Raw genomic sequence first — 57,671 nt, forward strand, 5'->3', positions numbered from 1 at the left:
TAATTGAATCTAATCCCTCTATTATCTCCTTCTAGCTAATAATTGTAATCCACAAATATGTACCACATTACATCGGCATAATTCAATATAGAGTAGGTAAATCATTCTCTTGTATAATTTGTCCTCAAAGCCATATATCGAAACGGCAGGTTCGAAGCTCGTTATCAGGTTTTTATGATACCTAAAGTCCCTTCCACTAGAACAGGGGACGGGTCTGTAACTTGTATCCCTATGCCATTTCTCAATTTTTTATTAAAGCAGAACGACTGTACAAATCAACTCTCTTCCTATACAATATTTTGACGTTTACTCAAGAATGGCACATTTCTTTAAAATCAAAGGGACGTTGTTTTGAAGAAACGTGCCATTCTTGAGTCTATATCAGTATAATTCAATATTAATAAATCATAAAGTCACCTCCATCATTTCGAAAAGAATGTAAACTAATCATCAATAGAAAGACATTTCTTAATAAAGTCATCTAATTGTTTTTTATCTTGTGATATTTCGAATATACACGCATCTCTTATTCGACAATTATTATCAACAATTATCATAACAGGAGTCGGTATATACCTCAATTCTTTTCTTATTAAATCATTCTTGTCTTTATAAATAAACCCTCTATATGAATTCCTTTTTTGAGTAGACGTAACTTCATGAAACATACTTACAATTACTTTTACATATTCTCTTTTTTTACTATTATCAATGAGGTTTACTATTTCAAAGCCTTTATCTATGCATGTCTCACAGTCATAATAATTAAAAATATATACAATTACACACTTTTCAGTCTCCCCCACTACAGAATCCAAAGAAAGAATTTGCCTTCCTTTCAGCCTATCAACATCCTGATTCAACAAAGATGAAATATTTTGCTCTACCATTTTATTTTTTTTATTGCTATTACAATTAGGAAACAAACAAAGAAAAAAACTAAAAAGGCATATTAATCTTATATATTTCCATAGCACACTGCTCATAATTCATTGCATAAATATAATTTTCATTAGCACAAATCGTATTATATATTTTACCAGGCAAACGGCAAACATAAGATGGGGTTAAAGCCGAGTCTAGAACAAGAATAGTATTTACTTCATATCCTTTTTCCCAAGTAGCACACAACAAATATAATTTATCTTTATTCCAATAAGCATCGCATAAATATGTAAAAAAGCTTCTAGAAGATATATTTTTCTGCTTTATATAAGATAGATTATTTTTAATAATATTAATATCTGAGAGATCACATGAAGCAAGTAGTCTATTTTCATGCAAATCATATTTTTCTATTACAGGATAACTTGGACATATAGCATACAAACAATCTTCACCTTTTACTAGATGGCGTTGATTACGTAATATATTCATATCTGTATGTTCAGTTATAGAAAATACCTCCCCACAAAATTGTATGTCGCCACTATTTATACGGTCCCAATTTCTTTCAGTCTTAACATAACATGAACTATCAGTCATTGTTGTTGCATAAATAGTGTCATTTTCTATAAAGAAACGAAATTCATTACATGTTGGAACCGATACTGATTCTATGAATCCCTTCCCATCATAAAATTTCAAAGCCATTGAACCAGCATCTAAGATACCAATAGTATCCTTCTGTACATAAAATCCTGTTGGCGATACCACTTCTTTAGGGCCTTCTCCAAATTTGCCAACAGTATAGAAAGTATCTTTATCAATATCCAGAATAGCGACATCAGCCCTTGACGGATCAAACATATAAAGTTTACCATCCTCAAAATATAAGCATGAAATACTCTTAAAAAAAGTTGAGTCAGGATAAGTTCTAAAAGAGGAAAATAAAGAACATTCAAGTTCCATTAAGTTTTTTTCCTCTTTGCAACTCATGATATTAAACACAAATAAAAGAGTGCAAATACACAATATAATCAGCCTCATTTTTCTATTTATTTAGCAATATGTTTTCAATCCGTCACATTCAACCCATCGCTTCTCTTTTATTATGACAGTGCCACTCTTATCAATCCCTCGATGACATTTTTCAGTTCCCGTACACTTAACTTCACCGTCTCTTTGGCCCGACGAATTTATACAGTCATAACTAATAGAGCATGTAGCTGTTCCGGTCTCAGGAGTTCCCAAAGCTTCAATATTAACTATATCCATTAAACTAAAAAGAGAATTAGTCGAGCTTTTGCTACAATAAGCCCATGAATACACACTAAAAACAGCAACACAAATAGCTAGCAATACATTTACTTTTTTCATAACACTAATTTTTAAATAATAACTATAATATAAATACATATTTTTCAATAAAAAAACAGGATTCAATAAACTTTTCATCCAATCAATACGATTGAAAAAACAACAAAATAGGAAAATTTTTATAAGCCTCTCTGACATTTCATCAGAGTGACACAATATTAGCATATTCTATTTTCCATAATTTATTATATTTCCATCCATTATTTATTTCTAAATCTTAGCCAATTCTCTTCATTATCCTTTTCCAACGCACATTCTCTGTATACCTTTCTTTTGAATACCAAACCCAGGTAGCTTTACCTACAATATATTCTTCTGGCAACATGCCCCAATATCTGGAATCCTGCGAATTAGCCATATTATCCCCCGATACAAAATAATAGTTCTTTTTAAAGCAATACTGATAAATAAGACTATCACCAATAAACACCTGTCCTTGTTTTAGTTCTATTTTTTTCTTTTGCTCCCATGCGATCAGTTGTCTGTATAAAAGATAAGTAGTATGGTTCATTATTACAATCTGATCCTTTTGTGGGATAGGCAATGGCCCGAACTCTCGAATATTCCATCCTAGGCTTTGATCATAAGGAAATGTTCCTACTACGATTCCTTGTTTTTCCGGTTGCTGTAGTCCGGCAAGATATTGCTGAGCTTCATAATTTCCCAACTGTTCGCGACATCCACGCACTTTATAAAATCCTCCTCTGATTTCCAATGTATCCCCAGGCAAAGCTATACAACGTTTCACATAATACTGCATTACGTTCATCCGGATACTATCCCACCGACTCATCTGATAAGGAAAATTAAAAACCAGTACATCATTTCTTTTAAAATGCCCCAATCCCGGCATCCGGTAAATAGTAACATCTTTGTTATCCAAAGCAGCAAACACATTAAACAATCTGGCTCCTTTTATCATTTTATTAACCAATATTCTATCTCCATCTTTAAGTGCAGGTCCCATAGAATCTGATGGAATTTTAAACGATGTGAAACAGAATAACTGTACCAAGAACAAAATTACTATCATGCAGAATATCATGAATATTAAATTCTCTATTATTGCTAGAAATTTCTTCACTTTATTCATATGCATCCTTAAGTTGAATCAATTTATGATAAGCCATCAATCCCAGCACACATTTCACACGTTTGTCATTTGCATCTAATAACTCAATAGAAGGAAGAACTTCACCTTTCATCTTTTCTTCCAAATAATTTGCCCACAAACACAAATGACTCCAATGCAATTCAGCATAACTGAAATCTTGTTCTGCCTCCACAATAGCAACCGTCATCACCAACATATTTGCAGCAGCCTCTTCAGCACAATTATCCACTTTTATTTGTTTGCTTGCAACCGGATATAATCCAATATCGTAAGGCGGATATTTTCTTTTCCAATGTTCATCTTCACAATATTCAAATATTGGATTTAATAAACTTTTCATCCAATCAACACGATTAAAAAATAACAAAGCAGGAAAACTCCTATAAGCATCTCTAACATTAGCCAAAGTATCTCCGAAGCAGAATGACTTATTATCCGAAGATAACACAAACCTATGGGAAGAAATAAAATTACGATATGAAGGAAGAATCTGTTCTGCAAATGTCTTATCACCCACTTGAAATGCTTTATTATTCCACAGATTATCCAATTTATTACATTCTTCCTTAAGTTTCTGATACCTGTTTCCAACAGCCTTCATTAATTCTTTAACCTCTCCTTTTCCATTGTCATTCCAAAGAGGTTGTAAACGCTCACCAATATATTGTATCCTCTGCCCTTCTCCGTATCCTATTAACAATATGCCTTTATTTCCATTTTCTGCACACAACTTTTGAGACAGAACAACATGACTATCATCGCATGAAAACGATGTTCCATCCGCCGTCAGACCTAAATATAAACTATCAGACTTGACAAACCGCCACTCTTGTTCAACCCAACTATCAATCTTCCTCCTACCAAACATCCATTCCATATCCACATCGAACAAAATTTCCACCGTATGCTCCTTTTTATCTTCTGAACGAACTTGATAGGAAAGGAAACCGACAGGCCATCCTGTCATATTCCACTTCTCTGACAAAGAAGGTGAAACAAAATCAATCTGAAGTTCTACATCCCCACATTGAAATACATAATGAGTTTGAGTAGCTTGTACATCTATTTGCTTCAATAGGGCCGTATCTGCTTCACTATAAGTTTTATTTTCAATATACAGACCAAAATCTAACAACGCAGGGCCTCCTGTATTACATCCATAAGCTGCCAAAACATTTGTTCCATTACCAATATGAGCAATAGCTTCATCTGTTAAACGTCCACATTTCGTTTGATATGTTATTCCTTTTTCAAATAAAAAATCTCCATTCCAAAAAAGTTTTATCTGATCATCGCAAATATAACAGACGTAAATTTTATGCCCTTCCAAAGCATCTTTATTATCAATCTTAATATGCCTGCGGACATATATATTTTCCGCCCCCCAAGCGGTACGAATCTTAGAATTTCCTTTTACAGGTCCAAAAGCTGCATTTCCTTCTTTCCAAAAAGAATCATCATATTCCTTTTGCTCCCACCCTTTTCCTGGAAACAAATAAGAATATTTCCCTGACCAACTGACGCTGTCATTTGCAAGAGAAGCTATAGGGGATATACGTAAAGAATCTTCCCCCATAAAACGATAGGTCCTACCATCTACCTGCAAAATCCCTGTCATTGGAAATATCTTTCCAGACTTCAATCGTAGATAATGTTTATTCAATGTATTTCCTGCCATTTTTATAGAGAATTCCGGCGTAATCGCCAGTAACGTATGCTCATCAGGAATAATAGCAATAGAAGATACAGCCTCCTTCTTCGAATGGAAACAAGCAGATAGCAAGACAATTATTCCTAATAAGATGATTGTCTTCCACAACACAACTAGTTTAATTTTAAGTCTTATTTCCATAGTTGCTCTCCTTTTTCATAAACAAAGACTCTCTCATCTACGCCGCGCGTATGGTTACGTAAGAACAAAAGTACATTCTGGGGAATCCCTCTGTATACTAATGAATCAACTGTAGCTTTAATTCTTCCGGCGGATTTCCAATATCGATCACAATAATACAACTCGTAGATATCACCAGGACGAATATAATTATCCCTGTTGCGCGGAGTATATACAATACGGTCTATCTGCACCTTTCTACCCAAATCAAGTCCTGCCCATCCTCCGGAAAATTTAAAATAATCAAAAGAAGTCCACGTTTTTCCATCAAACACATTTGTATATTCATGCGTCCCGTCATGTTGATAGCATCCGGGAGTCCCTATAATTTTCCCAGACAATGGAAGAGTATCATTTTTTTCATAAAATGCGACTTCAGCCACATTACATAATCCTCCGGGAGGACCTACATATCTGATATAACGATATTCTTTATTTGAAGAACTTCTTACTGTCGTATTCAAACGATCAGGTTTACACTGTATGATAAACAAGGTATCGCTTACTGCAAAATCCAGTTGGTTACTGCCTTCAAAAACGCCCCCTATCATTCGGTCACGGAACATATTTTCTCCCTCTATATTACATTTAGCATACAATACCACATCTTGTGTATTTCCTTCAATAGAGAAATAATGCTGCTCCTTTTTCTGTTTATCCACATAAAAAGGATCAGTCAAAAAGTTCAAAGTACCATTCTCGTAAGTAGCCACCCTCATAAGCGTACCTCTTCGTACATTTCGAAAAGCCAGATGCTGTGCGTCAAATTCAGTCCAATCAACCGGTATCCAGTTATCTCTATTAGTAACACATAAATAAGCTATTCTCCCACTACATTGATTCCTATAAAGTTTTTCCAATGGAATGACTAATTCCTTTTCAAAAGAATAAGCATATTCATAAGTAACATCCATAAATTTCGGCAGACTCCAAAATGAATATACCTTTTCATTATATTTCGCCATTTGCTCATATAATTCTTTGTTTATATCAAAAGTATATCTATACACCTTTGGACTATCATCCCAACGATACCACCAATTTTTGCGGACCATTCCCAGATTCTCGGGAAAATTAGCCATATACGCTTCACCTGTTTTATCCCAGGCTACCAACCAAAAATGCCCAGCATTAACATAGCTACGTACAGGAACAAAATCAATAGCACAAGGAATTCCCAATGCCCGAAATAGATATACAGCAAAATCAGTCACTTCACGACACGTTCCTGACAAGTATTGTACATATTCAGGTCCGATATGCCCAAAGGAATAAGGAGTTGTTGAAGTATAATAATGCCACTTATCAGGCAATTTATTTATTAAGTAATTAGCAGCTACTACTGAATCTTCTATATCCAAAGAATCCGACATTCTCAATGTATCTAACAATGAATTATATTTTGCATAGTACATTTCACGCCAATATACCAAGGGTTCATCGCCAATACGATAAGGCAACAAATACTCACAAAACACATCGAATGATATACTCTTTCCCCAAGGCTGTTCCTGCCAAACTTTAAATGCCCAATCAATATTATGACACAAATAAGCAGAATCAATTTCCATAATATCGCGTATCTTATTGGGTTCTTTCATTGGACCATATACTTTCTTAACTGAATCTGCAACTTGTTGCGGTTCTTTTCCCTTGCTTTTTTTCAGCCATGCATAGTATGACTTATAGTTTTCTAATTGTTCTCCAACTGAATATCTATGAAAGGGCATATTTTCAATTAAATAACAGGCTGCTTTATATTTCAGGCTATCTGTATTTTTTCTTTTATAGTAACAAAGGACTTTTTCCAGCTCCCCTCTATTATCACCAGCAGACCGCAAAGCAACTTCTAAAGAAGTAATATCTACCTCTTTTTCAGATACAATGTTATCCATAATATGCCATCCCAAAACAATAAATAATATTATACATATATATGATAAATCCCTAAAGTACTTTGCCATATTCCCTCTTTATTTTGCATTTCCACTTATCTTTAGTCTAAATGGGGAACCTTCTGCATTACAATATATAATTACCGTTTTATCAAAATGCTCAGGATGCTCTGCTTTATACTTTATTCTCAGATTTAATTTCTGACCTGGTCGAATCGGTTCTTTTAGATATTCCACAGTAATACAACCACAAGAAGCAGAAACATCCTCTATCGCTAATAATTCTTCTCCTGAATTACTTAATATAATGTCAGATATTTGCTCCTGTTTCCAATTAAAACTGCCCATGTCTAAAAATCGTTTATCCAAACTAGCATTTGTTCTTTGTTCTGCATTACACGGTAAAAAAGGTTTCTTACCAGAAATAATATTGAAATAAAGTTTTTTTATTTTAGGATTATAAACTGGATTACCAACAGCAATAACTCTATTATTTTTATCCAATAAAAATGTGTGGAGGTTTGATTCTAATGGAAATCTATTAAGTTTAGCAATGCTATCCTGTTTATCCACATATACTGGATATGTAAAATTAGCAGTCAATATAGCATGATAAATATCTTTAATTCTATTAGGAGAGAATGCAAATATAAACTTGACCCGACCTGCATATAAGGAATCAATTTCATTAATTAACATACTCCACGCCGACAATTGAAGTTTACAACTAGTACATCCTATCGAATCAACATATGCTAAAATTTTATACTCACTCTGAAGATTATAATATGTAGTATCCCTCAACATTGTTGTAAAATACATTTCTTTAGGGAACAGAATTTCTTTCTGTTCCCATTCTTTCAAAAGAGAAACGATGTTATTATCCTTATTTAAACATGACATCAAGAATAATGGCAATAACATAAGACATATATTTTTCATCGTTTATCTATTATTTATATGAAAATTCCACCACATGAAATTCTGGTGAACTGCTAATTCCATATATCTTTTTCTGAACTTTATCAACAGCAAAATTAATTATTCCTTGATCTAAAGTATATATTTTCTGAGGAATGCCATTCCAATCAAAAACGAATATACGATCTGGCAATTCTACTTCTTTATCATCCGGATCCCAAGGCTTTCCATTGAATAACACAAAAAACTCATCTCCTACATTATATGGAAAGAAATATGCATCTATATTATCTTTATCAGAGGTAGCTGCGATAGCATTACCATTACGAAATTCCTTAAAATGTGCATACGAATGTTCAGGTCCATGAATCCGTTTCTTCAATTGACCGTTCTGATCATAGATATCAATCAAATCTGTCCATTTATAACAAACGGCTATCCTATCTTTCATATTAGTCACAAAAGAAGATTTAAAAGCCTCCAATTTCTCATCGTCTGTATATGATAAGTCTGTCACCACTGGATAATAGCCAAATTCACCAACCTTCTTTCCATTATTATCAAATTTTATAAATTGATTTTTAGGATTATATGTCGATCCTATTAGATTATCAGAGAGTAAACCTATTTCACCATATGCTTGTAGCTCTATAGTCTTCCTTTCTAAAGGAATCGTATTTTCATTTGAAATAAAATCCTCGGTATCATACGTAAATAACGTAAAAGTGGCAACATCAAATATTAGAATCTGATTCTCATTAAATTTTATAATAGAAGGACGAATCATTTCGTCAGGCCCTTGTCCAAGCGAAATTCGTTTTCCTATTTCTTTTTTAGATTTTAAACTAAAAAGATGAAACAGCTTCTTCTCCATAGGGTTCATTGTTATCAGAATAGTGTCACAAACATATATACGCATCGGCTTTAATACTTCTTTATCTGATAAAAAATTTATCCCTGTCAATTTTTGACTGGATACAAAATCTTGATATTCAATTAAAGTTGCATCTTGATATTTACTTCCACTTTTTTCTGCACAAGATACTGTTACTAATAATACTGTCAAAAGCAGTATTAAACAAGAATTATGGGTATTCATGATTACATTTTTTAAAGCAAGGCTATATAGAAATAGTAGGCACCTATATAGCCTTACAATCGGTTAGTTAGATCTTCTTATTCTACTATCATAACAAGTAGTAAAAGTGTTATTTGTATATCTAATGATACATGTATCAAAATAACTCACCATACAGTATGTGTTACAATCACTTTGAGAACCTTCAGAAGAATCAGCCAATGCTTCTACATTAGCTAAAGCTAAGTCCGACAACTTCACGTTACTCCGCGAAGCATATACATTATATCCTGCAACAGCAGCAATTGCAATAATAGTAACTATGCCCATTAATTTCTTTTTCATTTAAGTAGATTTTTTAATATTTATACCTTTTCATTTCATACTTTTCTCTATATCTGGTAAAAACGTATTTGCCATAACCATTATTATCACTATCTTTGTCGCACCTCCTTTCTTTTTAGTAGGAATAAAGTAGCAGATGATGGGAACCAATCCGGCAAAATTGACTAACCCATCTTCCTGCTCCTCTTTTAATCACGTTAACTATCTATTTTTTCAACCACATTGAAATCTCACAATAGGCTGATCATTATTTATATCTGTCGCTATAATTGTTTTTGTAGCTTCATCCACCCAAAAACCATATACATAGTGATCAAGCACATACTTATATAGTGGTTCTCCTTTCAAACTGAATACATAAATATACTTTCCTCCATCTGGAAGATGACCATTATGTTTTACAATCTCTTTAAATGTAGTCCCATGGAACACTGCATAAATGGCATTATCTGTTACTTGCACATCGCTAAAGCCCATAATTCCTGAAGGTATTCCATATCCTTCAAATATTTTAAACTTAGGTTCCCCGTTTTCACCAATACGAATAACCTCCGTGCTATCCTTCAAATTATAGACTTCAAGTACTTCACCTAGTTGAGTCACCATTGCTAATACACCGTTATGAGAATTATAATCAATGAAACTACGCCATGCCTGTGCCAATGCTGGACGAGCTTTTCGTAACGCTTGATTATTAATTGATGGGATAGCGCCTATCTTTTTTACAAGTTCCCCATCATCATTAAGCCAACATAATCGGTTTTCACCGGAATAATCAGGAATTATAAAGGTAGTATCATTATATATGGCAAAGTCAAGTGGTCTTAAAATATCTTCATCCAATATCACCGCTTCGTCACGGAGCAGTGAATCACCGGATGAAGAAAAACCCAACCGTGTTAATTCTCTTTTATTAGCATCTAATGTCCATACTTTATGATTGTAAAAACGAACATTATCCATTGATAGCATTTCAGTTGGTGAATCACCGCGCCTCCCAAAAGAAGATAAATATTGAAAGCCAGGATATTTGAACAAATGAGCATAATAATCGATACCATGCAAATCCATTACAATAGCTTTATCTCCTTCTACTCGTATCCGAAATGGACAGCGAAATAAGGCAGTATCAAGCTCTATCACCTCTCCTTTTAGCTCCTTCTCTTGTGGAAATTCAGAATAAGGAAATACATTCTCTGCATATTCCATATTTTTTGTACCACAAGAGATGCAGATAAAGAGAAGAAGAAAGCTAATAAAGACCTTCAAGACTATATCCTCCAGCGATATATTTAACTTTATCGTGAGATACAGGACAATCTAAAGTACCTGTTCCATAACAATGTCCAATATCTGCATGCTCACTGTTAGCAGCTAAAGCTTCTATGTTATATAACAATAAAGCACTTTGTCTCTTTTCATGAGAAGCCAAATATTTAGTAGATAAAATAGCTACTATACATAATAAAAGAAGAAGATTTTTTTTCATACTACTTTTGCGTTAAAGATTAATTCTGAGAGCAAAAGTAGTAATGAAGCACTTAATTAGCAAAGAATACCGCTGACCAATCCTGACCTCGCATCATTTTTATCCGAAGAAATCAAGTTGAAATTCAAAATAGCTCCATTTCATCGACATTTTTAGCTATTTCTCTTAACAAGAGATTTCTCTGATATAATTAGTCGATAAGTACCATTTTTATTTATTATACTCAATGAAGGATCTATTTTTCTAAGAAACGAGCGCAGACGTCCAATCGCTTTATGCATTCGCTCATCATTACCTGAATTATCAGGCCACAATTTTTCTATAATAAAATCTTCCTTTAATGTATAGCCATTATCTTTTTCTTGAAAAAATAGTTCTAAAAGTAAACTGGACTGCCCCTGAATATTATACTTAACATCATTTACCTCTATGATATTCTGATCTGCATAGAATATTAGACTCTCACCCAATATGTAAGAATGTAAGGGAATAATATCCACTCTCTGTACTTCTTTAATTATTTGTTTTTCAACCTGAACTTCTTTGATAATTTCCACAGGAACCTCTTTTAAGATTTCCACGGGAGTCTCCTTGATAATCTCGACTATTTCTTTACTACGTAATGAATTGATCCTGCGACTGAGAATTATGAAAAACGTATAAAATCCATATCCAACAATTATATATAGCAATAAATATAGCAGCACCTCTTTATATATCATCCCCCATAGAGTGTAATGCAAATAACCCATTACTTCTATCTCACAGGCATAACCTATATAAAAAGTAAAAACTAAATTTGAAGAATTGCCCCATTCACTCTGATAGGTCTTTTGAGATTCTACACTACCGTCTTCATGCGTCAAAGAAATACGTAAAGCTGATTCTAAATAAATATCTGCTTTATTTAATTGTTCATCCCATATAAGATTTAAAGAGTCAGGCTGAAGTGGCTTTTCATAAAAAATAAAAGTATGCAAAGCACGTAAATTACTATTATGAGTAATATTCATAGAGTTTTTCTTGGAATCCATCCGATATAAATGTCTTCCTGACGCATCTTCCCAATAAACTGAATCAGGCATTTCAGTAGAGATAGCCGATTCAGAATTAAAGTAAAATGACAGTCCTCCGTTTATATTTCTATTTTTCAACTCTTTATCCAGTGCTTCAGTAAAAGTCTCTTTCGCTTTCTCCTTAAGCTCCGTTACTTTGAATTCATAAGTATATTTGCATGCAAGGAAGAATACAATTCCTCCAATACAAGCTATAGCAGATAACAGAATTATGATTTTAGGTCTCATTTTGCTTTACTTTATGTTGTTTTGTACTACAAAGATAACATTTTTCACAACAATCTAAACTTTCTCTTTAAAAAAAGATATAACTTAATAGAAGAAAAGCCACTTTGTAGTCAGACAAATATTCATAATATAAATGTTTGTAGCATCAAAACTCTTATTTATTAAGCTATACTTATATAAATATTTTACTATTTAATAAGACTGAAAACAGGATTTATCAAGCTACTGATTATCAATAATATACAAATCGCCATTTTTCCTTTAAAACCAAAAAGGCGTTCCTTTAAAACCAACGACCCGTTTCTTTAAAACCAACGGGCCTTTGGTTTTAAAGAAACGGACCATATAAAGGCTAAAAGAATAAGTTTGTTAACAATATTCAATATCCGATAAATATAAAACTAGACTAGACACTTTATTAACATTATTCGATTTGCATAATTCTATTTAAATAACTACCTTTACGGAAAATTGAAACAGGTATGGCAAAAGAAATTAACCCATTTATAGTAACTGGAAAAATAGAACCCGAGTACTTCTGCGATCGCGTGAAAGAATCAGAGAGGCTGGTTAAATCATTAACCAATGGCAATAACCTTGTCATTATCTCACCCAGAAGAATGGGTAAAACGGGACTAATCCGTTTCTGTTATGAGAAACCTGAAATAAAAGAAGAATATTATACTTTCTTCATTGACATACTCCATACATCAAGCTTAAGAGAATTCACTTATCTGCTTGGCAAAGAAATTTATGAAACACTATTGCCCCGCAGTAAGAAAATGGCAAGCCTGTTTATCCACACACTTAAATCAATCAATGGTAAATTCGGATTTGACCCGCTGACCAATCTACCTACTTTCAATCTGGAACTGGGGGATATTGATCGACCCGAATATACACTGGAAGAAATATTTCAATGTCTGATAGCAGCAGACAAACCTTGTATCGTTGCCATTGACGAGTTTCAACAAATTGCTAAATATCCCGAGAAAAATATAGAAGCATTACTACGCACACACATACAGAAAATAGAAAACAGCAACTTCATCTTTGCCGGAAGTGAACGGCACATGATGCAGGAAATGTTTCTATCTTCATCCCGTCCATTCTACCACAGTGCCGATATTTTGGAACTGAAAGCCATTGCACCGGAAATCTATATACCATTTATCGCAGACCATTTCCAAAAAAGAAAACGGCATATTGAAATCGAAAATATAGAAAAAGTATATCGGCTATTCAAAGGACATACCTTTTATATCCAAAAAACATTCAATGAAGCTTTTGCAGATACACCGAAAGGGAAAGAATGTACACTGGAAATTATCAAAACAGCTATAGATAACCTTATTGCATATAATGATACAATCTTTCGGGAAATCTTATCCAATATTCCCGAAAAGCAAAAGGAATTGCTTTATGCCATTGCCAAAGTAGGTGAAGCAGAAAACGTCACATCAGCGAAATTTATCAAACGATACAGTCTGACATCGGCAAGCTCTGTACAGTCCGCAACTAAAAAACTGCTTGAAAAAGATATTATTACAGAAATCAATAAAGTATATTCGGTTACCGACAAGTTTTTTGCCATGTGGATCAATACTATTTATGGCAATAAATATACCCTTTAGGGACATATCTATGCAACCTTTTTAGAGGAAAGATAATGTTATTACGCGTATCCTAAACAAATACGGTGCGGATTTGTTGTCACTATCTCATTAACATTGTCCAAAGGTTAGCGTCTGCCATTCATTACAAATGAGAATTTCTATGTTATTTTACGCATTTAGAATGAGCAATTATCCCTAATTTCGCTCGTTCATAATGAGAAGTTTTATATCTTTGCAAATAAAATCGCCCATTATTATGAAAGAACTATTAAAGCATATCATATTCGATCAACGCGAAAAAGATATATCACAAATGATAGAAAGGGATATTGATATAAGTTTAGTAAACAGTCCCGAAGTGTTAGTTATATCAGGTATACGAAGATGTGGAAAATCTGTACTTTTGCAGCAAATACGTTCGCAGCAAACAGAACAAGACTATTACATGAATTTTGATGACGAGCGGCTCATCAATTTCAAGGTCGATGATTTTCAAACATTGTATGAAGCCTTTATTGAGTTATTCGGAGAACAGAAGACTTTCTATTTTGATGAGATACAGAATATTCCCGGTTGGGAAAGGTTTGTACGGAGACTGCATGACAGTGGATGCAAAGTCTTTGTGACAGGCTCTAATGCCAATATGTTAAGCAGAGAATTGGGAACACATCTTACCGGACGTTATTGCCAAATAGAGTTATATCCTTTCTCTTTTCCTGAGTTTCTAAAAATAAAAGAAGTATATCCGCAACAAAAAGACTTTTATACAACCACAGGAAAAAGTATGCTGAAAAGATACTTTGATGAATATGTAAAAACAGGCGGTTTTCCCCGTTATATCAAAGACCCAAACACTAATTACCTATCCACACTCTATGAAAACATCATTTATAAGGATGTTGTCACCCGAAACAAATTAAATGGTGAAAGGGAGTTGCTGGAAATGGTTTATTATCTGGCTAGTAATGCAACCAAACGCTTTTCTTATACTTCGTTAGCAAAAACGATAGGTATCAAGCATACGGAAACGGTTAAAAATTATCTGGAATATCTTGAAAATACTTATCTATTGTTTCAAGTGATGAAATTTGACTGGTCTGTAAAGAAGCAGATGAATAATCAAAAGAAAGTTTATTTCATTGATAATGCGATTATCGGCAAAGTGGGCTTCAATGCTACTGATAATATCGGGCAATTACTTGAAAATTTAGTATTTCTTGAGATAAAACGCCAGGGAAAAGATGTTTATTATCATGATGACAGAATAGAATGTGATTTCATCATGCGTGAAAACGGACATATTGTATCCGCCTGTCAAGTCACCCGTTCGATGAAAGATGAAAAAACAAGGCAGCGTGAAATAAATGGATTAGTTTCTGCACTCAATGCATATAATCTCACTGAAGGCATAGTTCTGACCGATGACGAAACCGAAGAAATAACTATTGACAACAAAAAAATACATATAATCCCTATATGGAGATGGCTATTAAAAGATAGTGTCACTATCCCATTAACATAGTGACACTATGTACTAAGGATAGTGTCACTATCCCGAGCACATACTGTCACTATAACAAATCGAATATTTTGAGCTATTCTTATCCTAGTCCGCCCGCTGTGTAGGCAGTGTAAACTCCTGAGAATCACAGATTACCCCATTCTCATCGGACACCGCTACGCGGAAAGTCACTTCACCATCTTTCAGCTTACTTCCGGCATAGACCGTAGCCGTATAGCGGATACCCTCACCCGGAAGAATTTCTTCTATCATTACAGTAGGAGAAATGCCGATATGTTTCACTTTCCCGACCGTCTCTACAATAGGAACCACGTCATAAACCGGATTCCGTCCTTCATTCATGATTTCAAAGATGATCTTGCTGCTTTCTCCCCCGTCTATCGCATGATTGCGGTTATCGTCAATAAAGCGAATCTTGCGCAGTTTCAACTGAGTCAGTTGCTGCTGAGTCTGTGTCCGAGGTTTAAACTTAGAGTGAGACTGCCCCTGTCTGACTTCCGGAACGTAAGCATATTCCTCTATCGGGTCCGGTTTCGGAGCAGTCAGCGCATTCCCTATCGCTGCACCGGCAATGGTGCCAACAATATTTCCAATGGCAGAGCCGCGATATCCGCCCCTCCAGCCACGATTATTATCTCCGATAAGTCCGCCTATCGAACTTCCCAGACTTCCCCCAATTGCAGCACCACCTACAATTGCTCCGGGATTTCCCATACGTCCCGATGCACATCCGCTCAACATCAGAGCAGAAAGCAGAATTACAGTTAGTTGTTTCCTCATGATCATCTCTAATTTTACTATGATTACTCTATCACCTTAAAACGTGCAAAACGCAACAATAGTTGCTTGTCCCCTGCATTTTTAAAATGAATCGTTGCTTTTGCATTATCACCCGTTCCTTCTACCCTGATCACTTCGCCCAAGCCGAAACGTTCATGTTCTATCATCTGCCCCGCCTGTACTCCTGTTACAGATGCCGAACCGGCTGAAGCCGACCGTGTACTGCTTCCACTCACTGCACTGACCTTCTTCAAATTCTTCGGCACACTGGGTGCAATCACCTGAGCCTTCGAACGTTCACGATCAGAAAATTTAGTACCATAAGGCGTTCGTGTAGGAGATGCCGCACGTGTAAATCCACCTTCGATCTCCCTGCGGAAACGCCCTGCACCTTCATCCACCGACCGGCTGACTCCCGCCTCATGCGGCAACCGCAAATAATTCACATCGATATCGCGCAAGAAACGGCTGGGACTTCCAAATTCCATCTTTCCATAACGGAAACGGGTCTTGGCAAAAGAAATATAACAATGTTCTTCGGCACGGGTAATGGCCACGTAGAACAAACGGCGCTCTTCTTCCAGAGCACGCGGAGAATCGCCCACCATACCACTGGGGAAAAGATTTTCTTCCAGTCCCACTACGAATACGTTTTTAAACTCCAGCCCCTTGGCCGAATGAACGGTCATCAACGTTATCTTTTCTCCATCATCCGCTTTGTCCGAGTCCTGATCAGTAAGCAAGGCAATCTCCGAAAGGAAATCTGTCAGAGAAATATTCGGGTTGCCTTCTTCCTGCCGCAACGCGCAGAAATCATTCATACCATTCACCAATTCCTCAATGTTTTCCTTACGACTCAGATTCTCCGGCGAAGTATCCTGACAGACATCATTGATGATGCCGGACCGGCGGATAATATCCGTTCCTATCTCATACGCACTCTTGTCCACCTGATCGGTCATAAAGCCTTCTATCAGTTCACGGAAACCTTGCAGTTTGGTGTGCGTACCTTTATTAATGTTCAGCCCGTAGCTCAATGGTTCGCAAAGCGCCGCCCAAAGGCTGACACCATTTTCAGTGGCAGCGGAGATGATTTTTCCAACCGTCGTATCACCGATGCCACGGGCAGGATAATTAATGATTCGCTTGAATGCTTCTTCATCATTCGGGTTCACTACCAAGCGGAAGTAAGCAATGACGTCCTTAATCTCCTTACGCTGGTAGAATGAAAGTCCGCCATAGATTTTATAGGGCATACTTCGTTTCCGAAGAGCCTCCTCGAAAACACGGCTCTGCGCATTCGTACGGTATAATATGGCAAAATCGGCATAGCCGTAACTATGTTCCCGACGCAGTTCAGCTATCTTATTGGCTACGATATCCCCTTCTTCCACATCACTGTAAGCCTGAAACACGCCAATCGGTTCGCCACGTTCTTTTTCAGAGAATACTTCTTTCCGAATCTGACGTTCATTCTTTTCGATCAGACTGTTGGCAGCACAGACAATGGTTTGCGTAGAACGATAATTCTGCTCCAGTTTAAAGACTTTCGTATTAGGATAAACCTTCGTGAAATAAAGGATATTATCAATATCCGCTCCACGGAAAGAGTAGATGCTCTGCGCATCATCGCCTACCACACAAACACGCTGATTTTCTTTCGTCAGCTGGAGTACGATACTATGCTGGGCATAATTCGTATCCTGATACTCGTCCACCAGCACATAACGGAACTGCTCCCTATAACGGGCCAGCACTTCCGGAAAGTCGCGGAACAGAATATACGTATACACCAGCAGATCATCGAAATCCATAGCTCCCGCCTGACGGCATCTTTCCCAGTAACGGGTATATATTTCACGGACAGCGGGCACTTTGGCTGCCATATCTCCTTCATACGCTTCTTTGTTGGCAGCATATCCCGTAGGAGAAACCAAATGGTTTTTGGCACTTGAAATGCGGGCCTGCACCATCCCCGGCTTATATGTCTTTTCGTCCAGTCCCATCTCCTTGATGATGGAACGGATCAGACTTTTACTATCCGCCGAATCATAAATGGTAAATTGGGAAGTGAATCCGATATACTTTGCTTCGGCACGGAGAATGCGGGAAAAGACGGAATGGAAGGTACCCATCCACAAATAACGTGCCCGCTCCATGCCCACCTGACGGGCTATACGTTCTTTCATCTCACGCGCCGCCTTATTGGTAAAGGTCAGTGCGAGGATGTTCCACGGTTGATAGCCGTTTTCCAGCAGATAGGCAATTTTATAAGTCAACACACGTGTCTTTCCCGAACCTGCACCGGCTATCACCAGCGAAGGCCCGTCGTTATAAGTCACTGCTGCACACTGACTCTCATTTAATTCCTCTATATAGTTGGTATTCATAACAGCATTATAAAAACAATGAGGATTTTTAACAAACCCTTGGCGTTCAAATTTGTTTCAATACGACAAAAGTATAACATTCATTTGACAATGAAGATATTTTTATGAATTTTCATCACTAACTATTTAACCTAATCACTCAAAGCAATGAAAAAGAGTATATTTTTATCATTTATTTTATGTTTGTGCCTTGTCGCCTGCATACCACAGCAAGCAATGGCACAAAAGCAAAGCCGCATGGAAAAGCTGCTGAGGTATCTGAACGACAATGACGCCGACAAATGGCAGAAGAACAGGGAAAAACTGGATGACGAAACAAAGGCGTACTATGCCGAAGATTTATCATTGATGGACGTCCTCAACGACCTGTGGAACGGACAGAGCGAACAGGCAGCCACCCTCTATTTCGGCTGCTACGAGAAAGCCGCCCAAAATAACTTCCCCGGTATCTGTGAAGGGGAAAAGATTCCGCTTTCTCAGATACGGGACAAGGCGGACCAGTCCATTATCAACCTGCTGGAGGCCTCGAAAGATAAAATTCCTTTCAGCCGGGCACTGCTGGACAGCATTCACGCCACCGAATATCCGGTTGACTCCGCCATGCTGCAACGGCTGCAGAACATCCGCGAGGTGGCGCTGCTGGAAGGAATGCTCAAAGCCCCCACTCCCATCATCTACCAGACTTACGTCAAGGAGTATCCCAACGGAAAATTTATCGCACAAGTCAACGCCTCCGAAAACGTACGGCTCTACCAACTAGTGAAGACCACCCCGACTCCTGCAAACTTCAAAGCCTTCTTTGAAGACCCCGAAATGCAGAAGTATTATCAAGACAGAGGTCCGCGCCCCTATCTTGCCGAGGTCCGTACCTTATATGATGATTTCCTGTTCCAACGTATCGACAGCCTGAAAAAAGAAGGAAATGCCACCGCCATCCGGCAGATCATCGATGATTATAAGAATACACCTTATCTGGCCACCGGTGCACGGACTCACCTGAACGATCTTGAATATCTCAGTGAAAAGGCAGACTTCGAGCTTCTGAAACCGGCAATAGTCAACTCCGAATCGCTCGGTTTATTGCAGGAATTCCTCAAAACACACAAGTATAAGGAATTTCGTGACCAGGCAAAGAATTTGCGTGCTCCATTTATCCTGCAAGCCATTGTTTCCACCCCGACTACCGTGAAATATTACACTCAAGGACGATTGATAAAGTGCTGCGAAACCGACAGCACCGGCAATATTACGACCAGCTACACCTACAATGACAAGGGGCAGCTTACCACCACATTATCCGTGACTGAAAAGAACGGGCAACCCATCAACGAGGTGCAAACCAGCAGGCTGTACGACCCGCAAGGCCACTGCATCTTCGAAGTGAAAACTAATCCGAAAACCAAAACGGACTTTTACCGCCGTGCACGCCGCATCGGTATCGACGGTAGTATCGAAAGCGATTCTCTAAAATACATGGACGGCAGATATACCGTCAGCAGCTACAACAAGCAGGGATTACTGACGGAAACCAAAGAGTACAACAAGAACGGGGAAATGGAGGGATATACAGTCAACAAATACGACGACAAAGGCAGAATGACCGAATCTCAGCATCAGAATATGCTCTTTGTCAATTCGCCCAACCAGATTCTCTCGCAAAAAGAACTGTATGAATATGATAAATACGGATACCTCACCCGCATCGTCTACCAACGTATCTTCGGCAACAGCCAGAAGACGTCCGGCTGCCTGACCTGCCTGTACGACGAGTACGGAAACCGGATCGACGGTGACTCCTATTACGAATATGACAATACGGGACAATGGATATGCCGCACCAGCTATGACAACCCGCAGCAAGTGGAACGTATACAGTACATTTATAAATAAAAATAAAATACCGTGAACCTTTTGCGAACTATGGCTGTTATTATAGTATAACAAAACCATTTAAAGTTTTGACAATATGAATACTATATTAATGTCTTTAATAATTATGACCATGACTTACGAAATGCCTAAACTTCCTTACGCAAACAATGCGCTGGAACCTGTAATCAGTCAGCAAACGATAGATTTCCATTACGGAAAACATCTGCAAACATATGTAAATAATCTGAATAGCCTTGTGCCCGGAACAGAATATGAAGGCAAAACGGTAGAAGAAATCGTTGCCACCGCTCCCGATGGAGCTATCTTCAACAACGCCGGCCAAGTGCTGAATCACAATTTATATTTCCTCCAATTCGCTCCGAAACCTTCGAAAAAGGAACCGGCAGGCAAACTGGGAGAAGCCATCAAACGTGATTTCGGCAGCTTTGAAAACTTCAAGAAAGAATTCAATGCAGCAGCAGTCGGATTGTTCGGTTCAGGATGGGCCTGGCTGTCAGTAGACAAGAACGGTAAACTGCATATCACCAAAGAAGGAAACGGCAGTAACCCTGTACGCGCCGGACTGAAACCACTTCTGGGTTTTGATGTGTGGGAACACTCCTACTATCTGGACTACCAGAACTGCCGCGCCGACCACGTAAACGCCCTGTGGAACATCATCGACTGGGATGTGGTAGAAAAACGAATGTAACCGGACTCATTAAAATTAAGCTAAACTATACTATTGAAAAGGTCGTTGTGAATTTCACAGCGGCCTTTTTTCTAGCATAAAAAACTAAACTATCTATTGTATTTCAAAGGCATAATTTGTATTTTTGCAATAGCCGAAAATCAAAACAGACAATTATGACACTTCAGCTAAAAAATAAAAAATGGCGCATTGTCTACGTTATTTCCTTTCTTTTATTCTCCTTTACAGGCAATGCGGCTATTCCGGAAGAACCGGAAGAGGAGATTCTTTTCGTGACGTCCTATAATTCCGATACTAAATATACCTACGATAATATCAACACGTTCGTAGAAACGTACCGCCAACTGGGTGGCAAGTATTCCACCATCGTAGAAAACATGAATGTTACCGACCTCAATCAATCCAGAAAATGGAAAAAAAGACTTACCAACATTCTGGACAAACATCCGAACGCCAAGCTGGTTATCCTGCTGGGTGGCGAAGCGTGGAGCAGTTTCCTGCACCTCGAAGACGAGAAGTACAGACAACTGCCCGTATTTTGCGCTATGGCATCGCGCAACGGCATCCGTATTCCGGAAGACTCTATTGATATACGGACTTATGAACCTCAGAGTATCGACTTAACGGAAAGAATGAACAAATACAATATAATATACTGTAACACATATGAATATGATATCGATAAGGACATAGAAATGATGCGAAGCTTTTATCCGGATATGGAGCATTTAGTGTTCATCTCGGACAACACCTACAACGGACTTGCCGAACAAGCGTGGGTAAAAAAGAATATGAAACGCTATCCGGAAATATCGACGACCTATATTGACGGCCGTATCCACACCCTTGATGCTGCCGCCAAACAACTACGCGATGTCCCCAAAAATTCGGTTGCACTACTGGGTATCTGGAGAATTGACAATCGGGGCATAACGTATATGAACAACTCTGTATATGCTTTCTCCAAAGCGAATCCAGAGTTGCCTGTTTTCAGCCTGACTGCTACCGCCATCGGTTATTGGGCAATCGGAGGATATATCCCCCAATACGACGGGATAGGGAGAAGCATGGGAGAACAGGCTTATCAATTTCTGGACAAGGGGAAAAACAATGTCGGCCACATTCATTTGTTGCCCAACAGATACAAATTTGATGCCAACAAACTGCATGAATGGGGATTTCAGGACAAGAAACTACCTTTCAATTCACTTATCATCAACCAACAGGTGTCTTTCTTTCAGGCATATCGGACGGAAGTGCAATTCATCCTGTTTACCTTCCTTGTACTGATAGGCGGACTGTTTATCTCACTGTATTATTATTACCGGACAAAAATCTTAAAGAATCACCTTGAGAAGACTACAGCCCAACTAAGGGAAGATAAAAAGAAACTGGAATTATCGGAAATTGCACTACGTTATGCCAAAGAGCGTGCCGAAGAAGCCAATCAACTGAAAAGTGCCTTCGTATCAAATATGAGCCACGAAATACGGACACCGCTGAACGCCATTGTCGGCTTTTCCAGCCTGCTGATCGATACCGTGGAAACAACGGACGAGCAGAAGGAATATGCGGATATCATCCAGACTAATTCCGAATTGTTATTGCAACTGATCAGTGATGTACTGGATGTATCACGTCTGGAATCAGGCAAACTGCTGTTCAAGTATGAATGGTGCGAACTGGTAAATCATTGCCAGAACATGATCACACTGACCAGAAAGAACCGGACAAGAGATATAGATGTCAGGCTTCAGATGCCGAAAGAGCCTTATATGCTCTATACCGATCCGCTACGTTTGCAGCAGGTTATCATCAACTTACTGAACAATGCGTTGAAGTTTACTCCCGACGGCGGAAGTATCACGCTGAATTATGAAATAGATGAAGAAGACCAGTGTATGCTGTTCTCTGTGACCGATACAGGCTCGGGCATCCCCGAAGACAAGCAGGAACTGGTATTCCAGCGTTTTGAGAAGCTCAACGAATTTGTGCAGGGAACAGGCTTGGGACTGGCAATCTGCAAACTGACCATACAACGCATGGGAGGCGATATCTGGATTGACAAGAATTATAAGAACGGAGCACGGTTTGTCTTTTCTCATCCTATCAAAAAACGGGAATCGGAAGAAAAATGAAAAAAAACCGGATAATTTGATGAATCTTTGTTTCTTTTTCGCTTACTTTGCTCCCGTAAAGACAAAGGGGTGCCCCAAAGAGGGGCTGAGATTATACCCTAGGAACCTGAGGCAGTTAGCACTGACGTAGGGATTGTGTTTCTTTCTTATCGCCTTTCTATATAAGCACGCTCTTTGTATTTACTTTCAACTTATTAATACTGATAGGACAATGAAAGTACAAGTTAACAACAAAGAGGTGGAAATGATTCCTGCTTCTACCCTTACACAACTGGCTGCCCAACTGGAACTTCCAGCACAAGGCATCGCTATTGCCGTAAACAACAAAATGATTCCACGTTCCGAATGGGAAAAATTCGCATTACAGGAGAATGATAACCTCGTGGTCATCAAAGCGGCTTGTGGAGGGTAAAAGTATGGTCAGTCTACAATTTATCACCCACCAGACCGATCGGTATACTTATTTCGAATCGGCACTCATGGCACTTGAAGGAGGATGTAAATGGATTCAGCTACGCATGAAGGAAGCTCCGTATGAAGAGGTGGAAGCTGTTGCCCTCCAACTAAAGCCTCTCTGCAAAGAAAAAGAAGCGATCTTACTTCTGGATGATCACGTCGAACTTGCCAAAAAGCTGGAAGTGGACGGAGTGCATCTGGGCAAAAAAGACATGCCGATAGATCAGGCACGACAATTACTTGGAGAAGCATTTATTATCGGAGGTACGGCAAATACATTCGAAGATGTCGTACAGCACTACCGTGCCGGAGCGGATTACCTCGGCATCGGTCCTTTCCGGTTTACCACTACAAAGAAAAACCTGAGTCCTGTTCTGGGACTGGAAGGTTATGCCGCTATTTTATCTCAGATGAAAGAAGCGAATATCGAACTGCCGGTAGTAGCCATCGGAGGAATCACCTGTGAGGATATACCCGCCATACTCGAAACCGGAGTGAACGGAATAGCACTTTCCGGAACGATTCTTCGGGCGGAGGATCCGGCAGCGGAAACACGAAAGATTTTGAACATGAAATGTATAATCAAATAAAATAATTGAAAAGTGGAAAAGTTAGTAATTGCAGGCCGTGAGTTCGACTCCCGCCTTTTTCTGGGTACAGGAAAATTCAATTCCAATGAAGTAATGGAACAAGCCATTCTGGCATCGGGCACTGAAATGGTAACCGTAGCAATGAAGCGCATCGACATGGATGACAAAGAAGACGACATGCTGAAACATATTATTCATCCGAATATCCAGTTGCTACCCAACACATCGGGAGTACGCGATGCGGAAGAAGCTGTTTTCGCCGCACAGATGGCACGTGAAGCTTTTGGTACCAACTGGCTGAAACTGGAAATCCATCCGGATCCGCGCTATCTGCTCCCCGACTCTATCGAAACCCTGAAGGCTACAGAACAGCTTGTCAAACTGGGCTTCATCGTATTACCCTATTGCCAGGCCGACCCTGTGCTCTGCAAACGACTGGAAGAAGCCGGTGCCGCTACCGTAATGCCGCTGGGTGCTCCCATCGGAACTAACAAAGGACTGCAAACCAAAGAATTCCTGCAGATTATTATCGAACAGGCCGGTATCCCCGTTGTCGTAGATGCCGGAATCGGTGCACCGAGCCACGCTGCCGAAGCAATGGAACTGGGAGCTTCTGCCGTACTGGTAAATACCGCCATCGCCGTAGCAGGCAATCCGGTAGAAATGGCGTTGGCCTTCAAAGCCGCCACCGAAGCCGGAAGACGGGCATACGAAGCAGGACTGGGTCTGCAGGCTGATAACTTTATAGCAGAAGCAAGTTCACCTTTAACTGCATTTTTGGAATAAGTAATAGGTGATAAGTAATAGGTAATAAGTAGGGAGTAGTGTTTGTTTCACTATTCTTAATAATACGATAATAAAATTCTATGGAACAAAAAATAAAATTTTCCCGTTCTCAGAAAGTGTATCTGCCGGGTAAACTCTATCCGAACATCCGTGTAGCCATGCGGAAAGTTGAACAAGTGCCCAGTGTCAGCTTCGAAGGAGAAGAAAAGATAGCTACTCCGAATCCGGAAGTATACGTATATGACACCAGCGGTCCGTTCAGTGACCCGTCAATGAGCATTGATCTCAAGAAAGGACTTCCCCGCTTACGTGAAGAATGGATTGTGGGACGCGGTGACGTAGAGCAACTCCCCGAAATCACTTCGGAATACGGACAAATGAGACGTGATGACAAAAGTCTGGATCATCTCCGCTTTGAACACATTGCCCTTCCCTATCGTGCCAAAAAGGGAGAAGCCATCACTCAGATAGCATACGCCAAACGAGGAATCATCACTCCGGAAATGGAATATGTGGCGATCCGCGAAAATATGAACTGTGAGGAACTGGGAATCGAGACTCACATTACTCCCGAATTTGTCCGTAAAGAAATAGCAGAAGGACGTGCAGTGCTGCCTGCCAACATCAATCATCCGGAAGCCGAACCGATGATTATCGGCCGTAACTTCCTAGTGAAAATCAATACGAATATCGGAAACTCCGCCACCACTTCCAGCATTGACGAGGAAGTGGAAAAGGCTTTATGGAGCTGCAAATGGGGAGGTGATACGCTGATGGACCTTTCAACAGGAGAAAATATTCATGAGACACGTGAATGGATCATCCGCAACTGCCCTGTACCGGTAGGCACTGTACCTATCTATCAGGCACTTGAGAAAGTGAATGGCGTAGTGGAAGACCTTAACTGGGAAATCTATCGGGACACACTGATCGAACAATGCGAACAGGGAGTAGATTATTTTACGATTCATGCAGGTATCCGCCGTCATAATGTTCATCTTGCCGATAAACGTCTGTGCGGCATTGTCAGCCGTGGAGGAAGCATCATGAGCAAATGGTGTCTGGTGCACGATCAGGAAAGTTTCCTGTATGAACACTTTGACGATATCTGTGATATTCTGGCTCAATACGACGTTGCCGTATCATTGGGAGACGGACTGCGTCCGGGCTCTATCCATGATGCCAACGACGAAGCACAGTTTGCAGAACTGGACACGATGGGAGAACTGGTACTTCGTGCATGGGAAAAGAACGTGCAGGCATTTATCGAAGGACCGGGACACGTACCGATGCATAAAATCAAGGAGAACATGGAACGTCAGATTGAGAAATGCCATGATGCGCCATTTTATACACTCGGCCCTTTAGTGACGGATATCGCTCCTGGCTACGATCACATTACCTCTGCCATCGGAGCTGCTCAAATCGGCTGGTTAGGTACGGCGATGCTTTGTTATGTCACTCCGAAAGAGCATCTTGCCCTGCCGGACAAAGAAGACGTACGTGTGGGGGTTATCACTTATAAGATTGCCGCTCATGCTGCCGACCTTGCCAAAGGGCATCCGGGAGCACAGGTACGCGACAATGCCTTGAGCAAGGCCCGTTACGAATTCCGCTGGAAAGATCAGTTCGACTTGTCTCTCGATCCGGAACGGGCACAGGGATATTTCCGCGCGGGACATCACATTGACGGAGAATACTGCACGATGTGCGGACCTAATTTCTGCGCCATGAGATTATCCCGTGATCTGAAGAAAAATGCCAAGAGTGATAAATAATGAATTGTGATTATACCAAAACCAAATCACAACCTCATTTCTTTTTAATTTTCAACTTTCAATTAATTAAAATGTTCTCAGACGAATTAGAAAAAATATCCTGGGAAGAGACGACAAAAGCCATCTATTCCAAGACAGATGCCGATGTGCGCCGTGCATTAGGCAAAAAAGAGCATCTGGATGTCAATGATTTTATGGCATTGATCTCACCTGCCGCCACTCCCTATCTGGAAGTGATGGCCCGTCTCAGCCAGAAATATACGATGGAGCGGTTCGGCAAAACAATCTCTATGTTTGTGCCGCTCTATATCACCAATTCATGCACCAACTCCTGCGTCTATTGCGGTTTCCATATCAGCAATCCGATGAAAAGAACGATTCTGACAGAGGAGGAAATCGTCAACGAATACAAAGCAATCAAACGGCTGGCTCCTTTTGAGAATCTTTTACTCGTGACGGGTGAAAATCCGGCAGCAGCAGGTGTACCTTACATCGCCCGTGCTCTCGATCTGGCAAAACCTTATTTCAGCAACCTTCAGATTGAAGTGATGCCCCTCAAAGCGGAAGAATACAAAGAACTTACCCATCACGGGCTGAACGGAGTCATCTGCTTTCAGGAAACTTATAATAAGGCGAACTATAAAAAGTATCACCCGCGAGGCATGAAGTCCAAATTCGAATGGCGTGTCGATGGTTTCGACCGTATGGGACAGGCCGGTGTCCATAAGATCGGCATGGGTGTCCTGATCGGTCTGGAGGAATGGCGGACGGATGTGACAATGATGGCTTACCACCTCCGCTACCTGCAGAAGCACTACTGGAAGACCAAATACAGCGTCAATTTCCCCCGTATGCGTCCATCCGAAAACGATGGCTTCCAACCTAACGTTATCATGAACGACCGGGAACTTGCACAGCTTACTTTCGCCATGCGAATCTTCGATCATGATGTAGACATCTCCTATTCTACCCGTGAAAGCGCCGAGATACGAAATCACATGGCAACACTGGGCGTGACAACCATGAGTGCCGAAAGCAAGACAGAACCGGGCGGATATTACAGCTACCCGCAAACGCTGGAGCAGTTCCACGTGAGTGACGAACGGAAAGCGGTAGAAGTGGAACGTGACCTAAAGAAATTAGGACGTGAACCGGTTTGGAAGGATTGGGACCAGTCTTTTGACTTTAAAAGATAAAACAATGCGATATGACAGGCAAATGATCCTTCCCGAAATCGGAGAAGACGGTCAGCAGAAACTGAAACAAGCAAAGGTTCTAATTGTAGGCGTGGGAGGGCTAGGCTCTCCCATAGCCCTCTATCTGACCGGAGCAGGAGTAGGCTGCATTGGATTGGTAGACGACGATGTAGTCAGTATCAGTAATCTGCAACGGCAAGTGCTCTATTCGGAGAAAGAATTAGGTAAACCCAAGGCAATATGTGCCGCCGAACGACTTTCCGCACTAAACAGCGAGATAACTATCCGGACTTATCCAACCCGTTTGACGGAGGAAAACGCACAGGAAATTATCAGTCAGTATGATATAGTAGTAGATGGCTGCGACAACTTCTCTACCCGCTATCTTATCAACGACATCTGCGCGGAAATGGGGAAAGTGTATGTCTATGGAGCCATCTGCGGCTTTGAAGGTCAGGTATCCGTTTTCCATTACGGAGAAGAGAAAAAAAGTTATCGGGACTTATATCCGGACGAAGAAGAAATGAGACGAATGCCTCCTCCCCCCAAAGGTGTAATGGGCATTACTCCTGCGGTAACAGGAAGCATCGAAGCAACGGAAGTGCTGAAGATTATCTGTGGATTTGGCGAAGTATTATCAGGTAAACTATGGACTATTGACTTGCGCACATTGCAATCTAACAAATTTTCACTATAAACGTTGGTTTCTGAAATAGTTAATTAGTAACTTTGCTAAACTTTACAACTTTACACAGGAAATGAAACTAATTGTAGTTACCACGCCCACGTTCTTCGTTGAAGAAGATAAGATCATTACCGCTCTTTTCGAGGAGGGACTGGATATTCTACATCTCAGAAAACCTGAGACACCGGCCATGTATTCCGAACGATTACTGACGCTGATTCCGGAAAAATATCATCGCCGCATTGTGACACACGAACATTTTTATCTGAAAGAAGAGTTCAATCTGATGGGTATCCACCTGAATGCACGCAATCCGAGCGAACCGCATGACTATGCCGGACACGTCAGTTGTTCCTGCCATTCCGTAGAAGAGGTGAAGAACAGAAAGCATTTCTATGATTACATTTTCATGAGTCCCATTTACGATAGTATTTCGAAGGTTAATTACTATTCTACTTATACGGCAGAAGAACTTCGTGAGGCACAGAAAGCTAAGATCATTGACTCAAAAGTAATGGCACTTGGAGGTATTAATGAAGATAATCTACTAGAAATAAAAGATTTCGGATTTGGAGGGGCTGTTGTACTGGGGGATCTCTGGAATAAATTTGATGCCTGTCTGGATCAGAATTATCTGGCTGTGATCGAGCATTTCAAAAAGTTAAAGAAATTGGCGGACTAAGAAATATCGATTCGAATATTATATACAATCATAAATAAAGAAACCGCTGTAAGTAATCTTTTACAGCGGTTTACTTTTTAGTAATTTTCTTATCAGAATTTATATCCTAATACAATAGAAAAGTTTGTATTTTTAGGATTACCTATTTTTTCTACATCTACTAAACCAAATTGACCATCCAATCCTACAATAACCTTACCTAATTCCAAAGCTACTCCAACACCAAGACCGGCATCAAAACGTTTTAAAGCATCATCACCAAATGTATCATACTTACGTTCCGTATCATTCCCCAAATCAATTTTGGTTTTACCAGCAATACCACATGCCAAATAAGGACCAGCATTAACCACAATATTTGTATTATCCGCAACATTAAAACGAGCAGCAGCCATAACTGGTAATTCCAAATACATTGCATTTATGCTATTACCATCCTTTTTTGCTCCTTTAGTCGACAAAAACAATGATGGCTGTAATGACCAAGTATTATCAAAAGCATATTCAAAACCACCTCCAAGTTTAAAGCCAATCTTTGCATTCAAATCAGCATCACCTGTATAATTACTAATGTTCATTCCTACCTTAGCATTCCAACCTGTAATCTGTGAAAAGCCAGCAACTGAAATCAGCGCAAATAAAATAAATAAAGCACTCTTTTTCATAATTCTAAAGTTTTAATTAATACTATAGTTAAATCATCTGTTTAATTAACAATGCAAATATATGATTGATATATATATCAAACAACTTTTTCGTTAACAAACGTGTAAAATATAGAGATTACACACAAAGAAAGGGAATTCCCTATTTCAGAGAATCCCCTTTCCTATTTTTTATTATCTACTACCCGATTAGAAATTGTAGTGGAAACCAATAGACAAATCTTCGCTAGTCAACATCAGACCGAAAGAATCTCCGGAAGTGTTCACATTCTTACGATATCCCAAGAAACCATACTTGGCGATAAAAGAGAAATGATCGTTCAGTTTAACAGCGATACCCGGTCTCAAACCGATCTGACCTGCTTTAGTGGTATCACCATCTTTGATTTTCACGAAACCAATAGCAGCAGTTCCGTCCAGGAACAGACGTACAGCATCATTCTGATAGTAAGACCAACGGATGTACGGAGCAACAGTAACTGAATTTGCAGTCACTTGTTTCACATATTCGTGTGAATAGTTCAGTTCAGCACCCAATGCCCATGTTTCATTAAAATTGTAGCCGATTTCCGGAGCAACTTTAAAAGAAGTAGTGTTGCCTGTGCTGTTACGCCATACGTTCAATGATCCGCCTACGTAAATGTCCTGTGCTTTTACAGCGATAGTTGCTAACATTACAACTACCAATAATAAACCCTTTTTCATCTTCTTTCTTTTTAAGTTATAAAATAAAAACATGTTTTGTTTTCGGGGGCAAAATTAAGCTACTTCTTTATCTTAAACAAATATTTAGTTAGTTTTTTATAATAATCACCAAACAAATCATTATTAATGGCTGATTATCAGGGCTGAACAAATACAATTAAAAATAACATCATCCAACAAAAAAGGCTGTAATCATTCTCTCACGAGACGATTACAGCCCAATTATCAGAAAGTTAACTTTCTAACCAGTTTATCTTTCTATCCTTCAATTGCTGCCTGCGCCGCTGCTAATCTTGCGATAGGTACCCGGAACGGAGAGCAACTAACGTAATTCAAACCTACTCTATGGCAGAACTTCACTGAAGACGGTTCACCACCATGTTCGCCACAGATACCGCATTTCAAATCCGGACGGATAGCACGGCCCTTTTCTGTAGCCATACGTACCAACTGACCTACACCATTCTGATCGAGCACCTGGAACGGGTCTACTTTCAGAATCTTCTTTTCCAGATAAACCGGAAGGAAGGAAGCGATATCGTCACGAGAATATCCGAAGGTCATCTGAGTCAAGTCATTCGTTCCGAATGAGAAGAATTCAGCAGATGAAGCAATACGGTCAGCAGTCAGAGCTGCACGAGGAATTTCAATCATAGTACCTACTTTGAAATCAATGCTGTCGCCCACTTCTTCAAACAACTTGGCAGCCTCTTCACGAATCACCTTCTCTTGTTCCTTGAATTCATATAAAATACCGGTCAACGGAACCATGATTTCAGGATGTGTCTCTACTCCTTCTTTCTTCAGTTCAAGAGCAGCACCCAAGATAGCACGTGTCTGCATCTGAGTTATTTCAGGATATGTATTTCCCAAACGGCAACCGCGGTGACCCAACATCGGATTGTGTTCACACAGCGATTCTACACGTTGCTGGATATATTGCAGGCTTACACCCATCGTATCAGCCATTTCCTGCTGTCCCTTCGTATCATGAGGAACAAACTCATGCAAAGGAGGATCGAGCAGACGAACAGTCACCGGACAACCGGCCATTGCTTTAAAGATACCCTTAAAGTCGGCTTGCTGATACGGAAGAATCTTAGCGAGTGCTTTACGACGTCCTTCTGCATTTTCTGCCAGAATCATTTCACGCATCGCCTTGATCTTTTCACCTTCGAAGAACATATGTTCCGTACGGCAAAGACCGATACCTACTGCACCAAAGTTGCGTGCTACTTCTGCATCGTGAGGAGTATCCGCATTGGTACGTACTTGCAGACGGGTATATTTATCCGAGAGTTTCATCAAATCGGCAAAGTCTCCGGAAAGTTCGGCAGCCTGAGTTTCTACCTTACCATTATATACTTCGCCTGTACTACCGTTCAAAGAAATATAATCGCCTTCTTTCAAAACAATGCCGTCAATTTCTACTGTACGAGTCTTATAGTCGATATTCAATGCTCCTGCACCGGATACACAACATTTACCCATACCACGAGCTACCACAGCAGCATGAGAAGTCATACCACCACGAGCTGTCAGGATACCTTCGGCAACTGCCATACCGGCCAAGTCTTCCGGAGAAGTCTCGATACGTACCATTACCACTTTCTTTCCGGCAGCATGCCATTCGGCGGCATCATCAGCGAAGAATACAATCTGACCGGTTGCAGCACCCGGAGAAGCCGGAAGACCGCGAGTCAGCACTTTCGCCTGTTTCAAAGCAGATTTATCGAATACCGGGTGAAGAAGTTCATCCAGTTTGTTAGGTTCTACACGCATCAAAGCAGTCTTTTCATCAATCATGCCCTGACGGAGCAAGTCCATTGCGATTTTCACCATAGCCGCACCGGTACGTTTACCGTTACGAGTCTGCAGGAACCATAACTTACCTTCCTGCACGGTGAATTCCATGTCTTGCATATCTTTATAGTGGTTCTCCAATTTAGTCTGCAATGCATCCAGTTCCTTATAGATTTCCGGCATAGCTTCTTCCATTGAAGGAAATTTTGCAGCACGAATGTCTTCTGTCACACCTGCCAGTACAGCCCAGCGCTGAGAACCAACCTTCGTAATCTGTTGTGGAGTACGGATACCGGCTACCACATCTTCACCTTGTGCGTTGATCAGGTATTCACCGTTGAAAAGGTCTTCACCTGTACCGGCATCACGAGAGAAGCAAACTCCTGTTGCAGAAGTGTCACCCATATTACCGAATACCATAGCCTGTACGTTTACAGCTGTTCCCCATTCATCAGGTATACCTTCCATCTTACGATAAAGGATAGCACGTTCGTTCATCCATGAATCAAATACGGCACAGATAGCTCCCCAAAGTTGTTCGTAAGCACAAGTCGGGAAATCTTTTCCGGTCTGTTCTTTCACAGCGGCCTTGAACTTCTTCACAAGCTCTTGCAGGTCTGCTACTTCCAGTTCGTTATCAAGCTTTACTCCTTTTGATTCTTTTACTTCTTCAATGATTGCTTCGAACGGATCGATATCTTCCTTGTTCGTCGGCTTCATGCCCAGAACAACGTCACCGTACATCTGTACAAAACGACGATAAGAGTCCCATGCAAAACGGGCATTACCAGTCTTGCGGATGATACCTTCCACCACCTCGTCATTCAGACCCAGATTCAGAATAGTATCCATCATACCCGGCATAGACGCACGGGCACCTGAACGTACAGAAACCAACAATGGATTTTCGATATCACCGAATTTAGATTTCATCAATTCTTCTACACGGGCAATGGCCTTTACTACTTCATCTTTCAGCAACTCAACCACTTTATCACGTCCCAACGTATTATACTCCGTACAAACTTCTGTAGTTATTGTGAATCCGGGAGGAACGGGAATTCCAATTAAATTCATCTCGGCAAGATTGGCACCTTTACCACCTAACAAATTCTTCATGTCGGCCTTTCCTTCTGCCTGACCATTTCCAAAGGTATAAACTCTTTTTTTATCCATAATATTGTGTTTAAAGTTACATTATGATTTTTTTCTGTTCGCAAATCTAAGTATATTTCGCAAACCAGAAAACTTTTTGAGAAAAAACTTTCTATTAAAATGCAATTTCGACATTACAATCTGGAATATTTTCATAGACACGAAAGTTTTCCAAAAAAAATACCTACTTTTGCATCATAATTATTAGATTGGTGTAAAAGTGGCAAGAAAGAGAAAAGAACTTCCCCTGCTGGAGAAGGTAACAATAACGGATGTGGCTGCCGAAGGAAAAGCCATCGCAAAAGTAAACGACCTGGTGATTTTTGTTCCTTATGTAGTGCCAGGTGATGTTGTAGACCTGCAGATCAAGCGCAAAAAGAACAAATACGCCGAAGCCGAAGCTGTGAAATTCCACGAGCTGTCGCCCGTACGTGCCGTTCCTTTCTGCCAACACTACGGCGTATGCGGCGGTTGTAAATGGCAGGTGCTCCCCTATTCGGAACAAATCAGGTATAAGCAGAAACAAGTAGAAGACAATCTGAGACGCATCGGGAAGATCGAACTTCCGGAAATTTCACCGATTCTGGGTTCTGCCAAAACAGAGTTCTACCGGAATAAACTGGAGTTCACTTTTTCGAACAAACGCTGGCTCACGAACGATGAAGTTCGGCAGGATGTGAAGTATGATCAGATGAATGCTGTAGGTTTTCATATTCCCGGAGCTTTCGACAAAGTGCTGGCTATTGAAAAATGCTGGTTACAGGACGACATCTCCAATCGTATTCGTAATGCTGTACGCGATTATGCTTACGAGCATGATTACTCCTTCATCAATCTGCGTACTCAGGAAGGTATGTTACGGAATATGATTATCCGCACTTCATCAACAGGAGAGCTGATGGTCATTGTCATCTGCAAGATTACGGAAGACCATGAAATGGAACTATTCAAGCAACTGCTGCAGTTCATTGCCGATTCATTCCCCGAAATCACTTCTCTCCTATACATTATTAATAATAAGTGCAACGATACGATCAATGATCTGGATGTACATGTATTCAAGGGAAAAGACCATATGTTTGAAGAAATGGAAGGACTGCGTTTCAAAGTCGGTCCGAAATCATTCTATCAGACCAACTCCGAACAGGCATACAATTTATATAAGATAGCCCGCGAATTTGCCGGGCTGACCGGAAAGGAACTGGTATACGACCTATATACCGGAACGGGAACCATTGCCAATTTTGTATCCCGCCAGGCCCGTCAGGTGATTGGTATCGAGTATGTACCGGAAGCTATCGAAGACGCAAAGGTAAATGCCGAGATTAATGAGATTAAGAATGCCTTGTTCTATGCCGGAGATATGAAAGATATGCTGACTCAGGAATTTATCAATCAGCATGGACGTCCGGATGTGATTATCACCGACCCCCCACGTGCAGGTATGCATCAGGATGTGGTTGATGTTATTCTGTTTGCCGAACCGAAGCGGATTGTGTATGTAAGCTGCAACCCGGCTACGCAGGCACGCGACTTACAACTGCTTGACGGCAAATATAAAGTGAAAGCTGTGCAACCTGTAGATATGTTCCCGCATACGCATCATGTGGAAAATGTAGTGTTGCTGGAGCTTCGATAATACGTTAGTTGAATTGTTCGCAAAAGAAAAAAGAAATGGAAAAAAGACCGAGAAGAACTCCTGCAGAAAAAGCACGTGCCCAATATACGAACTATGCAGTCAAAGAGCCCATGGAACTAATGGAGTTTCTGGCTGCCAAAATGCCGGACGCAAGCCGCACGAAACTGAAGTCATTACTGAGCAAACGGGTGGTATTGGTAGATAACGTAATCACCACTCAGTTCAACTTCCCGCTGCAACCCGGAATGAAAGTACAAATCAGCAAGGAAAAAGGAAAGAAGGAATTTCATAACAGACTGCTGAAAATTGTATATGAGGACGCTTATATCATTGTAGTGGAAAAAATGCAAGGACTCTTATCTGTCAATACCGAGCGACAAAAAGAGCGCACCGCTTATACGATTCTGAATGAATATGTACAGCGCTCGGGCAGACAGCACCGTGTGTTTATCGTACATCGTCTGGACAGGGATACATCAGGATTAATGATGTTCGCAAAAGACGAAAAAACACAACGGACATTACGTGACAACTGGCATGAAATAGTGACTGACCGCCGTTATGTAGCTGTTGTTGAGGGAACAATGGAGAAGGATTATGACACTGTGGTTTCCTGGCTGACGGATAAAACTCTTTATGTAAGCTCCAGCGATTATGATGATGGTGGTTCAAAATCCATCACACACTACAAGACAATCAAACGTGCTAACGGTTATTCACTGTTAGAACTTGATCTGGAAACAGGACGTAAGAATCAGATCCGTGTACATATGCAGAATTTAGGACATCCTATTATAGGTGACGGAAGATATGGAGGCGAAGAATCGCTTAACCCAATCGGAAGACTGGCACTCCACGCCTTCAAACTTTGTTTCTATCATCCGGTGACGGGAGATTTAATGGAGTTTGAGACACCTTATCCGGGAGAGTTTAAGAAGTTGTTCCTGAAGAAATAAAATAATAAAAATTCCCCTTATTTGCTGACAACTCTGTACATAGATTAGCCTTCAATAAGGGGAACTTTTATAAAAAAATCGATATTTTTTCCAATTCCACAATTCTTTTTTAGATCTTCACTAATTACTCATTTCTAAAGTAACGGTTCCTTGATCTATATTATTTGAATACAAACGCCCTGTAAGATATCGGCCTTCAACATAAACATCTGCTAATATTAATAAAGGATAGCCATTACCATAATCCAAGAATAAATCTCCATCTTCAATCCACCAGCGGACATCTAAAACAGCCGCTACTCTATCCCAATCATAATACCATTGTTCATCTACACCAAAACCATTACTCTTAAAGGTTATTCCACTTTCCACCGGACTATTATCTACCCAAAATCCTAAATCACCAACCCATGTACGCCCTACTATGTGATCAAATATAGTTTCATCATCTTCGCACGAAGTAAAGCCGACCAATAAAGTCAGCAACATGAGAACACCTACGTATTTTTTCAAATTCTTCATAATTTTCTAGTTTATTGCGTTTATTATTGCAAAATTAGCGTTTTTATTTTACTATATGCCTTAAGATGCAAGTTTTTTGTACCTTTGTCCCACTAATAGTAAAATTTACACATGAAACTTCTTTGGCTTGATTTAAATAGCTCCTATGCGCACTCATCGCTGGCATTGCCTGCATTACATGCTCAAATAGCAGATGACACTACCATTGAGTGGTGTACAGTATCGGCAACCATCAACGAAAATACCGGAATGGTAGTCAACCAAATCTATCACCATCAACCGGATATTATTGCTGCTACCAACTGGCTATTTAATCACGAGCAACTGTTGCATATCGTTTCACGTGCTAAAGCTTTGCTACCTCATTGCTGCATCGTACTCGGCGGTCCGGAGTTTTTAGGAAATAACGAAGCCTTCTTAAGAAAGAACAAATTTGTCAACGGAGTGTTTCGGGGAGAAGGAGAAGAAGTATTCCCAATTTGGTTAAAAGTATGGAATCACCCTGTAAATGAGTGGAATCAGATATCCGGATTATGTTATCTGGACGAATCAGACCAATATCAAGACAACGGTATTGCCCGTGTCATGAACTTCTCTCAGCTCGTCTCACCGGAGAAAAGTCGTTTTTTTAATTGGAGCAAGCCTTTCGTACAACTGGAAACTACCCGAGGATGCTTCAACACATGCGCTTTCTGCGTCAGCGGAGGTGAGAAACCGGTTCGCACCATTTCATTGGAGGCAATCCGCGAACGACTGAATGTTATCCATCAGCATGGCATCAAAAATGTGCGTGTACTCGACCGCACTTTCAACTATAATAATAAGCGAGCCAAAGAACTTCTTCACCTCTTCCGTGAATATGCCCCGGACATCTGTTTCCATTTGGAAATTCACCCGGCACTTCTCTCCGAAGAATTAAAAGAAGAACTCGCTATTTTACCTAATGGTTTGCTACACCTCGAAGCAGGTATTCAAAGCCTTCGTGAACCCGTATTAGAGAAAAGCCGACGTATCGGAAAATTATCTGATGCCCTTCAAGGTCTGAAATATCTTTGTTCCCTTAAGAACATGGAGACACATGCTGACTTAATAGCCGGTCTTCCTCTCTATCACCTATCCGAAATATTTGAAGACGTTCGTACACTTGCCGAATATGGTGCAGGGGAAATACAACTGGAATCATTAAAATTACTTCCCGGCACGGAAATGCGAAGAAGGGCGGAAGAGTTAGGCATCCAATACTCTCCTCTCCCTCCCTACGAAGTTTTGCAGACTAAAAAAATTTCCGTAGAAGAATTGCAAACCGCCCACTATCTGTCCCGTCTTTTAGACGGATTCTATAATACACCTACATGGCGAAGTCTGACTCGTACCCTCATTTTGGATAATCCGCATTTCCTGCACGAGTTACTTGACCATCTAATACAGACAGATGTCATCGACACTCCTTTGAGTCTGGAAAAAAGGGGACTTATCCTCTATAATTTCTGCAAGAATCATTATCCCGATTACGTGACACAAGTCAGTATTGCATGGATAGAAGCCGGTATGTCGTTAAAGAAAATCCCCGCTGAAAAAGTAAAGACAAAACGCCAAGTTCCTCCCGATAATTGGGAAATTATATATGGCTCATATCGTGAGAACCTCCGGTTATGTTTTCTTCCTATTGACGAAGAAGGACATGGCTATTGGTTCGGATTTGAATCGGAGATTCAGAAGATAGAACCGGTATTTAAAGCAAAAAGATTATCTTAAATACAAAACATTAAAGAATGATAACAAGAACTATGAGTCCTACAATGCTCAGAAAAAAAGTGGTTGTAATTATAACATCTATATTTTTTCACCTCATTTTTTCTCTCGATATCATTCAAGATTTATGAAAGATGAACCAATCAAGAAACTAGAACTTATCACTCAATACATAAAAAAACAGCTATATAGGTTTTGTTTCCATAGGTGCGACTGGACACGATAAATGTGCTTAATACACCTATACAAAAAAAGAAAAGTATTCTCATATTATGTGAAATACCCATTATTTATTGATTACATAAAGCAGCATTTTCACTTTTTCGTCGTCCATATAATTAAACTTAACTAGCACATTATATGAACGTTTATAAATATCGTTTAAGCACTCTTTGTCTGATATTACTTCCTTTATCCGTAACAGGACAAGAGTGGAGCAAACAAGATTCATTGAGGCTACAGCAAGCATTAAATTCTGAGCAAGAAATCAGAATCAATAAGGAATTCGTAAAGAAGACAGAACAAAACATGTTATATCATACAAAACCCTTTGTTGACTTTGATCCAACATTACCGACTCTTAAATCAACAATCATATCTCCGAAATTACCTTTTCATACTCATAACATCTTTCGACAGACCAATTCTACTTTCTTACCCACTTATTCACGGCTCAAAATAAACAAAAATTTCACTCTGCATAGTAAAAGTAACTTTAGTGAAAGTTCAAACCACTTTCATATCCAAACTCAAATGGATTATAAGCTCTCTAAAAAATGGTTTCTTAGCATATATGGTAAACAAAATCTGGACACCCGAAAATACCGCGGACTTTCCTCTGAAGCAATACCCACCACACTAGGCAGCGACATTGTTTTAAAAGTAGGTAAAGGCTGGAAATTGAAAACCGGCGTACAATATCAATACAACACCATACAAAAAAGATGGGAATGGGTGCCTCAGATCAGTATTTCTTATGAATGGTAAAAATCTTTTTTATTATTATTCAAACTACAATAAAATAAATAAAATCAAAGACTGACATTATTATTCTATAAAACTACATTTCAAGAATCAGTATATAATTGAAGTCACCTTCATGTATAAAATAATATCGAAAATAAAGCACTCTAGCCAGTTAAAGTCTTTTTCATTAGTATCAGAATAGCAATCAATCAAAAAAACGAAATCACAAGTTTTAATTCCACAAGGCCCAATTAATACTTATAGAAAACACTATCACACTCTTTTCTAAAAGACGTTTCAATTCCGCAAGGTCCAATTAATACAGATCACCCTTGACGGATTCGGAGTTTCTGTGTTGTTTCAATTCCGCAAGGTCCAATTAATACGGAGTTGCGTTAAGGATTTTGGCTAATACTTCTGGGTTTCAATTCCGCAAGGTCCAATTAATACAGATTGTGGACTGCGTGCAAAACCATCCATCCATTGTTTCAATTCTGCAAGGTCCAATTAATACTACGATGTAAAGGATGCGAAGGAACTGAAAACGCGTTTCAATTCCGCAAGGTCCAATTAATACTGTTTTCGTCCAGCGAAGTAGCATCCACCCAGAGACGTTTCAATTCCGCAAGGTCCAATTAATACCTTAATGAGATGGGGGAGAAGTATAGTTCCAACTGTGTTTCAATTCCGCAAGGTCCAATTAATACAATACACGATTACCGTATCTGCCAGTCCAACGGCGTTTCAATTCCGCAAGGTCCAATTAATACAGGCTTACGTCTGCAAAGATGTAATTAAATTTAGTGTTTCAATTCCGCAAGGTCCAATTAATACTTCGCTTGCGGATGAGAAAAAACGTAATGTTAATTGTTTCAATTCCGCAAGGTCCAATTAATACCTTGTTGGTATGCTTCATCGAAGGGTGTTCGATTGTGTTTCAATTCCGCAAGGTCCAATTAATACCCATGCGCCATCCTGGTATACGTAGCATTTCTTGTGTTTCAATTCCGCAAGGTCCAATTAATACCCCGACATCCAACGAATACGTTAATGAATACATGTTTCAATTCCGCAAGGTCCAATTAATACCATTAGGTCAGAATGGATATGCTAAGTTTAACAAGTTTCAATTCCGCAAGGTCCAATTAATACATAATCATGAAAGAAACATCTATAACCTTTACGAGTTTCAATTCCGCAAGGTCCAATTAATACCGGATATACGAGGAGTTAGAGGAAAAGTAGATTAGTTTCAATTCCGCAAGGTCCAATTAATACTTCTTGGACTGCTGCGTAATGAGCATACAGATTCCTGTTTCAATTCCGCAAGGTCCAATTAATACATCATTGCTTATATAAAAGATGAAAAGAATCCTTAGTTTCAATTCCGCAAGGTCCAATTAATACTCTCTCATCAATCCAACAATCACCATTATAAATGAGTAAGTTACAATTCTAAAAAAGTTTTTTTAAAAGAACAAAACAGTGTCGATCCCCAAAAGTATAAAAAGTACTGGAGATCGACACTACACTTATATTGCTGTAAATCAACAAGTCAAAGAGCTCTTAAAAAGTATCTTCCCTGGGAAGGAAGCTAGTATTAGAATCATCGACAACTAAGTTACAGAAAATTATCTATACTACACCGTTCTTTCCCTACTATTTCTTTTTCCAAAGAGCTATGATTAGGTCCTTTGAAAACAATGATACTATCTTCAGATTCATCTATAAACTTTTTAGCTGAAGATAAGAGTTCTTTTAAGCGTACTTCAGATATTTCACCTTCAAAAACAGAATTCTGTATCCAGTTTAAATATTTACGACACAGTTTCAACATTTTAGCTACTCTTCTCTCTCCGCAATCATATACTAAAATGACATACATACTCTACCAATACATCTTAAAAGGTTTATACTCTTCAATTTCCAGTAAGTGTTTTGCCAACTTATAACACTCCAATTTTATCAAATGTCTATAACTTACATTACGATTCAAAGTCCGATGCTTTATTGTTTCTAATAATTTATCTTCTACAGCCTTCACAAATATCTTTTTCCCAGATTGATTAAGCAAGCATTTATTCAACTTTCTATCAAAATGTTTTTCCTGAATTTCTTTCTTATTCAATACTTTAAAAATAACCCTATCAATAATTACAGGTTTAAAAACCTCTGCAATATCCAATGCCAAGGAATAACGTCGCTCACCCGGAGTATGCAAAAAACTAATAGTCGGATTCAACTGAGTCTGATGAATTGCACGCAAACATAAAGTATAGCACATCATATTTCCAAAAGATATCAGTGCATTTACTTCATTCTGAGGAGGCTGTTTGGTTCGGCTACCCATTTCAAAATCATTTAATATCAAGTTAAAAGCATCATAATAGGTCTGACGAATCATGCCTTCCGTCCCCATCAGCTCTTGTACAGAAACAGTTTGAGGAAGTTTTGCTGCATATCCTTTTATTATATCAATTATATCTTCCACGTCCTTCCCCCGGCGATTATAATACTGCAGATTCTTAATCATATTATAAGCGGCAGATTCTATAAATTTCTGAGCAATCAAAAGTCGTTTTTTCTTATTCTGAAAAGCAGATGTTTGTGCTAAAAGCATTCTGCCACTCAACAAGGAATCTTTAGGCATAAAGGATCCAGTATAATTCTCATAATAATCGAAAAAATGTACAGCAATATCTTTCTGTCCTAAAAAATTAAATAGCGAACTATTAGCTCGCAAAGAACCGAAAACATAAAACTCATTAATATCCTCGACAGGTAAGTATCGCGGTGCCCCGACAGACTCTTCGCCATTACCATCTTCAACGACCGGAGTAAATTTCAGAGTATTATCTTTTCGTTCTAATTGTCCCGGATTAAATAAATAATATGTTTTCTTCATTCTTCTTCCTCTCCACTATAACAAAAATCTAAGTAACTACAATTTTTACATACCCTCTTCTTTTCCAACGATGGACAAGAATCCGATTCTATTATCTGCAAAATATCATGTTCCATTTCGCAAATCATTTCACGGTCAATATCACTAAGATATATCAGATCTTTTTTGCGTAAAACCGGATATTCTAATATTCCGGTTACTCCTTTCATTCCATTCTGCTCAAATATGTATATATAATATTTCAACTGCCATTCATGAGCCCGTTCTATCTTGTCTGACTTTTTGATCTCATGAATTATCTTATTTCCGGTATCATAATAATCAACTTTAATGCCATCTATCTCAACTTCTTCATACTTGGCCGAACGCTGTGGATATGATTCCTCATGAATCAGTTTCCCCTCATAGACTAAATCTGAAGTATGTTCCATTGTTATACCATTAGCAAACAACCAAAGTTTACGTTTACAAACTTGATAATAATTAAAATGAGTACCAGTTACTTTCATCTTCTACCTATATTTTGAAAATCAGGCAGAGTAAAATGCTCTGCCTAAAAATATAAAGAGTATTATTTCTGATTTTCGTAATCAAAAGCAGATAGTAATTCTATCAAACGTTCTTCCGCTTTCTGTAATGCATCTGCAGATTCTGTTTCAGTCACCATATATCCGGAACACGGCAGGGTTACAAACAACTCTGCTCCGGCCGTTTCATCCACCATGGGCTTAGCTTTTGTTTTTTCCGAATCATCAATTAATTTAGCACGTATAGCTCCAGCCAAAGTATTCGCATTATCACTAATTGCAATAGCTAATGTTTCCATCAGACTGAACGTCCTTGATTGATTACTGGAAATCCGCCAATTGATTAAAGCCTTTGCTATAGCTGGTATTGCTTTATCCCGACTCTCTTTAGGCATAATTAAACACTCTCCAAATATATTTCGGGAACTTATCCATCCTTTCCCTTTCAATTCTTCTATTTTCTCCTTTGTCAATTCCGGTTCCATTTGATTGACAGAAACAGCAAACAAGGTTCGTAAATCAATGGCTACGTCATAAACAAACAATCCGGTAGCTCTTGCGTTATCAGGAATCCATTTACGATATAAACTTCTATCCGTACCTGCCAATAATTCTTCAACTGCCTCTTCGGACATAGGTTTACCTGATGCGTCTCTTACAACAACCTTATGAATTTCAGGTTTGTCACTCCGATCAAAGGTTGCATTCTCTGAAAATCGTCCTCCTAACAAAGGATGAAGCAGGCGCATTGCAGAAATAGAAAATGGGCTTCTTCTTTTAAGAGTTCTCTCCTTCCCTCCCTTGGCAGCTCTCATCCAACCTCCAAGAAGTTGGTCATAGTACTGAGGATCGCAAAGCGAAAGAACTTCTCCTTCTCCTAAAGCTCCCTTATTGTTCACATCAAAAACAAAAGTTACCGAAGAAGGATCTACTTGCAATTCGCTGTTTATAGTATCTAAGATACTCCTTTTCACTTGTTGACCACTAGAAAAAGGCACCCGCACATTGAATACAGGATCCCAATATGATTTTTGACCACTCTCTACACAAAATACGGACAGGTCTACATGACGCAATCCCCTCAAATAAATGTAAGGTTTCATAGTAATAATATTTTTATTTATTCAGTAATGCATATTGAAATCTAATGAGCGTATTAAAATATGGAAAATTATCCTTTGGCATCATATTTACCATTTTGCCCATATTTTCATATCCAGTTCTTTCTTCTTCATCTTTTACAATAGGTATAAGATTCAAAAGAAACTGTTTTGTCGAAACAGATTCAAGCAATTGATTAACATTATTTGTTCTATCCTTTCTGCCCTTTCCGGCACCTGCTTCATATTTTAAAAGCAGTTCTGCAAATTCACGGGACATATCCCATAGTTTTTCGTTGTTCAACATGGCTAATATCCAAATTAAGTAAGTATTAAACGTTATTTTTTGTTCCTCGTCACCTTTATATGAGATCTTTTTCATGCCTTTTTCTGTCGGAAAAAAAGCTCTAAGTCCTTTAGGTTCCATAGCAGGTATCCCGATACATCCGGCTTGACACGCTGCCCTAAGCCCTATGGCAGTTCCATATAATGCCTCTACCTTCTTCCGGTTTTGCATCCATACAGATTCACCAAATATCTTTGCATACAATTGACTGGGCCGTATGATATCTTGAAGTTTAAAAGGAATAAAACCAACGGTAGTGTTTGTCTGTCCGATACTATACAGATATCCCACCATATTTGACGTCCGATTATTCCGGGCAATCCCTGCAATTACCTCCGCCCAGGGAACCGTCTGCAAATTGAACAATCCATCGCTCATCGGCACCAAAGGATTAAAATTCATCAACGGATCATCCGAATCATATTCCCGGTCATAACGTTGTGAGATCCAGCGTCCATTCCATGTATTTATCTGGTTCCCTTTCAATAAAGGATTTTTCTCCAAATATTGTCGATAATAATGCCAACCTTCAAATATATCCAATAGGATTTGCTCATGATTAAAGAGAATGGTTAATCCACCTACAACCCCAATTCCAAGTCCGGCACCAATCCACGAAAGATAAATATCTTCTTTGTTATCAGGAAAAGCGATGCTTGAAATTTGTCCGGTAGTGGCAGCTGTAGCATCAACAACTCCATAGCCGATAGCAATACTTGCATCAGCCTTCTCTGTTTCAATCTTATGAATCATTTTATTGATTCTCTCTTGTCTACGCTCCGGAGTCTCAAAAGGCTTTTTCCCTTTAATCATATCATCCCAACTTAACTTGGGATTCTCCAGTGGAGAATTACCGGCAGTCATCATATATTTATGATGATCAAAAAATAACGGCACAAACACGTCTTCAAAAAAAGACTTTGCTGTATATTCTGTTTTAAACTTACAATTATAAGCTTTTAAAAATGTGCGTCCTATAGTTGTTGCATACATAAGCTACCATATTTGATAATTAGTATCATAATTTTCTGCTCCGGTTTTAGCTAAATCCAATCCTCTTTCCGAAGAATATGCAATATCCGGAACGACAAAAGGATGAGAGCCAACATCCAATTGTTTCAATTTTTTCCATCTCAAAGAACTATATCTGACCGGAATTTCCATTAAAATTCGCTCTTCCTTATCAGCCTCTCTATACTTACCACTCTCATCATCTTCCTGTGTAATACATACTACAGAATCGATATCAAGTTTTTCAATCAGTGCAGACTTCGAAAGATGCCAAAGCTCTTTCAACCTCCATTTCCCATCTACAAATACAGCGTCCAAGTCTATGTCAAGCTTCTCTGTTTTAGGATATACCTGATTTATTAATGACTGCAGTTCTGTTTCTCTCAAAAGCTCACCACCATCCGGCAATACCTTAAAGCTATCCCTTAATACTTCAGGATTATAAGGCAAACAGTCAGAATCTTTTTGGGGTAGTGCTATTATGTAAATCGGTTTGTACTTTCCGATGGTTTCAGCGGTGCGTTTCCTGTTTATTCTTCCAAAACGCTGAATTAATGCATCAATAGGAGCAGTTTCTGTTATCATCAAATCAAAACTTATATCCAGACTAACTTCCACGACCTGTGTAGCAACTACAATACAAGCATACGGACTCACGTTGTATTCATTCTTCAATTCTTTTTCAAGACGATTTCTATCGCCCCGTTTGAAGCGGCTATGGATCAGCATCTTTTTTGTTTTAGGATAGAGTTCTTCTATTCGTTCAAAAATGACTTGTGCATTAGCCACCCGATTACATACTATTAAAATTTTCTTCTCCTGTTCCACAGCTTGTTGAAGAACAGGAAGTAAATCAGTAAATGCTTCTGCCTTATATATTTCGTGTCGATTGAACAAAGTCAATACCTCATCTGATAATTGCACATATTGCACTTGCTCTTTTCCTAAAATCTCAAGAATTTCTTTCTCCAAAGCAGAAGGTATTGTGGCAGTTCCTACATGAATCCGGCAACCTACATGATTCAACACTTCAATCATCTTCAAAACAATAGCCTGCATTATATCCGAATAAGTATGAATCTCATCCAGTATAATATCACACCCTTGCAAATCAAATAAAACAGATTCATATCCCCTTATACCAAAAGCAATGGAAGCAAGTTGATGCGGAGTCAGCACTTTTATCGATGCACCAAATTTATCCTGTAGCACTTTTTCTGTAATACGTTCCTCACCAATAAGAAGTTGTGATATAGAATGCAGTAAACGAATATCCTCCACATGATCTCCCAAATCATGCAGGATACGTTCATACATGGCATTGATAGAAGCCTGAAAAGGCAATGTATAAAAGATACGCCCCCGACAACGCTTGATAAGGAAATCTGTTTTCCCTGCCCCTGTAGGTGCTTTCACAAAAGTATGCTTTTTAGTTCCATCCGAATCAATAAGCGATAACGGATACAACTCACCCTTTCTATTATAAAAACTGATATCAGGATCGGCAAACAATGCCGGCACATTCTCTTTAAAGTCTCCGACAGCGGAAGCTATATGATCAGCCCCCATCAGCAAGCCTTTCCATTGAGACCATCCCTTTTGTCTTTTCCTGCAATGATCCAAAGCAAAATAATAAGCTTCACGTGCATCTTCTTCAGTAATCACTGTTTCATGAGTAACTCCCGGAAATTTTAATTCCGCTAGAATTCCGATAGCTTCCGAAACCCATAACGAAAAATCAGATAGATGAAACTGAAGAATATCCTCCTCATATTCATTATCCAAATCTATCATTCCCGTTCTCGAAACATCTTTGTAGATCGATTTGTGATGGGCTACGATCATATCTATCACAGAAGGTCGCAAATCAGGAGACACAAGTTTCAAAAAAAACAAGGAAGCTATTTCGTGCCGGAAAGGTAATTCTAATGGAGACGGTTTACTTCTCAATCTCTTTTGAAACACAACACTAGCTTTACCAATATCGTGCAACAATGCACCCTGAAGAGCAACCTCAGTATCCATTCCGGCATAACGGGCTGCTACAACTGCAAAATCAGCAACAGACTCCAAATGTGATCCCAAAGTAGTAGCTCCGTTTTCTACACTCTTGGCTAAAATATGATTATAATTGTTCATACCTTTCTTTTTGGACAGGATTGCCGACTATTTCAATATACCCCACCATTTCTTCATTTTCTTTGAATCGGTTATATCCGACAAGAAATGAATCTGAATTTGTCTCAAAACGAAGTTCATATCCGTCCAGCCGATCAAATTCCTCTTGAGTCATCTCCTTAATTGAAGCATCCGGTAAAAGCACATCTTCATTTCTACATAAACAAATATGTTGTAGTGCTGCTCTTTCAGCATCATCCGAGTACTCAAAAGCTAGATATAAACTAGGGTAAAGCATTACGCCACGCTTAAGAATAGAACGTTCTTTTATATATTGTTTTCCCTTTTTACTCCAAGCTTTAGCTTGAACTACTTCTTGTTGTACATCGATACCAGCATAGATTAACCTATGCCTTAATATACTTTTCACTTCAAGTTTCTGCCTGATCCCTTCTACTATGGAAGGAGTCAGAAATTGCTGAGAATAAGTTTCACCACCACTTGCATCCCTAACTGCGGTCCAAGGCTTGATAAAGCCAAAAGGACCTGTAAATTTAACTACATAGTATTTCATAACAGATAGTTTTATAACAAAGAACCGAATGAAGAACCTGTTGAATTTCCAAGACCTACTGTCCATGCAAACAGTTTACTTTGCGGACTTCCGTGAATAATAACAGGACACATACTGGCTTTACTCCTGACACCGTGTATAGTCACCATTTTTACCTGCTTTTGGGGATAGTTCAGATCAAATTCGATTTTTAATGTTTCATCCTCAGGCAGTCCTGCCTCTTCCATCTTATGTTTCAAAGTTTCCGTCATTAGCATACCACTGACTTCATCATCATATAGGTAGAACTTATAATTCCGAGTTCCATCTTGAAGCCGTTTAATAAAAATAGGAGAAGCTAGTCTGAAATACTGTGCGTCTTCCGAAAAAATCGGTTGATTGACTATTGTAATATCCCGCACCGCAAGTCCACAAAACATTTCAGGATCAGATAAAATTGTTCTAATCAATATCTTCAGATACCCATCTTCATAAAAGCTAACAAAGAAATCTGCACCATCAGGAAAATTAAAGCCTTGATTTTTAATCATCTCCCCACCCAATAACCAAGAAAAAGAATACAAAGAAATCTTATCATGTATTTCATTATTCCCTAACCATTTATGAATTGTTCCTATTAGCTTTTGTTGATAATCAAAAGGAACTACAGAAGAATTCGAAGTTGTTTGTATGTGTATTCTCATATTCGTTTTATTTTTACGTTGCAAGTAAAAGATTTTATTTTAGAATCCAGTATATTTGTTCCTCTTTTTTTAGATATATGCTCAGAAACATAAAAGGAAAACCAATATCACAAAGTAAAAAATTACGTATGTTATTTATAAAGATAACAAAGTTTTAGAATACAGAAAAGAGCATCTTCCATTTATTCTCGTACCTTTGTAGTACGATTAAAAAAACATCCTATAATAATGAAGAACTTTATCAAGGGATTCCGGTTTACTCCCTCCAATTACCCGGCTGAAGTAGAAGCGAAAATACAGAAATACAGAAAACAAGGTTACAAACTCCCACCGCGCAAAGTACTGCGTACTCCCGAACAACTGGAAGGAATCCGTGAGAGTGCCAAAATCAATACTGCCCTGTTGGATTATATTTCGGAGAATATCCGTGAAGGAATGTCGACTGAAGAAATCGATGTCATGGTATATGACTTCACTACAAAGCACGGTGCCATCCCTGCTCCTCTTAACTACGAAGGATTTCCTAAAAGCGTCTGTACCAGTATCAATGATGTGGTATGCCACGGTATTCCCAGCAAAACAGAAATACTGCAAAGCGGAGATATCATCAATGTAGATGTTTCTACCATTTACAAAGGATATTTCTCCGACGCATCCCGTATGTTTATGATCGGTGACGTAAGTCCCGAAATGCGCAAACTGGTTCAAGTGACTAAAGAGTGTATGGAAATAGGTATAGCCGCCGCACAGCCTTGGAAACAATTAGGAGATGTAGGCGCCGCTATTCAGGAACACGCAGAAAAGAACGGATTCAACGTGGTACGCGATCTTTGCGGGCATGGTGTAGGAATGCAGTTTCATGAAGCACCGGATGTGGAACATTTCGGACGCCGGGGAACAGGAATGATGATCGTTCCGGGCATGACCTTTACCATTGAACCGATGATAAATATGGGTACTTATGAAGTATTTGTTGACGAAGCTGACGGATGGACGGTATGCACGGATGACGGACTGCCTTCTGCCCAATGGGAGAATATGATTCTGATTACTGAAACCGGAAACGAAATTCTGACTTATTGATGGAACTGATTCTACTTATTGTTATTGCCGCATTAGCAGTAATCTCGATTGTACTATCACTGGCAAAAGGAAATAATCATGCGCAAGCGGAACAATTACAGGCAGCCTTGCGCCAGCAAATGCAAGAGAACCGCGAAGAACTAAACCGCAGTATCCGGGAACTTCGCATGGAAATGACCCAAACGCTGAATCAGAATATGCAACAATTGCAAGACGTACTGCATAAGAACATGATGACAAACGGGGAACTGCAACGCCAAAAGTTCGACACAATGGCACGCCAGCAAGAGGTCTTGATAAAATCGACTGAAAAGCGGCTGGATGATATGCGACTGATGGTGGAAGAAAAATTGCAGAAGACATTGAATGAACGCATTGGACAGTCCTTTGAAATCGTCCGCTCACAACTGGAAAATGTACAGAAGGGACTGGGAGAAATGAAATCTCTCGCACAAGACGTCGGTGGACTGAAAAAAGTATTGAGTAACGTAAAAATGCGCGGTACATTCGGTGAAGTTCAGTTAGGAGCATTGCTGGAACAGATGATGAGTCCGGAACAATATGACGCCAATGTGAAAACCAAGAAAAGCGGAACTGAATTTGTGGAATTTGCCATTAAGTTACCGGGTAAGGATGATGCGAACAGCACTGTATACCTGCCTATCGATGCAAAATTCCCGAAAGATGTATATGAGCAATACTACGACGCTTTCGAGGCAGGAGATACTGCATTGATGGAATCATCCGGCAAGCAACTGGAAACAACCATCAAGAAAATGGCGAAAGATATTCACGATAAATATGTAGACCCGCCTTTCACCACAGACTTTGCCATCATGTTCCTGCCTTTTGAAAGCATCTATGCAGAGGTGATCCGAAGAACAAGCTTGGTAGAGACGCTACAAAAAGAATATAAAATTGTAGTAACGGGACCAACTACCCTTGGTGCTATATTGAACAGTCTTCAGATGGGATTCCGCACGCTGGCTATTCAAAAGCGTACCGGAGAAGTGTGGACAGTTTTGGGAGCAGTTAAAACTGAATTCAGCAAATTCGGAGGCCTACTCGAAAAGGTACAGAAGAACCTGCAAAGTGCCGGTGACCAACTGGAAGAAGTGATGGGAAAAAGAACCCGCGCTATTGAACGGAAACTACGTCAAGTAGAACAATTGCCCCATGAGGAAAGTCAGAGAATTCTGCCGATAGCGGATGACGGGGATGATGAATAAAACAAAAATTATAGACCTTTTAAGATGGTGTCGCTATCCGGTTGGGATAGTGTCACCATGTTGATTGGATGGTGTCACTATGCTGATTGGATAGTGTCACTATGCTGGCTATATAGTGACACTATTTATAAACTAATTAGTTATCAGTTGAATAATTAATCTTCAATGCACTACATTCCCTCAGCACCTGCTTGGTATCCGTCACGTATCCCATCTTACACCCTTTCTCTATCTTGAGGCCAATAACCAAACTTTCCGGATCAGCTTGCTTTGCACGTGCAGCAGTGACTTTCTGTTTCAATTCCGTTAAAGTATAATCTTTCATTACTTCCTTCCCTTCCGAAGTGTGAATTGTTACCACAATCCCACTGATTTTCTCCTCCATTGACAGCTCTTTCAATCCATAATTTCTCGTAGCACCTTCCGACAGTAGAACGGGAAACAATCGGTCCAACGCTTCTTCACTTTTATCTGTCAATGTAATAGACAAATCAGCACGAATTTGCTCAAATGCTCCTTTTACTTCTTTGAGTATAGTAGTGAGTGCAGCAATTTCACTTCCGCGATCAACCTGAAAAGAAATAACTTGGTATTCTTTCCTCTTACTTTCTTCCCAGGACTTCGTCAAATTCTTCACAATAGTAGACTTCAACTCATCCACTGAACATACATCATTATCGAACATCACCCTATTTTGTTTATTAACAAAAAGGGAGTGAACCTGTCTTGCTTTAATCTTAGAGGGTGGATACGCTCCATTAACCAGCTTGCTGTATCTCTCTCCCCCTTCTTTGAAAAAAAACATCAAAGATGAATAATCATCCGCTTCTTTCTGCTGAAGTTCAGACTGAATCTGTCGCGGAACTTCTTTCACTTCCGGCTGTGCAAACACATAAAGCGCTCCAGCCATCACAGGCACGGCAAGCAACAGCTTTAATCGTGCCCAACGATTGGTTCTTTCTTTTAACATCATAGTGATACGTTTTTTAAGTTTAGAGTGATTAAAGCCATTAGCCATAGAGTAGAGCCTTGTACCAACAGCTTTTTTCACCAGTAATAATTGATATTTAGTTGCATCGATGCCTGTATTAATTACGCCATTATCGGCTTCAAATTCATGTACTTCCTGCAACTCCCGTTTTAGTAGCCAAACGACAGGATTAAACCAATAAACAAGCAGGAATATCTGCATAAACAATAAGTCCAAAGTATGATGATTTCGTAAATGCATCGTTTCGTGGAGGAGTATTTCTTCGGACTGTTGAGAGTAGTCAGCTGCTGAAATAACAATATATTTACCCCAGCTAAATGAAGCAGTTGGCTGCTGAGGAATCACTAATACATAGTTTCCAAACTGTTTTTTCTCTGACGTACGAATCAACTGAATCAAACGACAAGTGGACAAAGACAACCAGATCAGTGTCACCAAAGCCCCCACTCCATATATAAAAGCTAAAGTCACAGGAATCCAATTCAAAGAGTTTATTTCCGGATTCTTTTCAGATATAAGAATAGGATCTTCCATCTGTTCCGGATTTAGAATGACAGACTCCGTACTTTGCAATATCTCGTGAATGGCATACAACGGACTATGCAAAAAAGTCTCCTCGGTAGTTGTCAGCTCTATAAGTGGAAGCAAAGTACATCCTAACAACCCAACCAACAAAGTGATGCGGTTGAAACGGAAAAAAGTACTCCGGCTCATCAGCAGCTTAAAGAAAATATAAAAGACCACTAAGCAACATCCGGATTTCAGCAGATAGAATAAAAAAGCTCCCATTGTGTTTTCAGATTAAAAGTTGTTTGTCCATAGAATAAAAATCGTATCTGTCCGATAGACCAGAGAGAGATTACTTCTTCTTTTTACTTTGCTCTATATACTCTATCAGCGATTTTAGTTCATCAACAGACATCCCTTCTTCTTCAATAAAAGAAGACACTACATTGATATAGGAATTATTATAATACTGGGAAACCACTTCTTTAAGTGCCGAACTCTTATACTCCTTTTCCGAAACAAGAGCATAATATTGATAAGTATTTCCGTAGGCTTTATACCCCACAAAACCTTTCTCCTCCAGCCCTCGAACAAGGGTAGAAACTGTGTTATAATGCGGTTTTGGTTCATCATAGAATGATAGAAGTTCACGAACAAACATAGGTCCATGTTCCCAAAATATACGCATAATTTCTTCCTCTTTGACGGTCAATCGTTTCATCTGTTTCATAGTCTACATATTTATTGTTCTTCCAATGGCACAAATATAATACTATTTTTCAAACAAACAACTAACACTATTAGTTAATCTACTAAATAAAGCAGTTGTTTAACTAATATTATTAGTAGATATCATTTTCACCTTATATTATATATACAATAAAAAAGGCATATCGCCTGATGAATATCCGATATGCCTGCACGACTGATCTCTAGTTATTATTTCCGCTTTCGGACAGGTAATACTATCCTGAGTACAATGTATCCTAATAATCCGGAAAGAATAGTCCCCGATAGCACTCCGAACTTAGCCTGATTCAACAGAACAGGGTAGTTTGCACCAAAAGAAAGATTGGCAATGAAAAGCGACACCGTAAAACCGATCCCTCCCAACAGAGCTATACCGGAAAGATTCTTCCAAGTCATACCCGGCGGCATTGGAGTAAGTTTTATCTTTATAGCCAACCAGGTAAAGAAATAAATTCCCGCAAATTTACCAAACAGCAACCCTGCTGCCACTGCCATCCCTACACTTCCCACCAACTCACCGCCGCCACTAAAGACAACGCCTGCATTGACAAAGGCAAACAACGGAAGAATCAGATAATTGACAGCTCCATGCAAATTATCCTCCAAAGACTGCAGAGGACTGATAACACGGTCGGAAGCAGATTCGACCTCTTTCAGTTTGGCAATCTGCTCATTAGTCAATACGATACTTCCCGATTCCACCACCGGGAAACCTGCAATTGTATGACGAATATGCTCGATATATTTTCCGACATCTAGACGGGGTTTCGCCGGAATAACAAACGCCAGAATAACTCCCGAAATGGTACTATGAATACCGGATTGCAAAAATAAATACCATATAACGACACCGATCACTAAAAAGAAAATCTTATTGGTAGTCCCACGCTTCCCTATAAAATAAAGTAAAACGTAAAGCAATGCGGCTATCAGAATATACCCATACGACACATGCGAACTATAAAAAAGAGCAATTACAAGGATACCTCCGATATCATCAACTACCGCAAAAGCCGTCAGAAATATCTTCAGGCTCAACGGCACACGGCTTCCCAACAGACTTAATACCCCTAACGAAAAAGCAATATCCGTTGCCATTGGAATGGCCAATCCCTGACTTCCCGCACTGCCCGGAGGACAGATTGACATATAAACAATCACCGGAAACAGCATACCGCCACAGGCAGCAATAAAGGGAAGCGCCGCCTTGCGGAAGGAAGAAAGCTCACCAACCAACAACTCCCGTTTGATCTCCAATCCTACCAGCAAGAAAAAGATGGTCATCAACCCGTCATTGATGAACTCGATCATCCGCAGATTCTCTCCGCCATGCGAAAGCAGATTAAAATTACCGATCTGCAAATGAAGTTCATGCAAAAGGAACTCCTGATAAACCGGAGCAACCGGAGAATTGGCTATGATAGCAGCCGCTATTGCCGCTACAAACAAAAGGATACTCGCCGCAATATTCATTGACGAGAAATTTCGCATTGTACGCAAAATTGTCATAATGAAAGGTGTTTATAGTATTTGATCCGCAATATATGGATTTTTTTAATCATTATAGCTCCTTAAAGCCAAGTTTTTCACCCAAAGGACAAATATTCCTGTCAGAATAAGATTCAACACCAATGTAAGTACGGAAATGACCAGTGCCGGACCGCCGAGATTATAACCCAATGCAATAAATATAATTCCGGCACCTACCTCACCGCGGGTAAACATACCAATGGAAAGTGCCAGTCGCTCACTCAACTTCCGGTCACGATAGAAGAACATCGGACAAAGTTTGCCTATATTCGATAAGAAAGAGACTATGACAACATGGAACAAAATCATTCCCCAGGACATCATCTCCTGCGAACCTGTCACCGAATGCGTTCCTGTATGAGTTTCCGCAAAGTTAACTCCGATAAAATGAGGCATACTCATACCTACCAAGAACATAAACAGGAAGGAGATTCCAGTAGAGACTTTTCGTTCTACAGGAGTATCGTGCTCTTTATGCTTCATGATCATACCCAATACAAATGCCGGCAACAGAACTTCGATATGGATACTTCCTTCTTCTCCATACAGCTCTTTACTGCCGAGATAAAGTATCTGCGTAGCCAGAAATATGATAACGGAATAGAAGAGAATAGCTTTCCAATCCTGCCGCCAGTTATACTTATTCAGTTGTTTCCATCCAATGGACAACAGCATAAATACAATAACCACCACAATAATCAGCTGCCAACGCAAACCAATCATCATGATCTGAAGAGGGATCATCAAAAGAATGGTATCCAGATCATCAAAAATAGCCAGGACCTGAATCTTCTTATATATCCAGCTGGACTTTAACCCGATAGCCGCCAGCATCGTAAACAAGATGCCGGCCGACGTAGGTGCGGCAAAACGACTTAGTAACAGATTCTCTTTCCAAGCCTCCCAACTATTCCAGTAATCAGGCGGAAGAAGCACGAATACATAATAGATAGCAATCATGAACCAAGGCAGGGCAGCTGTAGCCATCGCTATAAGATAATCCTCGGCATAACTTTTCCAGCGGACTTTGTCGAGCACAAACTCCCGACCCACATTAATCATTATAAAACTAAGACATACATAAAGTAGTATATTCGACAGGACCTTAACAGTTCCATATCCTTCTCCCGCTATCATCGGGAGGAATTGTGAAATGACGAGCCCCAACATCAGGAAGCCCGAAAAAGACAGAACTTTTCTCATATTTATAGTTGTTTGTTTCAAAAAAGGTGATTGCCAAGGAAAGCTCTGCAGACAGAAGACAATCACCTGGTGTATTAAAAAACTAACCGCAAGCCGATTTGTTCAGAATAACTCTCTGAAAAATCGCTTGCGGTTCATTTTTTAATCCAGCTTCAGTACGGCGAGGAAGGCTTTCTGCGGCACTTCCACATTACCGATTTGTTTCATTCGTTTTTTACCCTTTTTCTGCTTTTCAAGCAGTTTACGTTTACGGCTTACGTCACCACCATAACACTTCGCAGTTACATCCTTGCGAACTGCCTTAATAGTTTCACGAGCTATAATCTTAGCCCCGATAGCTGCCTGAATAGCGATTTCAAACTGCTGGCGAGGGATTAATTCTTTCAGTTTCTCACACATCCGGCGTCCCATATCATACGCGTTATCGAAGTGAATCAGCGTAGAAAGCGCATCGACCGGTTCACCATTCAACATGATGTCCAGTTTCACCAACTTGGAAGGACGGAAACCATTGGGATGATAGTCGAACGACGCATATCCTTTCGAAATACTCTTCAATCGGTCATAGAAGTCGATCACGATTTCACCCAAAGGCATGTTATAATATATTTCCACACGATTACCGGAAATATACTCTTGTTTCAAGAGTTCTCCACGTTTCCCCAGACAGAGGGTCATAATCGGGCCGATATAATCGGTAGTCGTAATAATAGACGCTTTGATATAAGGTTCTTCAATATGGTCGATCAACGTCGGATCAGGCATACCACCGGGGTTATGCACTTCTTTCATATTGCCTTGTTTATCATATATATTATAAGATACGTTAGGCACGGTAGTAATCACATTCATGTCGAATTCACGATCCAGACGTTCCTGTACAATCTCCATGTGAAGCAATCCGAGGAAACCGCAACGGAAACCGAAGCCCAGTGCCAATGAAGATTCCGGCTGGAAAGTCAGCGAAGCGTCATTCAACTGCAATTTTTCCAAAGAAGCACGCAGATCCTCAAAATCTTCCGCCTCAATCGGATAGACTCCGGCAAAAACCATTGGCTTCACTTCTTCAAAACCCGCAATCGCTTTATCACACGGACGGGCAACATGAGTAATGGTATCTCCCACTTTCACCTCTTTCGAGGTCTTGATACCCGATATAATGTAACCTACATCGCCCGTACGAAGTTCGTTACGTGGAACCAGTTCCATTTTCAGTACACCTACTTCATCGGCATCATACTCTTTTCCGGTATTAAAGAACTTCACTTTATCTCCCTTGCGGATTACTCCATTTTCGATCTTAAAGTAAGCGATAATACCACGGAAGGAGTTGAATACAGAGTCAAAAATCAATGCCTGCAACGGAGCTTCCTCATCACCTTCGGGATGCGGAATGCGTTCGATAACGGCTGCGAGGATTTCCTCCACGCCCATTCCGGTCTTACCGGATGC

Annotated in this window: 49 protein-coding genes, 1 CRISPR repeat array and 1 riboswitch (1 of these 51 only partly in view); of the genes, 18 read left to right on the top strand and 31 right to left on the bottom strand. The window is 39.5% G+C overall.

Features of this window, described 5'->3' with window-relative positions; translation table 11 throughout:
- Positions 1 to 443: 443 nt before the first annotated feature.
- The 12 genes from DW640_RS05505 to DW640_RS05560 all read right to left on the bottom strand — a co-directional run bounded on the left by DW640_RS05505 (position 444) and on the right by DW640_RS05560 (position 12,296).
- Entirely contained in the window at positions 444 to 890 is a 447-nt protein-coding gene (locus DW640_RS05505) for a hypothetical protein (protein WP_048693297.1), read from the bottom strand.
- Positions 891 to 939: 49 nt separating this feature from the next.
- Positions 940 to 1,878, bottom strand: a complete 939-nt coding sequence (locus tag DW640_RS05510; protein WP_158562588.1) for a 6-bladed beta-propeller — start codon at positions 1,876 to 1,878, stop codon at positions 940 to 942.
- Positions 1,879 to 1,941: 63 nt separating this feature from the next.
- The gene (locus tag DW640_RS05515; RefSeq protein WP_016267401.1) at positions 1,942 to 2,259 is read right to left on the bottom strand and encodes a hypothetical protein; all 318 of its coding nucleotides are present in this window, start codon (positions 2,257 to 2,259) and stop codon (positions 1,942 to 1,944) included.
- A 217-nt stretch (positions 2,260 to 2,476) separates the two neighbouring features.
- Positions 2,477 to 3,352, bottom strand: coding sequence for a signal peptidase I (lepB, locus tag DW640_RS05520; protein ID WP_070750250.1), 876 nt, complete (start codon positions 3,350 to 3,352; stop codon positions 2,477 to 2,479).
- Positions 3,345 to 5,225, bottom strand: a complete 1,881-nt coding sequence (locus tag DW640_RS05525) for a DUF5127 domain-containing protein (RefSeq protein ID WP_117577550.1) — start codon at positions 5,223 to 5,225, stop codon at positions 3,345 to 3,347. Before DW640_RS05525 ends, lepB begins: the two co-directional genes overlap by 8 nt.
- Entirely contained in the window at positions 5,216 to 7,228 is a 2,013-nt protein-coding gene (locus tag DW640_RS05530) for a transglutaminase domain-containing protein (protein WP_117577552.1), read from the bottom strand. The genes DW640_RS05525 and DW640_RS05530 overlap by 10 nt, the downstream gene beginning before the upstream one ends.
- 9 nt (positions 7,229 to 7,237) lie before the next feature.
- On the bottom strand, positions 7,238 to 8,101 hold the full coding sequence (locus DW640_RS05535) for a DUF1573 domain-containing protein (protein WP_070750215.1): 864 nt from the start codon (positions 8,099 to 8,101) through the stop codon (positions 7,238 to 7,240).
- Positions 8,102 to 8,111: 10 nt separating this feature from the next.
- Positions 8,112 to 9,179: a BF3164 family lipoprotein gene (locus DW640_RS05540; RefSeq protein ID WP_117577553.1), complete on the bottom strand. Its 1,068-nt coding sequence runs from the start codon at positions 9,177 to 9,179 to the stop codon at positions 8,112 to 8,114.
- Positions 9,180 to 9,242: 63 nt separating this feature from the next.
- Positions 9,243 to 9,503 carry an NVEALA domain-containing protein gene (locus DW640_RS05545; RefSeq protein WP_022470228.1) on the bottom strand — a complete coding sequence of 87 codons (261 nt, stop codon included), beginning with the start codon at positions 9,501 to 9,503 and terminating at the stop codon, positions 9,243 to 9,245.
- Positions 9,504 to 9,716: 213 nt separating this feature from the next.
- On the bottom strand, positions 9,717 to 10,712 hold the full coding sequence (locus DW640_RS05550; protein ID WP_022470229.1) for a BF3164 family lipoprotein: 996 nt from the start codon (positions 10,710 to 10,712) through the stop codon (positions 9,717 to 9,719).
- 43 nt (positions 10,713 to 10,755) lie between these two features.
- Positions 10,756 to 10,992 carry an NVEALA domain-containing protein gene (locus tag DW640_RS05555; RefSeq protein WP_008765546.1) on the bottom strand — a complete coding sequence of 79 codons (237 nt, stop codon included), beginning with the start codon at positions 10,990 to 10,992 and terminating at the stop codon, positions 10,756 to 10,758.
- Between the two features lie 152 nt (positions 10,993 to 11,144).
- On the bottom strand, positions 11,145 to 12,296 hold the full coding sequence (locus tag DW640_RS05560; RefSeq protein WP_008765545.1) for a helix-turn-helix domain-containing protein: 1,152 nt from the start codon (positions 12,294 to 12,296) through the stop codon (positions 11,145 to 11,147).
- Positions 12,297 to 12,778: 482 nt separating this feature from the next.
- Between DW640_RS05560 and DW640_RS05565 the strand changes: the two genes are divergently transcribed.
- On the top strand, positions 12,779 to 13,930 hold the full coding sequence (locus tag DW640_RS05565; protein WP_070750213.1) for an ATP-binding protein: 1,152 nt from the start codon (positions 12,779 to 12,781) through the stop codon (positions 13,928 to 13,930).
- 238 nt (positions 13,931 to 14,168) lie between these two features.
- On the top strand, positions 14,169 to 15,434 hold the full coding sequence (locus DW640_RS05570) for an ATP-binding protein (RefSeq protein WP_070750212.1): 1,266 nt from the start codon (positions 14,169 to 14,171) through the stop codon (positions 15,432 to 15,434).
- A gap of 84 nt (positions 15,435 to 15,518) precedes the next feature.
- On the opposite strand, the gene DW640_RS05575 is transcribed toward DW640_RS05570, so the two are convergent.
- Both DW640_RS05575 and DW640_RS05580 read right to left on the bottom strand, forming a co-directional pair.
- Positions 15,519 to 16,214 (bottom strand): hypothetical protein, encoded by a 696-nt coding sequence (locus tag DW640_RS05575; RefSeq protein ID WP_008761331.1) that lies wholly within the window; start codon positions 16,212 to 16,214, stop codon positions 15,519 to 15,521.
- A gap of 23 nt (positions 16,215 to 16,237) precedes the next feature.
- Positions 16,238 to 18,604, bottom strand: a complete 2,367-nt coding sequence (locus DW640_RS05580; RefSeq protein ID WP_070750211.1) for an ATP-dependent helicase — start codon at positions 18,602 to 18,604, stop codon at positions 16,238 to 16,240.
- Positions 18,605 to 18,751: 147 nt separating this feature from the next.
- On the opposite strand from DW640_RS05580, the gene DW640_RS05585 reads away from it, so the two are divergent.
- The 10 genes from DW640_RS05585 (at position 18,752) to DW640_RS05630 (ending at position 29,499) form a co-directional block, all read left to right on the top strand.
- Positions 18,752 to 20,494, top strand: coding sequence for an RHS repeat protein (locus tag DW640_RS05585; RefSeq protein WP_016267383.1), 1,743 nt, complete (start codon positions 18,752 to 18,754; stop codon positions 20,492 to 20,494).
- A gap of 76 nt (positions 20,495 to 20,570) precedes the next feature.
- A complete protein-coding gene (locus DW640_RS05590; protein ID WP_117577557.1) occupies positions 20,571 to 21,188 on the top strand; it encodes a superoxide dismutase in 618 nt (205 codons plus the stop codon).
- A 155-nt stretch (positions 21,189 to 21,343) separates the two neighbouring features.
- The gene (locus DW640_RS05595; RefSeq protein WP_117577559.1) at positions 21,344 to 23,326 is read left to right on the top strand and encodes a HAMP domain-containing sensor histidine kinase; all 1,983 of its coding nucleotides are present in this window, start codon (positions 21,344 to 21,346) and stop codon (positions 23,324 to 23,326) included.
- A gap of 55 nt (positions 23,327 to 23,381) precedes the next feature.
- Positions 23,382 to 23,476: riboswitch (TPP riboswitch) on the top strand.
- A gap of 61 nt (positions 23,477 to 23,537) precedes the next feature.
- A complete protein-coding gene (gene thiS, locus DW640_RS05600) occupies positions 23,538 to 23,738 on the top strand; it encodes a sulfur carrier protein ThiS (RefSeq protein WP_008761327.1) in 201 nt (66 codons plus the stop codon).
- A gap of 4 nt (positions 23,739 to 23,742) precedes the next feature.
- Positions 23,743 to 24,372, top strand: a complete 630-nt coding sequence (locus DW640_RS05605; protein ID WP_022470236.1) for a thiamine phosphate synthase — start codon at positions 23,743 to 23,745, stop codon at positions 24,370 to 24,372.
- Positions 24,373 to 24,384: 12 nt separating this feature from the next.
- Positions 24,385 to 25,158: a thiazole synthase gene (locus DW640_RS05610; RefSeq protein WP_011107373.1), complete on the top strand. Its 774-nt coding sequence runs from the start codon at positions 24,385 to 24,387 to the stop codon at positions 25,156 to 25,158.
- A gap of 80 nt (positions 25,159 to 25,238) precedes the next feature.
- Positions 25,239 to 26,936, top strand: a complete 1,698-nt coding sequence (thiC, locus tag DW640_RS05615; RefSeq protein WP_055229807.1) for a phosphomethylpyrimidine synthase ThiC — start codon at positions 25,239 to 25,241, stop codon at positions 26,934 to 26,936.
- Positions 26,937 to 27,007: 71 nt separating this feature from the next.
- Positions 27,008 to 28,132: a 2-iminoacetate synthase ThiH gene (thiH, locus tag DW640_RS05620; RefSeq protein ID WP_070750249.1), complete on the top strand. Its 1,125-nt coding sequence runs from the start codon at positions 27,008 to 27,010 to the stop codon at positions 28,130 to 28,132.
- Between the two features lie 4 nt (positions 28,133 to 28,136).
- Positions 28,137 to 28,829, top strand: coding sequence for a HesA/MoeB/ThiF family protein (locus DW640_RS05625; RefSeq protein WP_070750208.1), 693 nt, complete (start codon positions 28,137 to 28,139; stop codon positions 28,827 to 28,829).
- A gap of 61 nt (positions 28,830 to 28,890) precedes the next feature.
- Positions 28,891 to 29,499 (top strand): thiamine phosphate synthase, encoded by a 609-nt coding sequence (locus DW640_RS05630; RefSeq protein ID WP_008765530.1) that lies wholly within the window; start codon positions 28,891 to 28,893, stop codon positions 29,497 to 29,499.
- 92 nt (positions 29,500 to 29,591) lie between these two features.
- Here the strand turns inward: DW640_RS05630 and DW640_RS05635 are convergent, their stop codons facing one another.
- The 3 genes from DW640_RS05635 to ppdK all read right to left on the bottom strand — a co-directional run bounded on the left by DW640_RS05635 (position 29,592) and on the right by ppdK (position 33,848).
- Positions 29,592 to 30,164, bottom strand: a complete 573-nt coding sequence (locus DW640_RS05635) for a porin family protein (protein WP_008765529.1) — start codon at positions 30,162 to 30,164, stop codon at positions 29,592 to 29,594.
- A 189-nt stretch (positions 30,165 to 30,353) separates the two neighbouring features.
- Positions 30,354 to 30,869, bottom strand: coding sequence for an outer membrane beta-barrel protein (locus DW640_RS05640; protein ID WP_008761320.1), 516 nt, complete (start codon positions 30,867 to 30,869; stop codon positions 30,354 to 30,356).
- A gap of 258 nt (positions 30,870 to 31,127) precedes the next feature.
- A complete protein-coding gene (ppdK, locus tag DW640_RS05645; protein ID WP_008761269.1) occupies positions 31,128 to 33,848 on the bottom strand; it encodes a pyruvate, phosphate dikinase in 2,721 nt (906 codons plus the stop codon).
- Between the two features lie 199 nt (positions 33,849 to 34,047).
- On the opposite strand from ppdK, the gene rlmD reads away from it, so the two are divergent.
- Both rlmD and DW640_RS05660 read left to right on the top strand, forming a co-directional pair.
- Positions 34,048 to 35,466: a 23S rRNA (uracil(1939)-C(5))-methyltransferase RlmD gene (gene rlmD, locus DW640_RS05655; protein ID WP_008765522.1), complete on the top strand. Its 1,419-nt coding sequence runs from the start codon at positions 34,048 to 34,050 to the stop codon at positions 35,464 to 35,466.
- A 35-nt stretch (positions 35,467 to 35,501) separates the two neighbouring features.
- Entirely contained in the window at positions 35,502 to 36,422 is a 921-nt protein-coding gene (locus DW640_RS05660; protein ID WP_008761267.1) for an RluA family pseudouridine synthase, read from the top strand.
- Positions 36,423 to 36,542: 120 nt separating this feature from the next.
- Here DW640_RS05660 and DW640_RS05665 read toward each other — a convergent pair whose 3' ends face one another.
- Positions 36,543 to 36,944: a hypothetical protein gene (locus DW640_RS05665; protein ID WP_008761266.1), complete on the bottom strand. Its 402-nt coding sequence runs from the start codon at positions 36,942 to 36,944 to the stop codon at positions 36,543 to 36,545.
- A gap of 111 nt (positions 36,945 to 37,055) precedes the next feature.
- Here DW640_RS05665 and DW640_RS05670 point away from each other — a divergent pair, with 111 nt between their 5' ends.
- Entirely contained in the window at positions 37,056 to 38,699 is a 1,644-nt protein-coding gene (locus tag DW640_RS05670; RefSeq protein WP_055298182.1) for a B12-binding domain-containing radical SAM protein, read from the top strand.
- 357 nt (positions 38,700 to 39,056) lie between these two features.
- Complete coding sequence (locus DW640_RS05675) at positions 39,057 to 39,683, top strand: DUF4858 domain-containing protein (RefSeq protein ID WP_074855476.1); 627 nt, start codon at positions 39,057 to 39,059, stop codon at positions 39,681 to 39,683.
- 208 nt (positions 39,684 to 39,891) lie between these two features.
- Positions 39,892 to 41,069: a CRISPR direct-repeat array (repeat unit 29 nt; unit sequence GTTTCAATTCCGCAAGGTCCAATTAATAC).
- Positions 41,070 to 41,283: 214 nt separating this feature from the next.
- Here the strand turns inward: DW640_RS05675 and cas2 are convergent.
- The 8 genes from cas2 to cas6 all read right to left on the bottom strand — a co-directional run bounded on the left by cas2 (position 41,284) and on the right by cas6 (position 48,926).
- Positions 41,284 to 41,547 carry a CRISPR-associated endonuclease Cas2 gene (cas2, locus tag DW640_RS05680; RefSeq protein WP_055218201.1) on the bottom strand — a complete coding sequence of 88 codons (264 nt, stop codon included), beginning with the start codon at positions 41,545 to 41,547 and terminating at the stop codon, positions 41,284 to 41,286.
- Positions 41,548 to 41,550: 3 nt separating this feature from the next.
- Positions 41,551 to 42,567, bottom strand: coding sequence for a type I-B CRISPR-associated endonuclease Cas1b (gene cas1b, locus DW640_RS05685; protein ID WP_055218203.1), 1,017 nt, complete (start codon positions 42,565 to 42,567; stop codon positions 41,551 to 41,553).
- Complete coding sequence (gene cas4 / locus DW640_RS05690) at positions 42,564 to 43,076, bottom strand: CRISPR-associated protein Cas4 (RefSeq protein ID WP_074855473.1); 513 nt, start codon at positions 43,074 to 43,076, stop codon at positions 42,564 to 42,566. Before cas4 ends, cas1b begins: the two co-directional genes overlap by 4 nt.
- A 62-nt stretch (positions 43,077 to 43,138) precedes the next feature.
- Positions 43,139 to 44,197, bottom strand: coding sequence for a hypothetical protein (locus DW640_RS05695; protein ID WP_055298174.1), 1,059 nt, complete (start codon positions 44,195 to 44,197; stop codon positions 43,139 to 43,141).
- A gap of 13 nt (positions 44,198 to 44,210) precedes the next feature.
- Positions 44,211 to 45,533 carry a hypothetical protein gene (locus DW640_RS05700; protein WP_074855468.1) on the bottom strand — a complete coding sequence of 441 codons (1,323 nt, stop codon included), beginning with the start codon at positions 45,531 to 45,533 and terminating at the stop codon, positions 44,211 to 44,213.
- A gap of 3 nt (positions 45,534 to 45,536) precedes the next feature.
- Positions 45,537 to 47,690 carry a CRISPR-associated helicase Cas3' gene (cas3, locus tag DW640_RS05705; RefSeq protein WP_117577561.1) on the bottom strand — a complete coding sequence of 718 codons (2,154 nt, stop codon included), beginning with the start codon at positions 47,688 to 47,690 and terminating at the stop codon, positions 45,537 to 45,539.
- Positions 47,677 to 48,243 carry a hypothetical protein gene (locus DW640_RS05710; RefSeq protein ID WP_055269381.1) on the bottom strand — a complete coding sequence of 189 codons (567 nt, stop codon included), beginning with the start codon at positions 48,241 to 48,243 and terminating at the stop codon, positions 47,677 to 47,679. The genes cas3 and DW640_RS05710 overlap by 14 nt, the downstream gene beginning before the upstream one ends.
- Before the next feature lie 11 nt (positions 48,244 to 48,254).
- On the bottom strand, positions 48,255 to 48,926 hold the full coding sequence (gene cas6, locus DW640_RS05715; RefSeq protein WP_055298169.1) for a CRISPR-associated endoribonuclease Cas6: 672 nt from the start codon (positions 48,924 to 48,926) through the stop codon (positions 48,255 to 48,257).
- A gap of 228 nt (positions 48,927 to 49,154) precedes the next feature.
- On the opposite strand from cas6, the gene map reads away from it, so the two are divergent.
- On the top strand, positions 49,155 to 50,009 hold the full coding sequence (map, locus tag DW640_RS05720) for a type I methionyl aminopeptidase (RefSeq protein ID WP_008761263.1): 855 nt from the start codon (positions 49,155 to 49,157) through the stop codon (positions 50,007 to 50,009).
- On the top strand, positions 50,009 to 51,238 hold the full coding sequence (locus DW640_RS05725; RefSeq protein WP_008765517.1) for a DNA recombination protein RmuC: 1,230 nt from the start codon (positions 50,009 to 50,011) through the stop codon (positions 51,236 to 51,238). The genes map and DW640_RS05725 overlap by 1 nt, the downstream gene beginning before the upstream one ends.
- Before the next feature lie 136 nt (positions 51,239 to 51,374).
- On the opposite strand, the gene DW640_RS05730 is transcribed toward DW640_RS05725, so the two are convergent.
- The 5 genes from DW640_RS05730 to lepA all read right to left on the bottom strand — a co-directional run.
- Positions 51,375 to 53,018, bottom strand: coding sequence for a M56 family metallopeptidase (locus tag DW640_RS05730; RefSeq protein ID WP_117577563.1), 1,644 nt, complete (start codon positions 53,016 to 53,018; stop codon positions 51,375 to 51,377).
- 70 nt (positions 53,019 to 53,088) lie between these two features.
- Positions 53,089 to 53,457: a BlaI/MecI/CopY family transcriptional regulator gene (locus DW640_RS05735; RefSeq protein ID WP_032813773.1), complete on the bottom strand. Its 369-nt coding sequence runs from the start codon at positions 53,455 to 53,457 to the stop codon at positions 53,089 to 53,091.
- Between the two features lie 218 nt (positions 53,458 to 53,675).
- Entirely contained in the window at positions 53,676 to 54,995 is a 1,320-nt protein-coding gene (nhaA, locus tag DW640_RS05740; RefSeq protein ID WP_011107366.1) for a Na+/H+ antiporter NhaA, read from the bottom strand.
- 45 nt (positions 54,996 to 55,040) lie between these two features.
- The gene (locus DW640_RS05745; protein ID WP_048692293.1) at positions 55,041 to 56,219 is read right to left on the bottom strand and encodes a hypothetical protein; all 1,179 of its coding nucleotides are present in this window, start codon (positions 56,217 to 56,219) and stop codon (positions 55,041 to 55,043) included.
- A 141-nt stretch (positions 56,220 to 56,360) separates the two neighbouring features.
- On the bottom strand, positions 56,361 to 57,671 hold the 3' portion of the coding sequence (lepA, locus tag DW640_RS05750) for a translation elongation factor 4 (protein ID WP_008765513.1). 471 nt of this gene lie beyond the right edge of the window; the window shows 1,311 of its 1,782 coding nt (coding positions 472–1,782); the start codon falls outside the window, past its right edge; it ends in the stop codon at positions 56,361 to 56,363.

It is taken from the genome of Bacteroides sp. AM23-12 (assembly GCF_003434395.1).
In the GTDB taxonomy this organism is placed as follows: Bacteria; Bacteroidota; Bacteroidia; order Bacteroidales; family Bacteroidaceae; genus Bacteroides; species Bacteroides thetaiotaomicron.

Excerpts from the sequence above, each read along its gene's own strand:
- DW640_RS05505 (WP_048693297.1), bottom strand. The coding sequence starts at position 890 with ATGGTAGAGCAAAATATTTCATCTTTGTTGAATCAGGATGTTGATAGG.
- DW640_RS05510 (WP_158562588.1), bottom strand. The coding sequence starts at position 1,878 with ATGAGTTGCAAAGAGGAAAAAAACTTAATGGAACTTGAATGTTCTTTA.
- DW640_RS05515 (WP_016267401.1), bottom strand. The coding sequence starts at position 2,259 with ATGAAAAAAGTAAATGTATTGCTAGCTATTTGTGTTGCTGTTTTTAGT.
- lepB (WP_070750250.1), bottom strand. The coding sequence starts at position 3,352 with ATGAATAAAGTGAAGAAATTTCTAGCAATAATAGAGAATTTAATATTC.
- DW640_RS05525 (WP_117577550.1), bottom strand. The coding sequence starts at position 5,225 with ATGGAAATAAGACTTAAAATTAAACTAGTTGTGTTGTGGAAGACAATC.
- DW640_RS05530 (WP_117577552.1), bottom strand. The coding sequence starts at position 7,228 with ATGGCAAAGTACTTTAGGGATTTATCATATATATGTATAATATTATTT.
- DW640_RS05535 (WP_070750215.1), bottom strand. The coding sequence starts at position 8,101 with ATGAAAAATATATGTCTTATGTTATTGCCATTATTCTTGATGTCATGT.
- DW640_RS05540 (WP_117577553.1), bottom strand. The coding sequence starts at position 9,179 with ATGAATACCCATAATTCTTGTTTAATACTGCTTTTGACAGTATTATTA.
- DW640_RS05545 (WP_022470228.1), bottom strand. The coding sequence starts at position 9,503 with ATGAAAAAGAAATTAATGGGCATAGTTACTATTATTGCAATTGCTGCT.
- DW640_RS05550 (WP_022470229.1), bottom strand. The coding sequence starts at position 10,712 with ATGGAATATGCAGAGAATGTATTTCCTTATTCTGAATTTCCACAAGAG.
- DW640_RS05555 (WP_008765546.1), bottom strand. The coding sequence starts at position 10,992 with ATGAAAAAAAATCTTCTTCTTTTATTATGTATAGTAGCTATTTTATCT.
- DW640_RS05560 (WP_008765545.1), bottom strand. The coding sequence starts at position 12,296 with ATGAGACCTAAAATCATAATTCTGTTATCTGCTATAGCTTGTATTGGA.
- DW640_RS05565 (WP_070750213.1), top strand. The coding sequence starts at position 12,779 with ATGGCAAAAGAAATTAACCCATTTATAGTAACTGGAAAAATAGAACCC.
- DW640_RS05570 (WP_070750212.1), top strand. The coding sequence starts at position 14,169 with ATGAAAGAACTATTAAAGCATATCATATTCGATCAACGCGAAAAAGAT.
- DW640_RS05575 (WP_008761331.1), bottom strand. The coding sequence starts at position 16,214 with ATGAGGAAACAACTAACTGTAATTCTGCTTTCTGCTCTGATGTTGAGC.
- DW640_RS05580 (WP_070750211.1), bottom strand. The coding sequence starts at position 18,604 with ATGAATACCAACTATATAGAGGAATTAAATGAGAGTCAGTGTGCAGCA.
- DW640_RS05585 (WP_016267383.1), top strand. The coding sequence starts at position 18,752 with ATGAAAAAGAGTATATTTTTATCATTTATTTTATGTTTGTGCCTTGTC.
- DW640_RS05590 (WP_117577557.1), top strand. The coding sequence starts at position 20,571 with ATGAATACTATATTAATGTCTTTAATAATTATGACCATGACTTACGAA.
- DW640_RS05595 (WP_117577559.1), top strand. The coding sequence starts at position 21,344 with ATGACACTTCAGCTAAAAAATAAAAAATGGCGCATTGTCTACGTTATT.
- thiS (WP_008761327.1), top strand. The coding sequence starts at position 23,538 with ATGAAAGTACAAGTTAACAACAAAGAGGTGGAAATGATTCCTGCTTCT.
- DW640_RS05605 (WP_022470236.1), top strand. The coding sequence starts at position 23,743 with ATGGTCAGTCTACAATTTATCACCCACCAGACCGATCGGTATACTTAT.
- thiC (WP_055229807.1), top strand. The coding sequence starts at position 25,239 with ATGGAACAAAAAATAAAATTTTCCCGTTCTCAGAAAGTGTATCTGCCG.
- thiH (WP_070750249.1), top strand. The coding sequence starts at position 27,008 with ATGTTCTCAGACGAATTAGAAAAAATATCCTGGGAAGAGACGACAAAA.
- DW640_RS05625 (WP_070750208.1), top strand. The coding sequence starts at position 28,137 with ATGCGATATGACAGGCAAATGATCCTTCCCGAAATCGGAGAAGACGGT.
- DW640_RS05630 (WP_008765530.1), top strand. The coding sequence starts at position 28,891 with ATGAAACTAATTGTAGTTACCACGCCCACGTTCTTCGTTGAAGAAGAT.
- DW640_RS05635 (WP_008765529.1), bottom strand. The coding sequence starts at position 30,164 with ATGAAAAAGAGTGCTTTATTTATTTTATTTGCGCTGATTTCAGTTGCT.
- DW640_RS05640 (WP_008761320.1), bottom strand. The coding sequence starts at position 30,869 with ATGAAAAAGGGTTTATTATTGGTAGTTGTAATGTTAGCAACTATCGCT.
- ppdK (WP_008761269.1), bottom strand. The coding sequence starts at position 33,848 with ATGGATAAAAAAAGAGTTTATACCTTTGGAAATGGTCAGGCAGAAGGA.
- DW640_RS05660 (WP_008761267.1), top strand. The coding sequence starts at position 35,502 with ATGGAAAAAAGACCGAGAAGAACTCCTGCAGAAAAAGCACGTGCCCAA.
- DW640_RS05665 (WP_008761266.1), bottom strand. The coding sequence starts at position 36,944 with ATGAAGAATTTGAAAAAATACGTAGGTGTTCTCATGTTGCTGACTTTA.
- DW640_RS05670 (WP_055298182.1), top strand. The coding sequence starts at position 37,056 with ATGAAACTTCTTTGGCTTGATTTAAATAGCTCCTATGCGCACTCATCG.
- DW640_RS05675 (WP_074855476.1), top strand. The coding sequence starts at position 39,057 with ATGAACGTTTATAAATATCGTTTAAGCACTCTTTGTCTGATATTACTT.
- cas2 (WP_055218201.1), bottom strand. The coding sequence starts at position 41,547 with ATGTATGTCATTTTAGTATATGATTGCGGAGAGAGAAGAGTAGCTAAA.
- cas1b (WP_055218203.1), bottom strand. The coding sequence starts at position 42,567 with ATGAAGAAAACATATTATTTATTTAATCCGGGACAATTAGAACGAAAA.
- cas4 (WP_074855473.1), bottom strand. The coding sequence starts at position 43,076 with ATGAAAGTAACTGGTACTCATTTTAATTATTATCAAGTTTGTAAACGT.
- DW640_RS05695 (WP_055298174.1), bottom strand. The coding sequence starts at position 44,197 with ATGAAACCTTACATTTATTTGAGGGGATTGCGTCATGTAGACCTGTCC.
- DW640_RS05700 (WP_074855468.1), bottom strand. The coding sequence starts at position 45,533 with ATGTATGCAACAACTATAGGACGCACATTTTTAAAAGCTTATAATTGT.
- cas3 (WP_117577561.1), bottom strand. The coding sequence starts at position 47,690 with ATGAACAATTATAATCATATTTTAGCCAAGAGTGTAGAAAACGGAGCT.
- DW640_RS05710 (WP_055269381.1), bottom strand. The coding sequence starts at position 48,243 with ATGAAATACTATGTAGTTAAATTTACAGGTCCTTTTGGCTTTATCAAG.
- cas6 (WP_055298169.1), bottom strand. The coding sequence starts at position 48,926 with ATGAGAATACACATACAAACAACTTCGAATTCTTCTGTAGTTCCTTTT.
- map (WP_008761263.1), top strand. The coding sequence starts at position 49,155 with ATGAAGAACTTTATCAAGGGATTCCGGTTTACTCCCTCCAATTACCCG.
- DW640_RS05725 (WP_008765517.1), top strand. The coding sequence starts at position 50,009 with ATGGAACTGATTCTACTTATTGTTATTGCCGCATTAGCAGTAATCTCG.
- DW640_RS05730 (WP_117577563.1), bottom strand. The coding sequence starts at position 53,018 with ATGGGAGCTTTTTTATTCTATCTGCTGAAATCCGGATGTTGCTTAGTG.
- DW640_RS05735 (WP_032813773.1), bottom strand. The coding sequence starts at position 53,457 with ATGAAACGATTGACCGTCAAAGAGGAAGAAATTATGCGTATATTTTGG.
- nhaA (WP_011107366.1), bottom strand. The coding sequence starts at position 54,995 with ATGACAATTTTGCGTACAATGCGAAATTTCTCGTCAATGAATATTGCG.
- DW640_RS05745 (WP_048692293.1), bottom strand. The coding sequence starts at position 56,219 with ATGAGAAAAGTTCTGTCTTTTTCGGGCTTCCTGATGTTGGGGCTCGTC.